The sequence below is a fragment of the Methanococcus voltae PS genome (assembly GCF_024807035.1).
In the GTDB taxonomy this organism is placed as follows: domain Archaea; phylum AGJL01; class Methanococci; order Methanococcales; family Methanococcaceae; genus Methanococcus; species Methanococcus voltae.
Genome location: NZ_JANUCQ010000004.1, coordinates 57,672 through 115,342 on the forward strand (window position 1 = coordinate 57,672; position 57,671 = coordinate 115,342).

44 protein-coding genes (1 of these 44 only partly in view) are annotated in these 57,671 nt (G+C 29.4%); 14 read left to right on the top strand and 30 right to left on the bottom strand.

All coding sequences use genetic code 11. From position 1 onward, the window contains the following. From M2325_RS07255 to M2325_RS07325, 15 genes are all read right to left on the bottom strand, one after another. Positions 1 to 121 carry the beginning of a nucleotide-binding protein gene (locus M2325_RS07255; protein ID WP_209590749.1) on the bottom strand. 773 nt of this gene lie to the left of the window's left edge, so only the first 121 of its 894 coding nucleotides appear in the window; its start codon is at positions 119 to 121; its stop codon lies off the left edge, out of view. 122 nt (positions 122 to 243) lie between these two features. Continuing rightward, on the bottom strand, positions 244 to 606 hold the full coding sequence (locus M2325_RS07260) for a NifB/NifX family molybdenum-iron cluster-binding protein (protein WP_209590748.1): 363 nt from the start codon (positions 604 to 606) through the stop codon (positions 244 to 246). A 288-nt stretch (positions 607 to 894) separates the two neighbouring features. Next, positions 895 to 3,708, bottom strand: coding sequence for a NosD domain-containing protein (locus M2325_RS07265; RefSeq protein WP_259052402.1), 2,814 nt, complete (start codon positions 3,706 to 3,708; stop codon positions 895 to 897). Positions 3,709 to 4,150: 442 nt separating this feature from the next. Next, positions 4,151 to 5,686: a radical SAM/SPASM domain-containing protein gene (locus M2325_RS07270; RefSeq protein WP_209631501.1), complete on the bottom strand. Its 1,536-nt coding sequence runs from the start codon at positions 5,684 to 5,686 to the stop codon at positions 4,151 to 4,153. 205 nt (positions 5,687 to 5,891) lie between these two features. Then, positions 5,892 to 6,935 carry a protease inhibitor I42 family protein gene (locus M2325_RS07275; protein ID WP_209590745.1) on the bottom strand — a complete coding sequence of 348 codons (1,044 nt, stop codon included), beginning with the start codon at positions 6,933 to 6,935 and terminating at the stop codon, positions 5,892 to 5,894. A gap of 253 nt (positions 6,936 to 7,188) precedes the next feature. Beyond that, on the bottom strand, positions 7,189 to 8,025 hold the full coding sequence (gene nifH, locus M2325_RS07280; RefSeq protein WP_209590744.1) for a nitrogenase iron protein: 837 nt from the start codon (positions 8,023 to 8,025) through the stop codon (positions 7,189 to 7,191). A 329-nt stretch (positions 8,026 to 8,354) separates the two neighbouring features. Beyond that, positions 8,355 to 9,224 carry an rRNA adenine N-6-methyltransferase family protein gene (locus M2325_RS07285; protein WP_259052406.1) on the bottom strand — a complete coding sequence of 290 codons (870 nt, stop codon included), beginning with the start codon at positions 9,222 to 9,224 and terminating at the stop codon, positions 8,355 to 8,357. Positions 9,225 to 9,525: 301 nt separating this feature from the next. Further along, entirely contained in the window at positions 9,526 to 10,386 is an 861-nt protein-coding gene (locus tag M2325_RS07290) for an rRNA adenine N-6-methyltransferase family protein (protein WP_259052416.1), read from the bottom strand. A gap of 544 nt (positions 10,387 to 10,930) precedes the next feature. Next, on the bottom strand, positions 10,931 to 12,064 hold the full coding sequence (locus tag M2325_RS07295; protein WP_209590741.1) for a Coenzyme F420 hydrogenase/dehydrogenase, beta subunit C-terminal domain: 1,134 nt from the start codon (positions 12,062 to 12,064) through the stop codon (positions 10,931 to 10,933). A 155-nt stretch (positions 12,065 to 12,219) separates the two neighbouring features. Then, on the bottom strand, positions 12,220 to 14,253 hold the full coding sequence (gene fdhF, locus M2325_RS07300) for a formate dehydrogenase subunit alpha (protein WP_209590740.1): 2,034 nt from the start codon (positions 14,251 to 14,253) through the stop codon (positions 12,220 to 12,222). Positions 14,254 to 14,887: 634 nt separating this feature from the next. Beyond that, complete coding sequence (locus M2325_RS07305) at positions 14,888 to 15,829, bottom strand: RsmD family RNA methyltransferase (protein WP_209590739.1); 942 nt, start codon at positions 15,827 to 15,829, stop codon at positions 14,888 to 14,890. A gap of 164 nt (positions 15,830 to 15,993) precedes the next feature. Next, positions 15,994 to 18,021 (bottom strand): ATP-dependent DNA helicase, encoded by a 2,028-nt coding sequence (locus tag M2325_RS07310; RefSeq protein WP_209590838.1) that lies wholly within the window; start codon positions 18,019 to 18,021, stop codon positions 15,994 to 15,996. Positions 18,022 to 18,326: 305 nt separating this feature from the next. After that, complete coding sequence (locus M2325_RS07315; RefSeq protein ID WP_209590738.1) at positions 18,327 to 19,019, bottom strand: class III signal peptide-containing protein; 693 nt, start codon at positions 19,017 to 19,019, stop codon at positions 18,327 to 18,329. 265 nt (positions 19,020 to 19,284) lie between these two features. Then, positions 19,285 to 19,782 carry a MarR family transcriptional regulator gene (locus M2325_RS07320; RefSeq protein WP_259052429.1) on the bottom strand — a complete coding sequence of 166 codons (498 nt, stop codon included), beginning with the start codon at positions 19,780 to 19,782 and terminating at the stop codon, positions 19,285 to 19,287. 289 nt (positions 19,783 to 20,071) lie between these two features. After that, positions 20,072 to 21,010, bottom strand: a complete 939-nt coding sequence (locus M2325_RS07325) for an A24 family peptidase C-terminal domain-containing protein (RefSeq protein ID WP_209590736.1) — start codon at positions 21,008 to 21,010, stop codon at positions 20,072 to 20,074. A 453-nt stretch (positions 21,011 to 21,463) separates the two neighbouring features. On the opposite strand from M2325_RS07325, the gene M2325_RS07330 reads away from it, so the two are divergent. Together M2325_RS07330 and M2325_RS07335 are read left to right on the top strand one after the other, a co-directional pair. Continuing rightward, the gene (locus M2325_RS07330) at positions 21,464 to 22,153 is read left to right on the top strand and encodes a class III signal peptide-containing protein (RefSeq protein ID WP_259052431.1); all 690 of its coding nucleotides are present in this window, start codon (positions 21,464 to 21,466) and stop codon (positions 22,151 to 22,153) included. A gap of 223 nt (positions 22,154 to 22,376) precedes the next feature. Beyond that, complete coding sequence (locus tag M2325_RS07335) at positions 22,377 to 23,744, top strand: MATE family efflux transporter (protein WP_209590734.1); 1,368 nt, start codon at positions 22,377 to 22,379, stop codon at positions 23,742 to 23,744. Between the two features lie 83 nt (positions 23,745 to 23,827). On the opposite strand, the gene msrA is transcribed toward M2325_RS07335, so the two are convergent. After that, positions 23,828 to 24,349 (bottom strand): peptide-methionine (S)-S-oxide reductase MsrA, encoded by a 522-nt coding sequence (gene msrA, locus M2325_RS07340; RefSeq protein ID WP_209590733.1) that lies wholly within the window; start codon positions 24,347 to 24,349, stop codon positions 23,828 to 23,830. A gap of 340 nt (positions 24,350 to 24,689) precedes the next feature. On the opposite strand from msrA, the gene M2325_RS07345 reads away from it, so the two are divergent. Together M2325_RS07345 and M2325_RS07350 are read left to right on the top strand one after the other, a co-directional pair. After that, positions 24,690 to 25,682 carry an EFR1 family ferrodoxin gene (locus M2325_RS07345; protein ID WP_259052434.1) on the top strand — a complete coding sequence of 331 codons (993 nt, stop codon included), beginning with the start codon at positions 24,690 to 24,692 and terminating at the stop codon, positions 25,680 to 25,682. Positions 25,683 to 25,840: 158 nt separating this feature from the next. Beyond that, positions 25,841 to 27,109 carry a transglutaminase-like domain-containing protein gene (locus tag M2325_RS07350; RefSeq protein WP_259052510.1) on the top strand — a complete coding sequence of 423 codons (1,269 nt, stop codon included), beginning with the start codon at positions 25,841 to 25,843 and terminating at the stop codon, positions 27,107 to 27,109. Between the two features lie 71 nt (positions 27,110 to 27,180). On the opposite strand, the gene M2325_RS07355 is transcribed toward M2325_RS07350, so the two are convergent. Beyond that, positions 27,181 to 28,644: a methanogenesis marker 14 protein gene (locus tag M2325_RS07355; protein WP_209590730.1), complete on the bottom strand. Its 1,464-nt coding sequence runs from the start codon at positions 28,642 to 28,644 to the stop codon at positions 27,181 to 27,183. 931 nt (positions 28,645 to 29,575) lie between these two features. On the opposite strand from M2325_RS07355, the gene bioB reads away from it, so the two are divergent. After that, positions 29,576 to 30,640, top strand: coding sequence for a biotin synthase BioB (gene bioB, locus M2325_RS07360; RefSeq protein ID WP_245314006.1), 1,065 nt, complete (start codon positions 29,576 to 29,578; stop codon positions 30,638 to 30,640). Positions 30,641 to 30,798: 158 nt separating this feature from the next. Here bioB and M2325_RS07365 read toward each other — a convergent pair whose 3' ends face one another. Next, positions 30,799 to 31,470, bottom strand: a complete 672-nt coding sequence (locus M2325_RS07365) for a class III signal peptide-containing protein (RefSeq protein ID WP_259052436.1) — start codon at positions 31,468 to 31,470, stop codon at positions 30,799 to 30,801. Positions 31,471 to 31,862: 392 nt separating this feature from the next. On the opposite strand from M2325_RS07365, the gene M2325_RS07370 reads away from it, so the two are divergent. Beyond that, positions 31,863 to 33,173 (top strand): APC family permease, encoded by a 1,311-nt coding sequence (locus M2325_RS07370; RefSeq protein ID WP_259052444.1) that lies wholly within the window; start codon positions 31,863 to 31,865, stop codon positions 33,171 to 33,173. Between the two features lie 144 nt (positions 33,174 to 33,317). Here the strand turns inward: M2325_RS07370 and M2325_RS07375 are convergent, their stop codons facing one another. The 7 genes from M2325_RS07375 to M2325_RS07405 form a co-directional block, all read right to left on the bottom strand. Beyond that, positions 33,318 to 34,790 carry a 2-oxoacid:acceptor oxidoreductase family protein gene (locus M2325_RS07375; protein WP_259052458.1) on the bottom strand — a complete coding sequence of 491 codons (1,473 nt, stop codon included), beginning with the start codon at positions 34,788 to 34,790 and terminating at the stop codon, positions 33,318 to 33,320. 81 nt (positions 34,791 to 34,871) lie between these two features. Next, positions 34,872 to 35,921, bottom strand: coding sequence for a 3-methyl-2-oxobutanoate dehydrogenase subunit VorB (locus M2325_RS07380; RefSeq protein WP_209590726.1), 1,050 nt, complete (start codon positions 35,919 to 35,921; stop codon positions 34,872 to 34,874). 143 nt (positions 35,922 to 36,064) lie between these two features. After that, positions 36,065 to 36,292, bottom strand: a complete 228-nt coding sequence (locus M2325_RS07385; protein ID WP_209590725.1) for a 4Fe-4S dicluster domain-containing protein — start codon at positions 36,290 to 36,292, stop codon at positions 36,065 to 36,067. 236 nt (positions 36,293 to 36,528) lie between these two features. Continuing rightward, the gene (locus M2325_RS07390; protein ID WP_259052461.1) at positions 36,529 to 38,211 is read right to left on the bottom strand and encodes an AMP-binding protein; all 1,683 of its coding nucleotides are present in this window, start codon (positions 38,209 to 38,211) and stop codon (positions 36,529 to 36,531) included. A 287-nt stretch (positions 38,212 to 38,498) separates the two neighbouring features. Further along, positions 38,499 to 39,053 carry a helix-turn-helix domain-containing protein gene (locus M2325_RS07395; protein ID WP_259052464.1) on the bottom strand — a complete coding sequence of 185 codons (555 nt, stop codon included), beginning with the start codon at positions 39,051 to 39,053 and terminating at the stop codon, positions 38,499 to 38,501. A gap of 419 nt (positions 39,054 to 39,472) precedes the next feature. Continuing rightward, positions 39,473 to 40,228, bottom strand: coding sequence for an ABC transporter ATP-binding protein (locus M2325_RS07400; RefSeq protein WP_209590722.1), 756 nt, complete (start codon positions 40,226 to 40,228; stop codon positions 39,473 to 39,475). A gap of 331 nt (positions 40,229 to 40,559) precedes the next feature. Next, positions 40,560 to 41,081 carry a DJ-1/PfpI/YhbO family deglycase/protease gene (locus M2325_RS07405; RefSeq protein WP_209590721.1) on the bottom strand — a complete coding sequence of 174 codons (522 nt, stop codon included), beginning with the start codon at positions 41,079 to 41,081 and terminating at the stop codon, positions 40,560 to 40,562. 316 nt (positions 41,082 to 41,397) lie between these two features. Between M2325_RS07405 and M2325_RS07410 the strand changes: the two genes are divergently transcribed. The 5 genes from M2325_RS07410 (at position 41,398) to psmB (ending at position 47,401) form a co-directional block, all read left to right on the top strand. Next, positions 41,398 to 41,988 (top strand): FmdE family protein, encoded by a 591-nt coding sequence (locus M2325_RS07410; protein WP_259052471.1) that lies wholly within the window; start codon positions 41,398 to 41,400, stop codon positions 41,986 to 41,988. A 258-nt stretch (positions 41,989 to 42,246) separates the two neighbouring features. Beyond that, positions 42,247 to 43,443, top strand: a complete 1,197-nt coding sequence (locus M2325_RS07415) for an ABC transporter substrate-binding protein (protein ID WP_245314008.1) — start codon at positions 42,247 to 42,249, stop codon at positions 43,441 to 43,443. A gap of 248 nt (positions 43,444 to 43,691) precedes the next feature. Then, positions 43,692 to 44,756 carry a FecCD family ABC transporter permease gene (locus tag M2325_RS07420; protein WP_209590719.1) on the top strand — a complete coding sequence of 355 codons (1,065 nt, stop codon included), beginning with the start codon at positions 43,692 to 43,694 and terminating at the stop codon, positions 44,754 to 44,756. A gap of 351 nt (positions 44,757 to 45,107) precedes the next feature. Next, positions 45,108 to 46,493, top strand: a complete 1,386-nt coding sequence (gene proS / locus M2325_RS07425; RefSeq protein ID WP_209590835.1) for a proline--tRNA ligase — start codon at positions 45,108 to 45,110, stop codon at positions 46,491 to 46,493. Positions 46,494 to 46,753: 260 nt separating this feature from the next. Further along, complete coding sequence (gene psmB / locus M2325_RS07430; RefSeq protein WP_209590718.1) at positions 46,754 to 47,401, top strand: archaeal proteasome endopeptidase complex subunit beta; 648 nt, start codon at positions 46,754 to 46,756, stop codon at positions 47,399 to 47,401. A 128-nt stretch (positions 47,402 to 47,529) separates the two neighbouring features. On the opposite strand, the gene M2325_RS07435 is transcribed toward psmB, so the two are convergent. Beyond that, positions 47,530 to 48,588 carry a DUF354 domain-containing protein gene (locus tag M2325_RS07435; protein ID WP_209590717.1) on the bottom strand — a complete coding sequence of 353 codons (1,059 nt, stop codon included), beginning with the start codon at positions 48,586 to 48,588 and terminating at the stop codon, positions 47,530 to 47,532. Between the two features lie 348 nt (positions 48,589 to 48,936). On the opposite strand from M2325_RS07435, the gene M2325_RS07440 reads away from it, so the two are divergent. Continuing rightward, positions 48,937 to 49,950, top strand: coding sequence for a methanogenesis marker 12 protein (locus M2325_RS07440; RefSeq protein ID WP_259052474.1), 1,014 nt, complete (start codon positions 48,937 to 48,939; stop codon positions 49,948 to 49,950). Positions 49,951 to 50,091: 141 nt separating this feature from the next. On the opposite strand, the gene M2325_RS07445 is transcribed toward M2325_RS07440, so the two are convergent. Further along, the gene (locus M2325_RS07445) at positions 50,092 to 53,382 is read right to left on the bottom strand and encodes a hypothetical protein (RefSeq protein WP_259052479.1); all 3,291 of its coding nucleotides are present in this window, start codon (positions 53,380 to 53,382) and stop codon (positions 50,092 to 50,094) included. Positions 53,383 to 53,752: 370 nt separating this feature from the next. Here M2325_RS07445 and M2325_RS07450 point away from each other — a divergent pair, with 370 nt between their 5' ends. Together M2325_RS07450 and M2325_RS07455 are read left to right on the top strand one after the other, a co-directional pair. Next, positions 53,753 to 54,187, top strand: coding sequence for a hypothetical protein (locus M2325_RS07450; protein ID WP_209590714.1), 435 nt, complete (start codon positions 53,753 to 53,755; stop codon positions 54,185 to 54,187). Positions 54,188 to 54,487: 300 nt separating this feature from the next. Continuing rightward, positions 54,488 to 55,033, top strand: a complete 546-nt coding sequence (locus M2325_RS07455; RefSeq protein ID WP_209590713.1) for an acetate uptake transporter — start codon at positions 54,488 to 54,490, stop codon at positions 55,031 to 55,033. Positions 55,034 to 55,181: 148 nt separating this feature from the next. On the opposite strand, the gene M2325_RS07460 is transcribed toward M2325_RS07455, so the two are convergent. The 3 genes from M2325_RS07460 to M2325_RS07470 form a co-directional block, all read right to left on the bottom strand. Continuing rightward, positions 55,182 to 55,604, bottom strand: a complete 423-nt coding sequence (locus M2325_RS07460; RefSeq protein ID WP_209590712.1) for a ferritin-like domain-containing protein — start codon at positions 55,602 to 55,604, stop codon at positions 55,182 to 55,184. Positions 55,605 to 55,840: 236 nt separating this feature from the next. Further along, on the bottom strand, positions 55,841 to 56,644 hold the full coding sequence (locus tag M2325_RS07465) for a sulfide-dependent adenosine diphosphate thiazole synthase (RefSeq protein WP_209631507.1): 804 nt from the start codon (positions 56,642 to 56,644) through the stop codon (positions 55,841 to 55,843). Positions 56,645 to 56,903: 259 nt separating this feature from the next. Next, positions 56,904 to 57,230 carry a hypothetical protein gene (locus tag M2325_RS07470; RefSeq protein ID WP_209631508.1) on the bottom strand — a complete coding sequence of 109 codons (327 nt, stop codon included), beginning with the start codon at positions 57,228 to 57,230 and terminating at the stop codon, positions 56,904 to 56,906. Between the last annotated feature and the right edge of the window lie 441 nt (positions 57,231 to 57,671).

The window sequence follows — 57,671 nt, forward strand, 5'->3', positions numbered from 1 at the left end:
CTTCGATATCAAAATCCCAATATTGCACATTATAGTTTTTTAAAGCCATGTAATAGCTTAAATTAGTGGAAATAGTTGTTTTGCCAGTTCCTCCTTTTCCACTTAGTATTGAAATTTTCATGATTTCACAAGTTTCAGGTTTAATTGATTATTTGATTACTTTATTAGATTATTAAGTTATTAAGTTATTAAGTTATTAAATTATTAAATTATTAAGCATTTTAGTTTTTATTAATTATTTGATTAATTCATTCCCTGATGAGGCATTCCTGCTTTTTTTATTTCATTTAAATCATTTTCTTCAAATTTAACGATGTTATCTTGAACTGTACTTTCAGTACCTTTTAATACTTTAATACCTTCTGATTCAAGAACTGATTTAGCATTTGGACCGATATTGCCACTTATTAAAACTTCTGCCTTTTTTTCGATTATTAATTGTGCTGAACCAATACCTGCGCCATGTGCTGATGATGTGTTGTTATTATCAATTGCTTCAAATTCTTTAGTGGTTGTATCGTAAATTATAAAATACGAACTTCTTCCAAATCTTTGTTCAAAATTGCTGTTTAACTCTTTTCCAGTACTTGTAATACATATTTTCATAATATCACTCCGTTTCCCATTTTTATTTTTAGTATTATTTTCAGTTTTTAATCTGTAAATTGTCATATATATAATTATGCACATATGTGCAAAATAGATTTTATTTTAATGTTATTATTATATCTTGATTTAATGCCAAAAAATTATAAATTATAAATTATAGATTATAGAATATAGATTATAGAATATAGATTATAAAAAATAAGGATATTAAACTTATAAAAAAATAATAAAAATAATAAAAATAAAAAAAGAAAGAAACTTTTTTTAAAAGTTTCATCAACTTACTTACTCCACTAAAACCGGTTTGTCATTTGTCCAACGAACAGTTATTGGTTCTTTTGGCATTTCATTTAATGTTTTAAAGTATTCTAAAGCTGCTTGTGTTCCATATCTGTCAGAACCTGCGATATAAATCACATAGTGACTTGCCACAATCTTTGAACTAACGTCTTGGACTTTTAAAACTTGAATAACTCCAGTATTTTTCCCAGGATTTTCATTGTTTATAGGCTTTAAGAATTTATCATTGTGTGCTTCTGCAAATCTATTAACTATAGGACCACCAACAACTATTAAATCTTCTGTGATGGCTTCTAAACTTTCGTCTAATTCCTGTTTTAAGTCTTCAGAATCTTGTATATTTTCCTTTAAATTATCTTCTGCGATTGACTTATCAAATTTATCATCTGCAATAATTCTGGAATTTGTTACAGTATCCCTTATATTTTTTGAAGCAAAGTTATTTTTAGTTCCTTCTTGCTCTGCTTTTTTAATCATTTTTTTGGCAGAATTTTTATTTTTATTATTAATATTGTTATTTGTATTAGTATTGGGGTTTGTTTTATTATTTCCAGTATAATTTAGTACGTAATTATCTAATGTAGTATATCTTGAATAGTTATCAACAAATGCGCTAATATCATAAGGTTTTGTCGTGAATCCTTTACCATTATCTACAGGATTTTCTCTCCCCATTGATTCATTGAAGTTAAACCAGTAGTTACCAAATTTACTGTTGTATACATTACCATCTACTTTGTATTGATATCTTATACTGTTTGGTGATTCGAAAGTACAGTTTACCAAAATATTCCAAGTAGCCATGTGTCCCGCTAAGAAGTCATTTAGATATATGTTGCTATTCGAAATTGGACCTCTCATGGTAAATCCGAATGCAAGAATCTTATTCAAGTCTTTACTATCTACTCCAAAAAATGTATTCCCTACAAGTGTTATATTATCTGAACCGTTGAGATTGTATACACATACACCATATCGGTCTGTTGTAATATTAAAGGTTGAATTACTAATTACAGTATTTTTTAAGGTAGCTGTAAAAAACAATATACCACTACTATTATTTAAGCCCCTCATTTGGAAATTACAGTCTTTAATATAGGTATTTTCTAAGTTATTTATATATACCATTTCACCAGAATAATTTAAAACATCCATATAGATATCTAAATTTTCCATTGGTACATTTGAATAATTAAATTGTATAGCATTCCCATAAATTCCACTTATATTTATGTAGTTATTTGAAATTCTAGAATCTAAACTGTTTGAAGTATTTATTATCCCATATTTTCCTATTTCAACACCAACTCCTACAATATCCATACCATTTTTAATTACAATATTGTTATTATTGATTATAGGTGAATTTAAGGATTTTTTTTCGTCATTTGGATTAAATCCAATTCCATATGTACCATTATTTATAAATATGTCACAATTTTCAATTGTAAGGTTATTTACAGAGGAATTTATCATAATTCCATTACATTCGTAATTTATAGGCGTTTCTATTTTTAAATTTTTGATTGTAATGTTATCAAAGATTTTACCGCTTTTGTAAACTCGTATAACGTCCAAAGCAGTTGAATCCGTACCTAGTTTATGGTTATTCCCGTCGATTACTACATCGCTTGATTGAATTACGATTCCCTTTGTAATGTCTGTGATATCTTCATCCAATACGTAAGTTCCAGGACCGATTATTGTCCTATTATTATCGTAAGTTGACTTAGTAATGTGAATTATCGAAGATTTGTTTGTTTTATTCTCTTCAGGGGTTACGACACCATTACTAGGGAAATAATTCTCCCATTTTTCAACTAACGGATGGGTATCGTTTGCTTGCTGTATCATACTATATAAGGAGTAGTTTCCATCTCTTATCCCGTCACCGTCTGCATCTGCAGGACTTATACAGGCATCCCAGTAGTTACCAACTATCTTATTAGTATATTGTTGACTGTTGTATGTGTAATTTATAGCATTCGGGCTGTAGAATTGATTAATCCCAATGCCATCAATTTTAGTATCCCGTACATTATCTACAAAATTATTCAAGTAAATATAGTTCTTAATACTAAAGTGTCCATTAAAAATGCATATTGCCCCACCGAAAGAATTATTTTGTATGGTGTTATATGCAATTGTTGAATCATATGCGGAAAGAGAGATTCCAAAGCCATCTGCTCCAATACCAAAACTTTTGTAGCTGTTATTTATTATCGTATTATGTGTTATTTTAATACCATAAGAATTACTCGTTTTAATTCCGTTTCCATTATAGTTAGTAATAGTATTGTTATAAATTGTTGCATATTTAAATGTTTGAAGATATATAGGCGTATTACTTACGTTATTTATTATGTTATTTGAAAAATTCATACCTTCTAAACCTGGCAAATTCGGTGAGGTAACTATTACGAAAGCCGTAGTATCTAAAAATGTACTATTAACTACTGTGATATCATTTTTATTACAAAATATATTAGTTACCCAATTTGCAACTTTGATATTTTTAATTGTTGTACCTACCCCGCCTACACTAAGTAGTGTAGATGATACACCCTTAGTATTATTTAACCAGTTATTATTTCCATCGATTATTACATTATCCGCCGATACTGTAATTAAATTACTATTCGGAACGTTTATATCCGAAAGATTACAGTTTATTACATACGTTCCCGGTAAGGTTATTTCGTATGTACTTGTTAAATTTTCTGCATTTAATAGATATGTTTGTGGCGCAGACGTACCGCCCTGTACATTACCTATTGTAAAAACGCATAAAAAGAACATTGTTACTAAAAACAGTTTTTTATTGATTGCTATAATTTCACCTATCTAATGGTTGTATATAAAAATACTATATTATTTTATTTGGATTAATAATTTAATGTAATAGTTTCATATCTATATTTTATAATATTTATTTATTGCCATTATATCCTCATATATGTAAATACATACTGTTAAATTAAATATTTTCAGAAATAACACGATAAAAACATTTTATTATGATGTTAAATACTATTTAATTAATTTAAGAATAATTAGACTATGATTAGGACATAATTAAAATAATTAAAATAAAAAAATATCTAAAAGTAATACTCGAAAATTAAAATATAGAATAACTATAGAATAAATATAGACTAAATATAGGCTAAATATAGAATAATATAAAACTAATAATTAAAATAAATATAAAACTAATAATTAAAATAAAAAAATAAGAAAATTAAGTCATTGATTTGTAATCTCTAATCATATTTTTTAAAGACCTACCGGTAGGTTCAAATTGAGGATATTTAGCCGTAGCTTTTTTTATAACATTCAGAGCATCCTCGTATTTACCATATTCTATTAGAGTAACCGCAGTATCATAATATGGGTCTAAATAAGTTTCATCTGCTAAATCCATAGCTTTAGTTAAATAACTCATACCCTCATCAAGTTTACCCAATTTTGAAAGGGATAAACCCATACCTTTATTAAGATAAGCATCGTCAGGAGCGATTGAAAGAGCTTTTTCATTTACCATTTTTGACTTTTCGTAGTTGCCCAACATAAAACTTACAAAGCCTTGATAACTTAATAATTCGGTGTCTTCTGGACTAATAGAAAGTGCCTTGTCTAACGCCATACTTGCAATTTGATAATCGCCTGCTCGGGTAAAGTTACCTGCTATACTTTTTAAAGTATCAAAATCATTTATATTATCCAACCATTTTAATGCCTTATTCATTGCTACAACGTATGAACAATAATTATTTTCTGAATAAATCGTACCATTCATTGTTAATCTTGTATTTGGACAACCTCCCAAACACATTTGCCCGTAAATACATTCATTACATAGTCCTCCTAATTTGGATTTTTCCATAGTCCTACTCCATGAAAAATTATCCTCATTTTCCCAAATCTCACGCAGTGGAGTTTCTCGGGCGTTTCCTTCAATGTATTCTCGGTCTCTAATAGAAGTACAACCTAAAATCTCACCATTGTGTAATATACCAAAACTACGTTTACCAGCAGTACATCCTTTCCATGTAACATCGTATTCCGCAGGATAAGCCTTTCTACGAACTTCTAGCTCTTTAAGATTATAGTAACCTATACAATCAGCCGGGAATATGACAATATCGTCTTTTAAAGAATCGTGTGCAAAATCAATTATCTTATTAACGTCTTCAGGCTTCATAATCATTTCAGGATGGTTTACAAAGTTACCCATCGGCAAACCTATTTGCATTTGCCAAAGTTTTACACCTTTGTCAATCAATACGTGTTTAAGTTCTTCGAGTTCATTTATATTTTTGTTGTGAATTGTTGTTATTGCGCCTGCTGTAACATTAGAATCCCTCATAAGTTCAAAAGCATTCATAATTCTATCGTACGAACCATTCATACGCATATAATCGTGAGTTTCTTTTAAACCGTCGAGACTTATTGCCATAGTACCTATTTCTGTCTTTTCAGCTTTTTTTAATATATCTTCGTCAAAAAGCCATCCGTTAGTAATCATATTTGGGATAACACCATTATCCGTTAATTCTTGGGCTATTACATGCCAATCTTTTCGTACTAAAGGTTCTCCCCCGGATAACGTTATCCATTTCAACCCCAAATCCCCAATTTCCTGAGATAACTTCACTGCTTCCTCAGTTGTTAATTCATCAGGTAATGGCTCTTTACAACTTGAACCGCAATGTTTACATCGCATATTGCAAGCCATAGTAATTTCCCAAACTGCCGTTATTGGTTTATATTCCAAAATATCCCCCTAATAATCTTGATTATCATTTATTGATAATATTTTAACTTATGTTACCTTATTTAGCATATTTTATTAAATAAATAAGAAAGATTAAACTTAAAAATTTAAACCTATAATTTAAACCTAATAATTTAAACCTAATAATTTAAAATTTAAAAGTTAAAAAATATGATAGTTAATGAGTAATTAAAGATTTATTATTTTATTTGTACGTCCCATCTGGGAATCCGTACTTAACTATACAGTTTGGATGCTCAATGAAACCCACAGGGAATCCGTATTTTAAGTTACATTCATTGGCATTCTTAGCAATACCGCTTGGAGTTCCGTATTTTACAACGCAACGTTCTGAATCTTCAGTAGTTTTTTCAATACGCACAGGGAATCCGTATTTTAGTATACAATCATCACCTTGTGCATTTTCACAGTCAAATATTGGAGCTCCGTATTTTAGTATACATTCTTCAGAATTTCTAGATATACCCCATGGTGTACCATATTTAAGTAAGCAATTTTCCTTGCTTTCTATTACCATAGGCGCAGCGTACAACATTTGGGTTTGTAATCCCCCTACATTTGCAACTGCAGTGTTAGGTGCGCAATTTACGCCGTATGCCACAATTGGGTCGTAGAATTGTCTTGAAAATCCATACGGTGGAATACATATATTATTAGTTGCCACAGATAAACAAGGTATTCCATACAGTAGCGGAGGTATTGTACCGGCGTTCTCTGTTAAACAAGGTACGCCATAATCTGTCACAGGGTCTGGTGGCGTTGGTGCCCCGTAGACTACAATTATACCGCCTGTTTCAGGGTCCTTGTAAGCTTGAATGTTCTTTTCATTTACGAGAGTGCTCAGTGCTTCAGGAGCAATTTTTAAGAATTTGCTGTCTCCCATAGCAGCGTTTAAACTTCTCATTTCATTTTTAGCTCGGCTAGTGGTTGGCGATTCAACGATTAATGCGTAGGAAACTTCTTCTGCTACCTCAAAATCTCCAAAAGGTTGTACAAGTTTGAATCCCAAATAATCCTGACCTTTTTCCATTGCTAAAAATTCAAATGTTACCTTTACCCTTCCCCCAGGTTTTGGGTCAATAACGGTTGTCGTTTTATCCACAAAAGCCACAAAATCAGGAATATATGTTATTCCCCATACATACGGGATACCTCCGTTTGTATAAAGGTCAACTTTAAACCTTTCTTTTGCATTTACGTTTATGTCTCCAATTTTCTTATTCTCCATCTTTTCCCCCTATTTAATTTATATTATTTAAACCTCTCAATTAGGCAATTATGTCCCGTCAATCCTCTTTTTAGCCCATTAAAATATATAAAATAATACCATTATATAATTTGTCATATTTTTAGATTTGCATATTTAAATATGTAAAAATATTGAATTAATTGACTAAATAATATAAAAATTATAAAATAAAAATTATAAGATAAAAGTAAATAAAAATTAAAAAAGATAATAGTTTAAAGTAAATAATGGATTATTCGTATTTCCTTCTAACCAATTCTTCGATACTTTCTGTTAATTCATCTAAACCCTGTTCACTTAAAGGGGTTGGAATAGTAGTTTTTTTATTCTCATAAATAGAATTTGCAAGTTCTCTGAATTTATTTGCAATTTCAGAGTCTGGAGCGTACTCTATTGTAGTCTGTTTTCTAAGTTCTGCTTTTGTTATAATGTTACTCATAGGCACTTTACCCATAACTTGAGAGTTTATCCCTTCTACAAATTTATCGATAATTTCTGGCTCATCTACAACACTCCTACCGTTGTATATAATACCGCCGAGTGCTATTTTACCCCTGTTTCCGTATCTTTTGATACCCTTACAAATATTATTTGCTGCGTAAATAGCCATGGGGTCACAAGTTGTTACAATGTAAACGTCCTCTGCGAGCTTCTTTTGAAGTGGCATTGCGAAACCACCACATACAACGTCCCCCAAAATGTCATAAATAACTACATCAGGTTTTAGTTCATCATAAACACCTAATCTATCTAGCATATCAACAGCTGTGATAACACCACGTCCCGCACAGCCAACACCTGGCTCAGGACCACCACTTTCGACACAGTAAACGCCATTAAAACCTTCGTAAACAATATCTTCAATTTTCATGTATTCCGGACCTTTATCTCTAAAGGTATCTAAAACGGTATTTATCTTTCCGTGCATTAATGTCCTTGTAGAGTCTGCTTTAGGGTCACAACCGACTACCAAAACTTTTTTACCATCTTCTGCTAAAGCAGCCGCCATATTGCCTACATTTGTGGATTTTCCGATTCCACCTTTACCATATATACAAAATTTCCTCATAATCACACCTAATATCTATTATATTTTATTTATTCTATTTCAATATCACAATTAATAGTATGCCATATTATATAATATTATTAATATTATTATTAACATTAATAAAAGTTACTTTAATTATTATAAAAATATATTTATTTAAATTTAAGTATATTAGCTTTTAGATATAGTATAAAAAATAGGTAATAATTTTATTTTGGAAGGTAAATCTATTACTAAAAAAAGTCATCGATTAGAGGAATAGTATTAATTAAAAAAGTATTATTTATTATTAATTATTTATTATTTATTATTTATTATTAGTTAATTAATACTAAATAATTAGTATATTACCACCAAATTAATGCTTCCTTCGAATCCATATTATATTCCCATCTATCCTCATTTTTCGTTAAAATCTTACTCAAAAGTTCTTTTACACTGTCTTTTTGGTTTTCCGATAGTTTCAAATCTCTTGTCCTATCATAATCCGTTATGTATTTGCTAAATGCTTCGTCAATGCTTTCAAAATATTGGTAAAACTGACCCTCGTAAACGTTCACATTTGCAGGAATGCCATACTGGTCAAGTATATTAAGAAGTAAAATATGACTAAGTGACAATTTAGCTTTTTTACTATTTTCAATATTTAATAAGTCGCCAATTTTACAGTAAATGTCTTTATGAACTGGAAAATCTGCAGATGTTAAAATTCCACAATATTTATTTTTTGATTCATTCATTTTTAAAAGACTTTCACCCATGTCATCTACTATTAAAGAATAAGAAGAAAAAACCAAATCGTGCTTTTCAAAATCCTTATTTAACTCTACATCATCCCATCTTTTAGGTATTATGGTTATATTATCTAAATTTTCTTCCTTAGCTCGTTTTAATAGTATTTTTGCCATTCCTTCAGCAGGTTCGACAACGGTTATTTTCTTTACAATCTTTGCGAGAGGTATCGTATAGGTACCAGGTCCTGGACCTATTTCTAAAATAGTGGTATTTTTATCTAGATTAAAAATTTTATTAAATCTTTTAACGTTTTCATTTATTTGAAAAGTTGCTTTTTCGTTGTTAAGTACGTATTTTGCGTACTTTTCCGAAAATTTATCCCAAAAATTAGGGTCATAATCCCTAGGTTTATCTACTTTATTGGCTTGAGAATATGTATTAATCCAATATTCCGACCAATCTATATCTTCCATACTAATCATTATTACACCATTGTGTAGTAAATGGTATTGATATTATTAAAAACTTTAAAGTATATCAAAACCTTATTAATAGTATTTTTACCCAATAATATATAAACAATTAACAACCGAATTAAATAAAAACTAATGAGATAAGGTAATTTAAAAATAAAAAGGAATTTAAAAAAATAATATAATATAATTTATAATATAATATAATATAATATAATTTATAATATAATATAATATAATATAATTTATAATATATGATAAATATTTATATAACCATATAAATTATAAATATGGTCATAACTACTTAGATTTACCACCATAAGAAAGCTTCTTTTGATTCGGTATTATAAGTCCAGCCATCTTTGGTTTTTGTAAGTGTATCCTCTAAAAGTTTTTTTACATCATTTATTTGGTCTTCAGATAGTTCTAATTCTCTTGTTTTGGTATATCCGGACTTATATTTTTTAAAGGCTTCCTCTATGTTATTGAAATATTGGCAAAATGATTTTTCGTGAATATTTATGTTTGCATAGATTTCATATTGGTTTAAGATATTATTTATTAAAATATAATTAAGACTAAAATCGCCCTTTTTAGTATTTTCTAGATTCAATATGTCACCAATTTTAACATATATATCTTTATGAACAGGTAAATTTCCAAAAGTTAGAATCCCACAATATTTATTTTTTGATTCGTTCATTTTTAAAAGACTTTCACCCATATCTTCCACAACTAGTGAATACGATGAAAAAACCAAATCGTGCTTTTCAAAATCTCTATGCAACTCTACGTCATCCCATCTTTTATTAATAATAGTTATATTATCTATGTTTTCTTCCTTAGCTCGTTTTAAAAGTATTTCCGACATTCCGGTCGATGGTTCGACAACGGTGATGTTTTTTACAATCTTTGCGAGAGGTATCGTATAGGTACCAGGCCCTGGACCTATTTCTAAAATAGTGGTATTGTTATCTAGATTAAAAATTTCTTTAAATTTCTCCACATTTCTTTTTATATCGCCGTTTAAATTTTCATTCGTGAGAATGTGCTTTGCATAATTTTCGGAAAATTTATCCCAAAAATCTACCAAATCTTCCTTAGATTTGTGATTAATACCCGAATAATTATTTGCCCAGTACTCTGACCAGTTAAAATTTATTAAATCCATTTTTACACCTTTATGTCAAACTTCAACAACATTTTAAATTGAATTATACGCCATGTATTATTGTATAATGTATTATAATACACCATACTCTAGTATAATAATACTATTATCTAAATTAATATTACGATTATATATTCTTTAATTTACCCCTATTAATAACTACGTATATGATATTTGAGTAAATATTGATAAAAATAGCCAGAATAAACAATGAATTATAAATGACAAAGCAAAATTAATTTACTAAAAAAAAGATATATTTGTATATTATATATTAGTGTGCTAAATGTGTATTTTATAAAGTTATTCAATTTCCGTTTGTAGATTACTAATTTGTGACTTATTAGGCAATATTCATTTTAGGCTTATGTCTATTACCTTTAAAATATAATTTTCAACATATTACTAATATTACTAATATTATGAATTATATGATTGAGATTGGGGGAATTGGTTTGAGTCATAGTAATTATGACCCAAACATTATATTTATGATTTATGTTGTACTATTTTATTTCTATTAATTTCTATTATTTAGATATTTTTACTTGCTATTGCCAAAAAATGGCATTTTGCTATCTACACCTGGAACGTAACCAAGAGCATCTCTTAACTTTAATTGTGACTTATGGAATAATTTAGAAATAGGTATTTCCATAGGACAGACATCTTCACATTGACCACAGTTTATACAGCTCATTGCAACGTGAGACAACCTTACACCTTGGAAAAACGAAGGTTCAGGTGCCATCATACCTTTTTCTAGGATATCTTGGTTTAAAACGCACTCTTTGCAGGAACATACTGGACATACGTCTCTACAACCGTAACATTTTACACATCTATCCCAATATTCATCCCACTTTTCGTCAGTTGGATATTCAGCTTCTAAGTATTTAGCTTGTAATTTTTTACCGAGCTTAATCATTGATTGTTCGATTTTTCCACGAATAATCATTGCTTTTTCAGCTGGTTCTTTTGTTTCAATGTAACCTGCTTTTTCAGCATCTTCAATTAATGTTCTGCCTTTTTCAGATGTAATTTCCACAAAAGTCCAACCTTTTTCAGCTCCCCAATTACCGCATGCAAGGTCTGCGTTTCTTGGGACTTTAAGCTCACATCTTTGACAGTTTTCCCTTCTACCGTAGCCGTTTTCTTCTAACTCATCGATTTTAATAGCTTTTTCGGTTCCGTCTTTCAATTCAATGATAAACTTACCTTTGTCTATTTCTTCTTTGATTACGTCAAATGGGTCTACTTCGTAGAATAATTCTATCATTTGTTGAGCAACCATTGGTGGAACAGTTCCACCACAGTTTAAACCAATTGTATAAACTTTGTCTTTGTTTATTTGGTGTCTTTTCTCTAATTCGATTATTGCCATGGCGTCACATGGTTTTACAGCTACTGCAAGGTTCATATCATTCAAGTGCTTATGAATAAGGCTTCCAAACATTGTAGGAGCACAATGTAAGGAACCACAGCTATTAACAAGTTCTTCTGAATTGTTGATAAGCGTAGGAACTCCGTCATAAACGTCTGCTCCTTTTTCGAGTGCTAACACTCCGTCAACCACTTTACTGTCTAGAAGATACTTGAATAATGCAGTAACAGCTCCACCACATTCACCATATTTTAAAATATCTTCGTCAGTTGATTTAATTAGAAGATAATCCATATTATCACCTTTGATTTTGATATTATGTTAAAATATGAGTAAATTATTTAGATTAAAATATGTGTGGAATAATTTATTGAAATTAATGGAATAATCAGTGTTTTAATTAATATATTAATCAAGATATTATCAAGATATTAATCAATGACAATTAATTATTCAATTTTTTCAACTTTTACAGCACATATTTTAAGTTCTGCGGTTTTTGAAACTGGATCGTATGCAGAATTCGTTAATTTGTTAGTAGGTTCTTCATTAAAGTGGAATGACATGTATACTACGCCTTTTACAATATCGTCAGATACTCTCGCAATAGCTTTTACGTCGCCTCTTTTTGATGAAACTTTAACAGTTTCGCCAGCTTTGATACCTAAATTGTTAGCGTCTTCGATGTTCATTTCTATGAAGTTCTCATCGATTTCGTTTGTGATGCTTTCACATCTTCTGGTCATAGTTCCTGAGTTATAGTGGAATATGATTCTACCAGTTGTTAATATCAATGGATATTCTTCACTTGCCATTTCTGCTGGGTCTTTGTGCTCAACAGGGCAAATTTTACCTAATCCGTTAGGTCTTAAGAATTTACCTTCGTGTAAGAATACGGTTCCAGGGTGGTCTGGTGTTTTACAAGGCCATTGTAAACCGTCGATACCTAATCTTTCGAATGACATTCCCGCATATTGTGGGATTACTTTTGCCATTTCGTCGAATATATCGCTTGCACTTTCGAAAGCGAATTTATCGCCGTATCCCATTCTTTGAGCAAGTTCTTTAACAACTACCCAATCAGGAACAGCTTCTCCAGGAGCTTCTACAGCTTTTCTGATTCTTTGAACTCTTCTTTCAGTGTTTGTGAAAGTTCCGTCTTTTTCAGCCCAACAAGCAGCAGGTAAAACTACGTCAGCTAATTTTCCTGTATCAGTTAAGAAAATATCTTGAACTACGAGGAAATCTAACTCGCCTAAGGCGTGTTTAACGTGGTTTATATCAGCATCTGCCACCATTGGGTCTTCACCCACGATGTGTAAGTATTTGAATCCTTTACCCATTCTTTCGAACATTTCAGGACCCATTAAACCTACTTCTGGGCTTAAACCTTCAACGCCCCATAATTCTTCTAATTTTGAGGTCATTTCGCCTACTTTTTGGTAACCTGGGTATACATTAGGTAATGCACCCATGTCACATGCACCTTGAACGTTATTTTGACCTCTTAATGGGTTAACACCAGCTCCTCTTTTACCGAGGTTACCAGTAATCATTGCAAGGTTACAGCATGATTTAACGTTATCTACACCGAATGTATATTCAGTAACACCTAAACAGTACATGATAGCTGCTTTATCCGCATTTGCGTATAATCTTGCAGCTTCTCTGATTGTTTCTGCAGGTATTCCTGAAATTTTAGCAACTTCTTCAGGTGTGTATTTTGAAACTACTTCTTTTAATTCATCGAAGTTTTCAGTTCTATTTTTGATGAACTCGTCATCTGTTAAACCTTCTGTAATAATAACGTTCATTATAGCGTTCATTAAATCAATGTTTGAACCAGGAATTAACTTCATATGGATATCTGCCATTTTTGAAGTGTGTGTTTTCCTTGGGTCAATTGCTATAATTTTTGTTCCGTTATCTTTAGCTTTCACGATACTTCTTGCAACTAATGGGTGTGCTTCAAAAGTATTGGAGCCGTAGATAAATAATACGTCTGCTTCTGCCAAATCTCCGATGGAGTTGGTCATTGCACCAGAACCAAAGCATTCGCCAAGTCCTGTAACAGTAGGCGCGTGTCATATACGTGCACAGTGGTCTACGTTGTTAGTTTTCATAACCACTCTTGCAAATTTCTGGAGTGCGTAACTTTCTTCGTTAGCACCTCTAGCACAGGAGAAGAAACCTACTTCGTCAGGGTTGTATCCTTTTAATTTACTTGCGATTAAGTCTAATGCTTCTTCCCAAGTTGATTCAACCAATTCGCCGTTCTTTCTGATTAAAGGAACAGTAAGTCTATCTTCACTGTGTACAAACTCGTAGCAATAGTTACCTTTTATACAAACTTTCCCTTGGTTTACAGGGTGTCTTTTAAAAGGGTGGGTGTCTACAAGTTTGCCGTCTTTAACTACTAAGTCAATACCGCAACCAGTACCACAGTAAGGGCACACAGTATGGACTACTTTAAATTCAGTCACTATATCACCGTTTAAATGAATAGTTCTTAAAAAAAGCTAAATTAGAAATTCAAGGTATAAACTACGATAATACGTAAAAATAAAGCATATGACCTTATATATTATATTAAATTCGTGTAGGGATTGAACTTTAATATAAAATATAGTATGCTTATTTATTTTTTTATTTTTTATTTTTAGGGTCCGTATTATCCGTTATATTATTTTGAATTAACCAATTTAAAATATTTTAAGAAAATAATTCATATATGGGTTGTTAAATTAATTTTAGCAATTTATTAGTATTTATTTATCAAAGATTAATTAATTTAGATGTTATTTTTATATGGTTATTCTATTTTCATTATTTTTTATATTCTTCATCAAATGTTATTCAAAACACATACGATATATATGTGAATATAGTGGTCTTGTGGGACACTACCCTCACATATGTTATTTATAATATATCCAAATGTCGAATTAATTTAAAAAAAAAGGTTTAAATATAATGTGTAACCATATATGATTATAATACTATACGATGTAAGTATATATAGTTAACTATTTTTTATAATAATACATTATTAAACGTATTTAAACTTAAAAATGAATAAATTTGTTTTTTTTAAATATTAAAAAGTTTTAAAAAGTTTTATATTAAAATTACATCTTTTGATAATTTTTTAGCCTTTTCTAAAAACTTTTCAGGCGCCATATTTGGAAAAAGGTCCACAAAACATATATCTATCGAATTGGAACCATTAATATCGTTAATACCTAATAATATATCTGAAGGCATATTGTTAAAATTTAAATCCATAAAGTCCGAGTGAATTATTTCAACCTTGTTATTTTCAAATATTTCTTCACCAAAATTTATCTTCAAATTGTACTCTAAATCATAAAGTGCTATTTTATTTATGTCTGAAAAAATAACTTTTTTAGCACCTTTTTTTAAAGCTACCATCCCTAGGGTACCACAGCCACAGAAACCATCTAATACCACCTTATCTTTTAAATTTAGTCGTTCTATTTTATTTATTTTTGGATTAAATGGTCTAGGAAATTCAATATGTAATTTTGATTGATTTTTGCACGCTATAACGCACGTAGATAGTGATTTTAATGTAAATATATCACATCGAAAGTCGTCCCCAACAAGCAACTCGTTTAAATTTTCAGAATTATTCGCCTTTTTTTCTTTGGAATTGGATATAACAGATTTTACTTCGGGTATTTTTATAATTTCATTTGCACAGTCCTTTGATACGTAATTATTTAACAAAACTAAATCATTTTTCGATAAAACAGGGGCATATTTTAAAGGATAACCTGCTTCAATCATCGGCATACCCAAATCTTTTAAGGCTATATTATCCCCATTTACCCCGTCGGGTAGTTCATTGTAGTCCATTATTACATTGGCAACGTCTAACATTACATCATCTATTTGAGCACGTCCACAGTTACAATTTCGCTTTCTTTCATTTAAATTAAGTTTTTTTATTGGAATAGTCTTTGAAATTGGCGTATTGCAATCGTCACACGGTTTATATGACTTTATTTTTTGTATGATTTCGCCCCTTGATATCATAATTTCCCACCAAATAAAATTACTGAATTAATATCACAAATTAAGTTACATCATATACTGAATTAATATAATTTTGTAAAAACAGTTATATCTATATTATTAAATAAATCAATTGAGAAACTATATAAATCAAAACAAAAAATTATAAAAAAAGTAAAAAATAATTATCGATATTTATTCATAAATTCAGGAATAAATTCGATTGCATCTTTTTTCGTAAGTGTCATAAATCCATTTTTAAGATATTTACGACTCACCATTTCTTTACCGACCCATTCAGAGAATCTACGGTCTTGAATTATCACAACTCCGTAGTCATCTTCAGTTCTTATTAATCTACCTATCATTTGGACAACTGTTCTAGACATTATGTGGAAAGAAGTCATTAAAAATGCTCTCCAATGTGCATTTGGTACTCTTCTTCGTAATTTATTCTCTATTAAGCTTTGCTCTTTATTTAAAAGTGGTGTAGGTACTGGGAATGGTAAACTATCAATTATTACTGCAGTTAGGGCTTCTCCTGGTATATCAACACCTTCGGCAAATCTACCAGTTGCAAGTAACAAACCGCCGTATTTTTCGAAGTCGCTTTTTAATTTTTTGGCTTCTTTGCCGTCCATCCCTTGTTGATAGCAATGTATATTGTTTTTATACCCTTTCATTAAAAAGTAATTATAAGCTGAATTTAAGTCCCCAAAACTTTTAAAAAGTATTAGTGTGTTACCATCACAAGCTTTTACTAATTTGTACAGATTTTCATTAGAATTTTTACGATTTGTTATATTATCATCGCGTGATTTAAATTTCATATCTACGCCATCAGATAATGCAATTATCTTTCGTCGTTCTTTGGAAAACGGACTATCTAGTACTAAATTAGTAGTTTTATCCATTCCCGTTTTCATTGCGTGAATATTTAAATCCCCTAATGTAGCAGAACAGTGTATTACGGACGCTCCGTCGTATAAATTCTTTAATATGGAAGATACCAGTACAGGTTCACATAAAACCTTATTCTCATTTCTATAAATTACGTAATTACTATTTACGTTTCTTAAGCCCATTACATCATCAATAAAGTCTGAAAGTGGCATATCGTTTATTCTCTTTTCAGTTACGAACTGCAATTCTAATGGGACTAAAGCATTATTCTCTATTTTAAATTTAAAGTCTTTTCTATCTAACTCAACATTTTCTTCAAATTTCTTAATTTTCTTTTGAATATCGCTAATTTCATAATATCCTTCGAGTAATGTGCCTAAAATTGCTACATCTTCTTTCATTCCGAAAGATGTTATTTTTTCACCGTTATGTACCAAAAATTGTTTGAAATCTTTGTCCTTTCCAAAAGTGTGTACATAATTTTCGATTATTTCCCAGAATTGTTTATCTGATGCGCCTTCATCTCCGTAACCGTATCTATCAATTGCTTTTCTAATTCTAAGCGGTGCATAATTATAGGCCATATATCTAAGTCTACCGAGTGCCATTTTCGGATTAATAGTTATTGTAGCCGAATTTCTGATACTACCCTCTAATTTATGGGCTTCATCTACAATTACTATATTTGTCCTCTTCTTTTTGTCGATTTCCTCTTTTAAATAGTAATATATACTGTTATTCATAATTACGATATCTGCATCTAAACAATCTATTTTTACTTTTTGGTACTCACAAGCACATATTGGACAATAATACCTAACATAATCGTCACTTAACCGTAATTCTTCTTTTTTTGTCCCACACTCGCAAATTGGCTTTCGATTTGGTCTGTATCTACAGTGTCTATTTAATTGGCAGTATAAACGATTTGCTTTGTCTCCTTTTGATTTACAGAAGAAATTTCCCTTCCCCATCATAAATGATACTTTTAAATTGTGCTTTAATGAATTTAAATCTTCCAATATACGCTCTTGCTGGTCTATTGTTTCGGTGAGTATTATAATCCTATTACCTCGTTCTGCGAAATATAGAGAAGGTATAAGGTAAGATAAGGTTTTTCCCACTCCAGTAGGTGCTTCAACTACTAAATTTTTATGAATTTTTAAATTAGATGTTTTATTATTGCCATTACTCCCATCTTCATTGTTTTTGGAATTTTTTGACTTTAAAGCGTTATCTAATTCATTTTTCCTATTATTTACGATGCAATTATATATATTTTCCATAAAAGTTATTTGCTGTGGTCTCATACTATTGTATGGGAATTTGTTATTAATATATTCCTTAAATTCATAAAAATCATAATTTTTAGATGATTTGTAAGATTTAGAGTCGTAATCATTGGAATCTTTTGTATATGTATCTAAATTATTATTTTTATTGTTATAATTCATTAAATCACCGATAATTAAAATATTAAAAGTTGAAATAAAATATGGATTAAATAAATATTGAATATATCGTATAAAAATTTGTCTAATTATTTTAAACTATACTCTAAAAAGGTTTATATATAAACTAAAAATAAAAAATAAGATAAAAAAATAAAGATATTTTATTCATAGAATTTGATAGTACTATGATATTCGTACGGGTTTGCTTGTACATATAACCTTCCAGTACCAAAGTTCGAAATATGAAGATATCCAGAGCCCGTGGTCGATGTTGCTACAAACCTATCATCCATATATCTACTAGATACTGGCCAAAGGTCCACGGATACCACATAAAACAATGTAGGGATAGGTTCTGCGGTAAATTCTACGATATTTGGCAATATTGTATCGATATCATTGGAAACCACCCTACCGTCACTAGATATGACGTTTCCTTCGATAACGGTATATTCTATACCATTGCTATCCACTGCTCTAAATTTGCTATCAACGGGGTTTGAAGAATCATAGATTTTACAGAAACCCATCCATAACTCTCCCGTATAGGTACCCGAAGGTATTTCTGGCGTGTTATTGGTATTATTCGTGTTATTTGTTGGTGGTGTTGGAGTATCGCCACCCGTATTTGTATCATTTGTATTATTTACAGGATTATCGATAGTGTCGTTGGTATTATTCGTAGAGATTAAATCTTCTGTCTGGTTAAAAAAACCATCGACAAATTTCGTGCTATTTATGGGAGCCATAGATTCCTTAACTCCTGAAACGTAAGTATAGCCCGCTATAGAAGCCACAGCAATTGCTACAACCACTAATACTATTATTTCAAGAGATATTTGTCCTCGTTTCAAATTAACCCTCTTAAAATGTAATAATTTGTAAAATATAATATATAAATATATACTCATATAAAAATCATATTAAAAAATATACAACGTTTATCAAAATACGTAATTAGTAAGTTAGTAGTGTGTTAACAATTAAATATTTATGATTCCAACTTATTTTACTTTATTAAGAATATTATATATAATTTATTATATAATCCTTTAAAAATATAAAATACCTTAAAAACTAAAAAATTAAAAAATAAATAGAAAAATAAATAATAGTAAATTAATCTAAATAATTGTTTTCAATATCCTTATATTCACTATATTTTACAAAATATTGCTCAATTTCTTCAGATTTGATGGTATAAAGATATTCTTTTAATAGCTCATATGCGCCTAATAACTTATCCCGAGGAGCTTTCTCAAAAATTTCCTTGGATAAACATATTGAAGCCATTAAATCCTTATAAATTAACTTATTGCCTTTAAACGTTAAATGAATTTGATATTCTCGTTTATCTTTTTCTGACTGCGATTTACATACATAGCCTTTTTTATATAATCTATGGTACATTTCTGTTACAGAAGAATTTGCAACATTCATATGTTTTGCAATATCTGAAAAAGAAGGACTATTTAGTGTATGTATCGCATATAAATAGTCTAACTGTATTATTGTAAGCTTTGAATACTCTTCTTCGATATTTGGAAAATTTTTTTTAGAAATTTCAATTTGTCGACCCATCAACATATGTAAAAATATTCCAAAATCCTCAATCATCGATTCGTGGATTGTAACATCGCAATTAACGTCGTTAATAACCTTATTTTTTTTGGTTATAAGTTTATTATTTTTAGCCGTATTATCCCACTTTTAAGTTTTTAAATAAGATTAAATAAGATTATATAAGATTAAATAATTTTAAAAAATATAACTATTTAATTTGTCATATATTTAAAACATATTTAATTAATATATAATTCTTATACCTATTTGCTATTTAACGTTTTAGTTATATGTTTTAGTCTTAGAAGTGGTTATGACATTATTTATTTTTTATTTCCGCCGTTTAATGAACTAAATTATCTATAAGTAGGAATAATATAGGTTTTTTTACAAACCAAAATATTATGTAAGACATTGTAATAAACAACATGAATGGAATATGGGGGGTAACCCATACTTTTTTGTCTTGGATTTTTGAATTTTCCAATAGTGCGTTATCATAGCTAAGCTTGTGCTTCATACTAGTTGATAACTCACCAATTTCCGAAATATCGATATAATTTTCATTATTTAAATTAAAATTATCTAACTTATTTGTATTGCCCTGATTACTTAAATTACTTAAACTATCTAAATTAATTAAACTATCTAAATTACTTAAATTATTCATATAAGGATTTCTAACCTTATTTTTAAATCCTGCGCTTATCAAAGACTTTTTATCATAACATACTACATTATCTGTAGGTTTTACATCTTTCTCGCTTTTTTTAATCGATGTAGCCAACCTTGAAAAACTTTGTAAGCTAAGGTCTTCATAATCCGACGGGTCATTTTTGTAATTTACAATTAGGAAATAAAGTGGAATAGGAATTACAAAAAGCACTGAATCCAAAAATATCGACGAAGAAATAAGGAAACCGCTTAAATAAGATAATCCTATTAAATACTTTGTTTCTTGTCCATCCATCAAATTGCCATGGTAAAGTGCCAACGCAATGAAGTAGTACATTATTAATGATAATGCGTAATAAGAACCAGACATTACGAAAGATGCAATAAATAAAACTATACCTAAATTTGCAAGTATTTTGGCGTAACTTTTAATGTAATTTGCAAGTGTTAATATCAGTATTCCTAAAAATTCAATGCTGTTGAAGTGAATTAATGCACCTAAATAAAGCATTGATATCCAAAAGATGTCATAAAATTTCTTTCCTCTTAATTCAAAATATAGTCCTGCAATTATGCAAAAAAAACCATAAATATATTCTATGCTCATAATATCATCATTTTTGGGGATAATTCAATAATATATGTTTTTATACTAAATTTATACTAAATTAATACATAATCTTTTTATACTTAATCTTAAATTGCTTAAATTTTTAAAATAGTTAATATATTCAAAATAATTAAAATAATTAAGAAATATTCCTTTATTAAATTATATAATACATTTTGATTATTATTCGGAGATATTACTTTATAAATGTATTATAATATTATGTATCTAGGACTATATATAGTTTTAATTGTATCGTAACTATTAATTAAGTTAAAAAAATTAAAACCTTTAAATTCTAAAATACCTAAAAATATTGGTTAAAAATTAATTAGGATTTTAAATACCCGGTTTTTTATATTGTTGTTATGTTTGCATTCGATAGTCTAATATATGGCGTATGTAATATATATTATCATAAATATATATTATACTAATTATAGTGATTTTATGTTACAAGGTGATACTTTGAGACGAGGACAAATATCTCTTGAAATGATAATTATTACCTTGGTTGTATTAGGTTCTGTATCGATACTAGGATATACATACATTAACGGAGTTGAAGAAACATCTGCCATCTTAGCCAATACCTCTGTAATAAGTGGTTATTCCGTGGGTGGTCCCAGTAACTCAAGTAATATAGATACTGAAGACCCTAATGAAACCGATGATGATAATGATGAAGAAGATTCTGATGAAACCGATGATGAAGACGAATATGAAGGGGAAATACGGATTAAAAATTGTTTACTAGATAGTTCAAATTTCCAAGCTACGAGCAAATACGATGTTGTATATACAATAAAAGATGGTGAAGTGGTGTCAAACGACGGTTCAGCAGTTACGACACAACCTGAGAAAAAGGGTAATCATTACGTATTATATAATATTGAAGAAATATCTGTGAAGCCATTATATAATAAAAATTATCAAATTCAAGTTGATAACAAAAAAATACCCAATATTCAGCAGAGAAGTTTTGAAGCCGAAATAGACGATAATGAAGACGAAAGTACACTTGGAATTATTCACGTTAAAATATTCAATAACGGAGACATTATATTATATATCTTGCCACACAATTTCATAGGCGAGTTGGACTTTGATGATGAAGACGATGATGAAGACGATGATTAATTATAAAATTAAAAATAAATTAAAATAAATGGATAATTAAAAATAATTGCATTTAAAACTTTAAAACTTTAAAACTTTAAATTCTATTTTTTTCATTATTTTTTCGAAATTTTTTTATTTAGATAGGTATTTATACCGAAAAGTCTTATCTTAATACTATTATTTAGGGATTACCTAAATATTAATTTACATCAATAAAAATACTTTACACACAGGTGAACTTATGACTAATTACGACTTGAATACTACGCCGATTCCTAAATTAATAGCTCGGTATAGTATCCCCGCGATAATTGGATTCGTAATTAATGGAGTATATACCATTATAGACGGTATATTTATAGGTCATTGGGTGGGTTCTGAAGCTATTGCGAGCATTACACTCTCGTTCCCGATAAAATTAATGATGATATCTTTCGCAATTATGATTGGAGTAGGAGCTTCTGCGCATATATCCATTAGTTTGGGCAAACAGGACCCCAAAAAAGCTGAGGAAATATTTAAAAATGCTTTTTGTATTTTATTACTATTAGGCGTAGTCCTAACAGTTGTTGGATTATTAGCAATAAAACCATTACTAACAAGCTTCGGAGTCGAAGGAACCCTACTAACTTTATCGTTAACCTATTTAGGAATAGCATTTATTGGTGCAATGGGTTCATTATTTAACGTTGGACTTGAACCCATTATTAGAAACGATGGATTCCCGCAAAAAGCTATGAAAGTAATGATTATATGTGCATTAGTGAATATCGTATTTGATGCATTGTTTATAATTGTATTTCAATGGGGGGTTGCAGGTGCAGCAATCGCTACATTGATGGGAGAAACACTTGGAGCAATGATATTTTTACATCACTTTATAGCAAAAAAATCTAACTTAAAAATAGAAAATTTAGGTTATCGAGTAAAAAATATACTTAATTTTAAAACATACGACAAAGATATTTTAAAATTGGTACTTTTAACCGGTATATCTCCATTTTTAATGGAATTTTCTTCCGCAATCGGTTCGTTAGTTTACAGCACCCAATTCTTAAAATATGGCGGTTCTTTGCACGTTTCCGCATTTGGTATTGTTATATACCTATTTATAATCCTATTTATGACAGTTTTAGGGTTATGTAGTGGTGTGCAGCCACTTATAAGTTATAACTACGGGGCTAAACGATTTGACAAGGTAAAAGAGATTTTAAAAATCACTGGGGGGTTATGTGCAACTGTAGGCGTAATTTCGTTTATATTATACAACCTATTCCCTACATACCTAATTAATATATTTAATTCCACGGACATGGCGTTAATTGAAACCGCTACAACAGGACTAAGTATATTTTCATTTGGTACTTTAGTGTTAGGGCCAGTATTCCTAATAATCATCTATTTCCAATCTATAGGAGATAGTAAAGTAGCGAATACGTTAGCACTACTTAAATCTTTTGGATTTATATTGCCTTTATTGTACTTATTACCAATGTATTTCGGAGTTATCGGCATATGGTATGCTGAACCGCTTTCTGGACTATTAACACTGATTATAGGTTCTTTCTTTATCTATAGAGCCTTTAGATATCAGTTAAAAGAAAAATAAAATAATAAAAAATAAAATAGTATATTATAATTAATAATAAAAAAAGTAAAATAGGATATAAATTTAGAGTTTTACTATACTAATTAAAATAACTCTAAAAATTTTTTATTTTTTTTCATTAAATATTTTTGGTGGTATTCTTCAGCCTTATAGAATTCTCCTGCCTTTCTAATTCGTGTAACAATCTTTTTATCGATTTTCATATCCTTAAGGGTATCCTGCATTTTTTTTAAAGACTTTTTAGCTAATTTATATTGTTTTTCTGTCGTGTAAAATATTGTAGAAGCGTATTGCTCGCCTCTATCCCATCCTTGCCGATTTAATGTAGTAGGGTCGTGATTAATCCAAAATGTATCTAATAAATCCCCATAATCAACTGTATTTATGTCATAAATTATAGTAACTACTTCAACATGTCCGGTATCACCCTTACAAACTTCTTCATAAGTTGGGTATTTGGTTTTACCGCCCATGTAACCCACTTCAGTATCCAAAACTCCGTCTATAGTCCTAAATAATTCTTCGGAGCCCCAAAAACAGCCCATTCCAAATATTGCAATATCATAATTTGGATTACTTATTTTTAAGTTAGTTTCGACACCCATTATCATCACCCGCACCATGTGTATGTTAACAACTTATGATAGGTATTAGCTAAATAAATTAATTATCCAAATTGGTTAAATTAAGTGTAGATAAAATATATTTAAAATAATTGATGTAATTAAAATTAATTAATATCTTCATATATATTTATGATTTGATACTTATAAATAGATATTTTTGGCTAAATTGGACAACCTTAATACGTACAAAATTATTTGGAATAATGTATATATAAATAACTTAGATAATAAATAATTATTATCTACAAAACTAATTTAACGTTCTTAACGTTATTGACTTTATTTAATTCAATTTATGATTTAATATAGGGGTGAAAATTTGAATAAAAGTATTGATAATGATAAAAATACGGAAATTATTGAAAATAATGAAAATAATGAAAAGATGCAGACGGTAAAAATAAAACCAAATACTGTTGAAGAGTTATCCAAAATAAAAGAAGAAATAAAAAGTAGCCTAAAAGAAGAAATAAACGTTATATATTACTTTTCAGGTACGGGTAATTCATATTATGTTGCAAGAGAACTCGCCAAGGTACTTTCAAACAATAACGGTAAGGGAACTAAAACCAATACCAAAATTATTCCCATTGCAAATGAGATAAAAAAAGAGCAAATAACCTGCGGTTCCGATAGAATAATATTTATATACCCAGTTTATGGTTTTGGAGTACCTGAAATAGTTGAAAGTTTTATAAAACGTTTAAATATGGAAAGAAACCCTAAAATATACAGTATAGCCACTTGTGGAAAAATGGCAGGGGGAGTGCATTGCCAAGTGGATAAATTGTTAAAAGAGAAAAAACAGCAATTAAATGCAGGTTATACGGTTCAAATGCCTAGTAATTATATTTTAGCGTTTAGTGCCCCATCTCAATCTAAAATAATAGAGATTTTAGATGATACAGACATAAGGGTTAAAGAATTAGGGAATTTAATACAATCTAATGAAAAAAATAACGCAATGGATTCAATAATTGCTAAAATATCAACGGGGGCATTCTACCCATTCTGGAAAAAGAGTTTGTATAAATTTGATGAAAAATTCAAAATATCAAAAGCTTGCAACCTTTGTGAGAATTGCGTTGAAATCTGCCCTGTTAGCAATATAGAAATAGTAGATAACGAAAAATTGGAAAATAACGATAGAATAATCTATAAACATAAATGTCAGGAATGTATGGGTTGCATACAAACTTGCCCGACCCGTGCCATAATATATGGAAGTAGTGCCAAAAGAAAAAGCTACTTTAACCCGCGAGTTGAGATTAATGAGTTAATTGAAGCTAATAAAGGGATAATAAATCAATAAACTAGATTATATCTTATAATTTTAGATTATACTTTAGACTATATTTTATATTTATATTTATATTTATATTTTATATTTATCTAAATAAATAATTTATTTTTTAAATTTGAAGTCATTACTATTTGTATTGTGTCATTATATATGGGGGGTTGGCTATAATGGGATTTACTAAAAATTTAAAAAAAATTTATTTAAATGGTCAAATGGGTGTTAATGACGAAAATATGGAAGAATTAAACAAAATATATAATATAATTAATTTAAACAATAATAATAAGCATGATGATAATACTCATAAAAATGACATATACAACAAAGCAATTTTGTCAAATATATTGGAATTTCAAAATTTAAATATCGAATATACCTTTGAAAGAGGAATAGTATTTGCAATTGTCACTATATTATTTTTAGGACTTGCTAGTATCTCGATTACTAATATACTGACCATTATTTCTGCATTATTTCTCGGAATTTATGGTGGTCTATTGTATCCCGTATATTCTTTTAGTTTCCTATTATTGATACTATATCTGGCTTATACGAATAATTTGTACAGCAAATTTATAGTTATTATGTTTATTACTTCAATACTGATTAATTATTATTTATATTATATATTTGGATTTTTAGACTCTGTAATCCTTTATTCCGCATGTATTGGTGGAATATTAGCAGTAATGACCTACGTTTATCTTAAATACCGGTTAATCTCGAGAGATAAAAAATTAGCATATCATACTATAGAATCAATTTTTAAGCTAAATTTACCTATTGAAAGTAGCTTACGATATAGGGTAGCTATTTGTAGGGAATATGCAAAAATAACTGCTATGTTGTTGAACAAAGCAGGTTTTAAAGATATATATTACTTTACGGTAATTGGACACGTTGCAACAGGCTTAAAATTGAATAATAAATACTATGTGTTAGACCAAAGGTTACCGATATTATCGCTGAATGATTGGTTGTATAAAGTTGGTCGTAAAAATGTAGATGCTTATAAGCTGAAATTCATGGATGTTACAGATTTAAACCGTAATTTGGATTCTAAAAATCATAACGAACATTTAAAAATAGAATTAGAAGATATAAACACTATTTATCGGGATTATGACCATGATGAAAATTTATATCGAGAATTAAATTACAAAGATATGTCAAATAAGCTTTTAAAATTATTAAACTGTAATCCAAAACCAATTTTAAATAAAAAGCCGGATTTTAACATTACTTTGAAATACTATATTCGTGAAATTGATGAAGTTATAGAATACAGTATTTTAAGAATGCTTTATTTAGAAATTGGAAAAAAATTTGGGAGTAATATCTCTAAAATATCAAATATCGAGATATACAAGAGTGAAATCAATAAAAATGAGTTAGTAATTAACATATGGATTAATAATAAAGATTATACGGAATAATATAATAAAAAATTATAAGATAGTAAGTAAATAAGATAGTAAGTAAATTAGAATATTTACTTTTCTACATATTATCTTTTTTGGCGCTCAATTCTTTGTTTTAGTATACATGGACCGCCCCTATTTCCGCCTATTGGGTGTTTTGGAGTCCCTAAACAATTCATACATCTTGCCATTACGCCTGCACCGAGTGCTAAACCATCTTCAACAAATACGACGTGGTCGTTTGGTTCATCCCATATGTTCAAAGATTTCAGCATTTCGATTAAAACGTCAGGTTTTTCTCCAGTTATACCCGCTCTTCCAGTTATGCCTACTGCGGATTTTTCCGTAACTAAACCATTGTCTTTAGCTATTTTTATGACCCTACAAGCCACCCTAGCCGATACTAAATCTAAACAATAAAGCAAAGTGTTAATATTTGATTTTTCATATAGTTCTTTTCCAATGGATTCCAACTTTATTAAATCGCTACCGTTTTCACCTACATCGCACCCAATTAAGTAAGTACCTGCTTTTTCAGCAGCTTCAGTATCCAATGGTACAGTACCGTATCTTGTACGCCCCATAGGTACACGCTCAACGCTAACGAATTCGTGAACTTTGTCGGAATATTCTTTTGCGAGTTTCTTATCTATCTTACCGGCCTTATTTTTGATATCTAAAACGGCTCCACCTTTTTTACTAACAAGTCCAGTGCCTCGAACAAGTGCGTCAGGAATAGCACCGGCTAAACCGCATAAATTACCTACAACTTTTGCGTAAGGTAATTCATCATTTATAACCCTACCTGCGAGTGTAGTACCGAAATCAATGGAAATACAAGGGTTTCTAAAGTCTACATCCGTCCATTTTGAACCAGATTTTAAACCTGCTGTTACTAATTCTCCTTCCATCTCGTTTGCTACGGCTTCTTTACCTTTTGGAGGTACTACACCAGTTACTGCACCGTCAAACATTACTTTATCAACTAAACAGTAATTCTGCAATTTTTCCGGAAGTTGTTTTTTAGTCATGATTGGAGTCATCTTTGAATTTGGAATTCCTGCGTTTCTACAACCTTCTGCAAGTGCAACTATCATATTTCCAACTTCTTCAGGAGATGCAAAACCTGCAGTAACCCCTGTACTTCTAACTACGAAATGAATATCATCGGGTGTTAAATGTGCCTTTTCTAAAGCTCCGAGCAATACGTCCCTAACCATATCAGATACAGCTTCTTTGGTTAATTCAATACCCCAAATTGTAGTACCAAATACGTTTTCGCCTTTTTTAGGGCCTCTTACATCCCTAGTCATTCTTACATCTTTACTTACTAAGTAAGTAATACCTTCTTCCATATCCGTTGCTGTTATAATCGCTTTGGTAGTTGTATTACCTAATTCAACAGAAGCTACAACATAATAAGGTTTTACGTGTTGATTTGGACCCACTTGTCGGGGATTTAAGTCCATTAAATCAACTGTTTTAGACATTGAGTAATTTACTTTTTTAGATTTGTTAAATATGGATTTTATAGAGTCCATAATACCCATAGTATCACTTCCACATACCGCTATATAGAGAATAAAATAATTAAAAAATACTTAAAATACTTAATTAAGTATATATTTAAACGACAATAATATATAATAACATAATAAAATAGGTTTAAAAAGTATAAATATGTATTTAATTTAATTTTAAAATAGTTACATTAAAAATCTTAAATTAAAAAATCCTAAAATATTACCTATTTACGAAATTAGAGGGCAATAAATAAATTTAATTCAATAGATTTATATAATATAAAATACACGAGTATATTTGCACATATGTGTAAAACATTTTGAAATACTCCAAAATGTGATATATGTTTGTGCATGCTATAAATCTATAATTATGGTAACTAAATACTTATATAATATGCGACACCCAAAACAATTTAATAATTTTAGAGACGTAAAGTAATAAATAACTAATTATTAAAGAGAGAACTTAAAACTGCTTTTGCAAAATTATTAACTATCTAATAGCATAATAATACCTCAATATCTATATGCTATATCTTAAATTATGTACTTAAATTATGTATTATGTAACATATACTTAATGTATTTTGAGTTATATATTGTACTATGTATGTCTGTATAGTCTATTCTATTTTATTTTAATTTTTTTTGTTAGATAATTAAATTAATCAATAATTAGCTATTTAAATTAGTTAATTAAGTAGTTAACTTAATGTTAGTTAATTTACTATTTGTTGTATTATCTGTTTTTAATTTATTGCCTATTTTATATTTGTTTTATATTTGTTTATCATTATTTGACTATTTTAATTTTATATAGTATAATTACATAATATATACCAAATTATAAATTATAAATTATAAATTACAACTTAAAATGATATTATAAATTATATTATAAAGTATATTATAAATTATATTACATAGAATAATTAAAATTTAAAGACGAGATAACATGAATAAAGAACTAAAAAACGAAAATGATGACGTAGAAAATTCAGAAGATATAAAAGAGGAAGTAAATAGCGATATTGATATTTCCGAATTAAATGTACTTGATGAAGAACTTTTAAATTCCTCTTTGGAAGGTATTTCTCATAAAAAATCTTTAGAATTATGGGATTTAGATTTAGATGTGCTATTAAATACAACAAATAATTTAAAAATTATCTGTGGAAACAATAAAAAGCCAAAAATGGATTTATGTTCGATAATAAATGCAAAATCTGGCAAATGTACTCAAAATTGTTCATTTTGTGCTCAATCTATCCATAATACCTGCGAAATAGATGAATATGGATTAAAAACCCCTCAAGAAATATTGAAAAACGCAAAAGGAATGAAACAATACTGTAACAGGTACTCGATAGTTACCAGTGGTAAAAAGGTATCTGATGAAGAATTTGAAACAATTCTCGAAACTTTAGTTGGTATACAAAAAGAAACAGGATTAAAAACTTGTGCATCGTTAGGAATACTATCAAAAGACCAAATAAAAGCTTTTTCAGAAAATAAAATAAGATTGCATAATAATTTGGAGACTTCAAAAGAATACTTCGATAAAATTTGTACAACTCATAGTTATAAAGATAAATATGACGTTACAAAAAAAGCCAAAAAATACGGGGTTAGTGTATGTAGTGGCGGTATTTTTGGTCTCGGGGAAACTAAAAAGGATAGACACAGTATGATATACGATTTAAAGGAACTTGGTGTAGATAGTATAGCATTAAACTTGTTAAATCCTATTAAAGGTACTAAAAACTATGAATTAATAGATAATAAAGTTTACACGCCAATTGGAGTCATAGAAGCGTTGAAATCTATTGCAATCGCAAAAATAATTTATCCACAAAGTAGCGTGAGACTATGTGGTGGCAGAGAACACGTCTTAAAAGATTTGCAAAATTTAGCGTTTTATTCGCTTGATGGTCTTATGGTGGGCAATTATTTAACCACAGATGGTCAGAGTCCAGATAAAGATTTAAAAATGTTAAAAGAGATGGGTTTTGAGATTTAATACCCTTCTAAATAATAACTATAAAATAATTATAAAATAATTATAAAATATAAAAATTTAAATTCTATTTTATTTATTTTACTTTATTTCCTTATTTTTATTTTTTATTTCATTAGTTCATTAATTATTTAATTTTCATTATTCTAAGATTATTAGCCCTAATTTTCATAGAATATTAGCGAACCATAAAAGTCATGCGGTAGTGTGTAAATATAAACACCATATTGCGGGTATATTTTAACATCTATCGTGCCATCTTCGTTTATTGCAGTGGCTAAATACCTATTTGTACCATATTCGTCGACTAAATCCGTGTTATTTAATTTTAACACATAATTTGCTTGAGGTAATGGTTGATTAACGTTATCTATTGGTTTTACCATGAAATATTTAATATTATGCAATCTGTAGACTACACCAGTATTACCTGGGATACTTGTATCGTTCCCTATTAGTTCCGGCTGAATGGTTCCATTACTTTGGACTAGACCATCACTATTTAACGTATATGCGATACCATTCGTATCTACGGCTATAAAACCCGATTCATAAGCAGTTTGTGGGTTCGAAGGGTCGTAAATCCAACAAGCACCTATACGCACATTACCAACTAAGGGACCCAGAACGGTTTTATTTGTAGCATTTTGAACGTCTCCGGTTGAATAACCACCTAATATATCAATATTACTTAAAATTCCGGAGCTTTCGGCAACGTCGTTTAAAAATATATATGCCAAAATTGATGCAGAGAGTATTACGACCAATAATAGCAGTATTAACTCTAAAGATATTTGCCCCTTTTTGGATTTTTTTAGTTTATTTAGTTTCAAAATGTCACCCCTAAAGATTATAACATTTTTAAGGTTTTTAAAGTCTTATAACTTAATTTTTTCAACTTAATGAGGCATTATATAGATTGAAATTTAAAAATAGGTACTATTAATTTATAAATTTGATTTTTTTATTCTATAATATTATTTATAAAATTATTACTATATTAAGTAAGTAGATTAATTTTTACAAAAAAACAAAGCAAAATATCGATAATTTGTAACTTAAAAAATAATTTAAAAATAATTTAAAAATAGTTTAAAATAACTAAAAATATAGTTATATAGTAATAAAACATAATGGTAACCTTAAATAATAATTTAGAAATAATATAATAATACTAATATAAAAATTAAAAAATAAAAAATAAAAAATAAAACACGTGACCAATATGGACAAAACTACTATCGATAATAAAAATACCAGTATCAGTAATACAAACGGGAAAAAATTAGGAATATTTACACTTACGGGGCTTATAATAGGCCCTTTATTAGGCTCAGGAATCGTAATAATGCCCCCTTTAGTTCACGAAACACTCGGAGACTATTCAGTTTTTGGCTGGATATTTATGATGATATTAAGTGGAATTTTTGCATATATTGCAAGTAAATTATGTATATTATTCCCTGGAGACTCTGGTTTAGCAGATGTTGTAGAGTATTCCTTTGGAAAATCATTTAGGAATTTAACGGCCACATATTTAATAGTTTCAGCATTTTTAGGGCCTGTTATAATACTTATGGTTTCAGGCGAATACTTATCAGCGTTAATTTCAAACTGGGGCTTATCCATACCTCCGGAGTTTTATGCACTTTTATTGCTTTCTTTGGCTTTTATAACTCTTTTAAAAGATATTGCACAAGTTGGTAAGATTTCTACGATATTATCAGGCATTATAACGATAGTTTTGTTAGCAGGAGGGTTATTCACAATTGCATTTTACCGAAAAGACCCGATATTTGTACCTACGGCAATATCTGGCTACGATATCGGTCATTCATTCTTACTAATGTTTTGGTCAATTTTAGGATGGGAAATCCTGGGGAATTATAGCTTAGAAGTAAAAAATCCTAAAAAAATAATACCAAAATCGGCTTTACTGACCGTTTTAATTGTTTCACTGGTTTATATCGTTGTTTCATTTGCAATACAAACGATAGATATGAATTTGGTAAATCCTCCAAACATGGTTTCTATGCTATCGGTGATTCTATACCCATTATTTGGCGACAATTCAAATGCTTTATTGACAATAACAGTTACAGGACTTTGTTTCTGTTCATACATGATGATAATAGGTGGCGTTAGTAGATTAATAACTTCTCAAGCGTTAAATGGGGCTTTCCCTAGCTTTTTGTCAAAGCCATTGTCATTGCGGAATGAAACAAATGTTCCAATAGGGGGTATTGCATTTTTGTTTATTGCTAATATAATAACCATAGGAGTACTCGCTTTCAAGTTATTAAGTTTAACAGATATAATTACGATGACAAACGCCTTTTTAATTGGTAATGCGTTATTATCATTGTTAGCGTCGATAAAAATATTTAAAAACAGTCTTCCACGATTTGGAGCGATATTGATTTCCATTTGTTTCGCTATAATGTTGATGTACTCTTCCCCCTGGGTTTTGGGTATTTTAAGCCTATTTTTAATAATTGCGCTAATTAATTGGTACTTAGATAGGAAAAATAACTAAAAACTAATAAATAAGAATAAAATAATAAAAGTAAAAAATATAAAGAAATATAAAAAACTAATAAAATAATATAATAAAATAATATACTAAAATAAAATAATATAATAAAATAATATAAATTAAAGTTAGATTAATTTAATTTATTTAATTTAAATTCTCTTTTGCCCATTTTTCGCCTGCTTCCAATACCTTAACGTTCATAGGTATTAATTTAGGCTTTTTAGCAAATGTTTTTTCAATTGCACTAACAAAAGTCTCTTTTGCTAACCCTGTTGTATTTAATGCCATAATTACGCCCAACATAACAGTGTTCATAGCTCTTTCGTTACCCATTTCTCTTGCAAGTTCTAAAGCAGGTACGCTTATAATTTTAACATCTTTTGAAACTTCCAAATTTAATTCGTCGATATTTCCAATGTTTTCGTCACATAATATAATACCGCCTTCTTTTACATCTTTTGCAAAGCTTTCTAATGACGGTCTATTGAATGCAACCAATAAATCAGGCGCATAAACTACTGGCGAACCGATATCCTTTCCAGAAATTACAACAGAACAGTTTGAAGTCCCTCCTCTCTGTTCTGGACCGTATGATGGATACCATGAAACATTATTTCTTGAACTACAAGCTGCTTCTGCGAGAGTTAAACCCATACTTAAAACACCTTGACCGCCAAATCCTGCAATTTTAACGTGTTTTTCACTAAACTCTGGGTCATATATAGCGTTTTCTGCACCGTTCTCAACTTCAAATATGTTATTCAAAGATTCGGTTGAAAAATCACTTTCTGGTCTATTGTAAGCTACTGCTTCATCGTAGTTATCCCTATATACACCTAATGGGAATTCTTTTTCCATTTGCTCGTTTATAAATTCTTCTGCCATTTTACTATTTTGTTTTAAGTTAGTTGGGCAAGGGCTCAATATTTCAATGAATGAATAACCTTTTCCTTCTTTTTGAATAGTTAAAGCTTTTTTAATGGATTGTTTTGCTTTCCTAATATGTTTAATGTCCGATACGGACACTCTAGCAATATAAACCGGTGCTTTTAAATTACTCAATAATTCACACATGTGAATTGGATATCCTGTGTAATCTGGGTCTCTACCATTTAAACAAGTGGTTGTTTTTTCTCCGATTAACGTTGTTGGTGCCATTTGACCGCCAGTCATTCCATAAACAGTGTTGTTTACAAAGAATACGGCCATTTTTTCGCCCCTATTTGCAGCTTGCATTGTTTCGTTTAAACCGATTGAAGCGAGGTCACCGTCTCCTTGGTAGGACAATACAATAGAATTGTCTTGAGCTCTTGATACACCTGTACCTACTGCTGGAGCCCTACCGTGTGCTACCTGAATGTTTCCACAGTTAAAATAATAATAGGCAAATACAGCACAGCCTACAGGACTAATCATTACACATCTATCCATAATATCTAGTTCTTCCATTGCTTCGCCGATTAATTTATGTATAATTCCGTGACCACATCCTGCACAGTAGTGGGTTGCTGTTGGTGCTGAACCGCCTTTTCTTGGGAATTCTTCTAAAAGCCCTTTTGGGTTTCTTATTACTTTTTCGTTAGCTGTTTCGCACATATTTTCTGTGTTTGTCTTCATAATTTCCCCTAATTATTCATTCGTTATATTATTTAATTAAAATTCTTGATTCTATTATTTTTTAATAATTATTTTTAATAATTATTTCCTAATTTCTACCATTATTTTTTCAATATCCATTAATTTACCGCCCATGCTGTTAACTAAAGATACTGGTTTATTGCATTCAATGGCAAGTTTTATATCTTCCATCATTTGTCCGTTACTCATTTCAACTGAAATAAATCTTGTTTCAAATTCTTTTCTATCTGCCAATTCTTTTAACCTATCTTTTGGGAATGGGTATAATGAAATAGGTCTAAATAATCCTACTTTTAAACCTTCTTGTCTTGCAGTATCTACAGCACTTTTCGCGATTCTACTACTGATTCCGTAAGATACTAAAATAATTTCAGCATCTTCAACCATATACTCCTCGTAAAGTACTTCGTTAGCCTCTACTTCAACGTATTTTTCTTGTAATTTGTAGTTAAATTCTTCCAACTGGTCAAAATCTAAGAAAATTGAAGTTACCAAATTATCCATTGTGTCTTCTGTTCCACATACTGCCCATGATTTATCTATTTTTGGCTCAACTGACGTTTCAGGGAATTGTAATGGTTCAACCATTTGACCTAAAACACCATCTGCTAAAACTACAACTGGATTTTTGTATTTAGTAGACAATTCGAATGCTTTCATTGTAAAATCGCACATTTCCTGAACTGAGTTTGGAGCTAATACAATGTTTCTATAGTTTCCGTGACCGCCACCTTTAACAACCTGGTTGTAATCGCCTTGTTCTGGACCAATATTTCCTAAACCCGGTCCTGCTCTCATAATATCCACGATAACGCAAGGAAGTTCTGCACCCGCTAAGAATGAAACTCCTTCTTGTTTTAAACTGATACCTGGACCTGATGAAGCTGTAAGGACTCTGTGCCCTGTTGATGCTGCACCATAAACCATATTGATAGCTGCTTCTTCTGATTCAGCCTGTACAAACTTTCTTCCTACCATTGGGAAGTATTTTGAAGCTTCGTGTAATATTTCACTTGCTGGAGTGATTGGGTATCCAAAATAACAGTCACATCCTGCGTACATAGCCCCGATAATTACTGCTGTGTTTCCTTTTATTAATTGAGTAGCCATATTTTACCTCTATGCAATTAATTAAATTATAATTGTTTAAATCGTATTTTTATATATTTTAATTTAATATTTTTGACCTGATATTCTTCATTTTTAATTTAGTACTGTTTTTTACTATTTTATTGGTTTATTTTTATGGTTTATTATTTTTTACATTTAAGTGGTATGTGCACTTCAATTGCTAAAGGCTCTGGACAGGTATAGTAACAGTTAGCACAACCTGTGCAACCTTCGCCATTGTATTTTACAAAATGGTAGCCTCTTTCGTTGAACTCTTCACTCATGTATAATACGTCTTTTGGGCAAGCAATGATACATCTTTCGCATGCTTTACATTCTAATATATTTATAACAGGGTATGGATTACTCATATTTTCACTCTTTAGGTTAGTATAGTAATATTTTTTAATATTTTCATGATTTTTTAAATTCTTTAATTTAATTTATCATATTTAATCATTATAATTAATTTCAAGATATATTATAAAACCATTATATATAAATTTTAAGAAAATAAAGTTCATATTTAATGATTTTTTAAAGTTGACTCATTTTAATGAGTTAAAAATTAAAATACTAAAAATAAAATTTTTTAGTTTTATTTTAGTTATTCGTTGCATAAGTCCTTATCGTTATGTCTTATACAGTTTCTTCTTATTTTTCCACTTATTGTTTTTGGCAATTCTTCCACAAATTCAACGATTCTTGGATATTTGTATGGTGCTGTTGTATTTTTAACGTGATTCTGCAATTCTTTCATCAAATCGTCTGAAGCCAAGTAATCTTTTGCTAGAACTATTGTAGCTTTTACAACCTGCCCCCTAACTGGGTGGGGTACACCAGTTATTGCACATTCTAAAACTGCAGGGTGGGTCATTAAAGCACTTTCTACCTCAAAAGGACCTATTTTATATCCTGAACTTTTGATTATATCGTCTGTTCTACCCACGAACCATAAATAACCATCTTCATCTTTCCAAGCTGTGTCACCGGTATGGTATATCCCATCGTACCAAGCTGATTTTGTTTTTTCTTCATCGTGGTATCCTGAAAACATCCCTACTGGTTTATTTTCTCTATCGGTTAATACTACTATTTCTCCTTCTTCACCGATGTCACATTCTTCTCCTGCGTAGTTTAACAATTTTATGTTGTACATAGGCGATGTTTTACCCATAGAACCAGGTTTTGGCTCCATACCTGGGAAATTAGCTATTACTGCAACTAATTCAGTTTGTCCAAATCCTTCCATCAATTTTAAACCCGTGTATTCATAAAATTTATTATAAACTTCAGGGTTTAAAGGCTCTCCCGCAGTTACGGCGTACTTTAAAGTTGAGAAGTTATATTTTGTAAGGTCTTCTTTTATTAAAAACCTGTATACTGTAGGTGGCGCACAAAATGTCGTAACTCCATGCTTTGAAGCTTTATCAAGCATATGTTTAGCGTCAAATCTCTCATAATCATATACAAATACTGCCGAACCGCATATCCATTGACCATAGAGTTTACCCCATAAACATTTTGCCCAGCCAGTATCTGCTACGGTATAGTGCAAACCATCTTCTTGAACGTTTTGCCAGAATTTAGAAGTCAATATATGACCTAATGGGTACAAATAATCGTGTTTTATCAACTTTGGGAATCCTGAAGTACCTGAAGAGAAATAAGCCACCATCGTGTCTCCTGTTTCTGTTTCACAGTCTTTTGGCCTAACAAAATCTTCAGAAGTTTTTTCAAACTCTTCTCTGAAATTAAGCCAGTTTTCAACGTCTTTATCCCCAACAGAAACTCTTTGGAACTTTAAATCGTCACTAACTTCGTTGTAAGCTTCATCTACATATTGTAAAACGCTTTCATCATCTATACATACAACCATCTTCATTTGAGCTTCCTCAGCCCTGTATATAATGTCTCTTGTTGTTAACATATGTGTAGCAGGCAATGCTATTGCCCCTATTTTATGGAGTGCTAGTATGCAAAACCAGAATTCATAACGGCTTTTTAAGGTTAACATTACCACGTCACCTTTTTTTATGCCTTTACTCAAGAAAAAGTTTGCTGTTTTGTCACTGTACTTTTTTATATCTGCAAATGAGTATATTTTTTCGACACCTTCGTCATTACACCAAACTAAAGCTTTTTTATCAGGATATTCTTTTGCGTATCTATCCACTATATCGTATGCAAAATTAAAGTTTTCTGGCACGTTTATTTTAAAATTTTCCTTAAAATCTTCGTATGATTCAAAATCTAATTTGTTTACATATTCATTTAATAATGAAACCATAAATTCACCTTTTATATATTAAGTTAATTAAAATTGATTAAAAATTGATTTAGTATACATTAATTTAAAAAATGAAGATAGTATTGACTATTAATATTTTCAAATATATCAATACTTGGATATTACCTATTTTATTTTTAAATACTCCAAATTATCCATTTTTTCATTTAAAATTAATTTTTAATCATTTAATCGTTTTTTCCTTTGTTTATTTTTTAATTTTTATAATATATTTATCTTAATTTCATAGTATTTTTATTATCTTTATTATCTTTATTTTCCGTGTTTTATACAAGTAAATCTAAAAATTTAGCTTTTTTACCTTCTAAAGCTTCCATTGCGTGTTCATATGTTGAATCAAAGAACATTGAATCGCCTTCATTTAATATAATTTCATTATTATTGATGTAAACTTTGAGCAAACCTTCAAGTACGTATATAAATTCCTGACCCAAGTGTGAGTTGTCTGATGGTCTTGTACCGTCTTCTCGTGGGTCTACAGTTACTATGAACGGTTCTGCTTTTTTATGTGTTAAATTAAATGCTAAATTCTCGTATTTGTATTCTTTACGCCTGTTTACTATTACGCCTTGATTTTTACGTGTTACAGAAAATATGTGCATTTTCGTATCTTTACCGGTCAGCAGTAGACTTAAATCTACATTAAATTTATGTGCTATTTCACATAACATGCTCGCTGGTATATCAGCGTCGCCATTCTCGTAGGCGCGATACTGTTCTGAAGTTATATGCAAATATTCTGCCATTTCATCAATGCTAATTCCTGTAATTTCTCTAAACTCAATAATCCTTAAAATAATATCTCTAATATTGCTTTTCATTGTAATCACCATTTTTGGTTTTGATTGATTTGTTTTGATTTTTATTGCTTACGTTTATTTTACGTTTATTTTACGTTTATTTTATGGGTATTTATGTTGATTAATCGATAGCAAATTGATTATACTCATATTGTAGTATATTGCTATCTATGAATATAATAAAAAATATAGTATAAATAATTAATTATTCGTTAATTGCTAAGTATTTGATATCTAATTTGGCATATACGTTATATCAATTTATATCAATTTATGCCTGATTATTAGCTAGTTGGTACATGAATAATACAAAATTAAAAAATTAAAATTAAAAAATTAACTCGAACAATAGCTAAATAATAAACTAAATACTAAAATAAACTAAATAATAAAATAAATAAAAATCAAAACAAAAAAAGATATATTAAATTAAAATTAAATTAATAAATCGGTATAACCATTTTTACACCGTTTACATCATGTATGCCTGCTTCAACACCGTAAACTTTTTCGATACTTTCACTGTTGATGGTTTCATTTCCACCTTCTGCGTAAATATTACCATCTTTTAACAGTAAAAATTTATCTGAATACTGTAAAGCAAGGTTTAAATCGTGCATAACTATTATAGAAGTTATATTTTGAGTTCTTGAGATATCTTTAATAATCTTCATGACTTCAAGCTGATTTTTAAGGTCTAAATTATTTGTAGGTTCATCTAATAAGATTACCTTAGGTTCTTGAACCAATGCTCGACCTATAATTACTTTTTGCAATTCCCCGCCACTCAATTCATTTGTGTTTCTCAAAGCGTGCTTTTCAAGGTCTAAAAGTTTTAAAACTCTCTCTGTTATTTCTATGTCTTTATTTGAAACTTCCCACTTTATGTGTGGCTTTCTACCTAATAGCAAGGTATCAAATACGGTCATATAATTACCTTCTGACCTTTGAGGGACGTATCCAACTTTTTTGGCAAGGTCTAACCTTCCTAAAGTGTCTAAACTGTTGTTCTCAATCATAATGGTTCCTTTTTTAGGACTTATGATTCTATTTATACATTTTAACAAAGTACTTTTTCCAGCACCGTTTACTCCCAATATAGAAACTACTTGTCCTTCGTCTACGTTAAACTGTATATTTTCAAGTATTTTAGAACATTTGTATTTGAATTCTACCCCATCTACTGAAACTATCATATTAATCTCCCAATAAAAAAATTTTGGCATTTTTTATTTTTTATTATTTCCCATGCTTTAAATTTGATTTAATTCTATTAGATTAATTAGTAATATAATTAAATCAATTAAAGTTAAATTATAATATTATAATTATAAGTGTAATAACTATTATACTATATTATATATTAATACTTTTTATAATTTTGTATTACGAACAATACATAAAAATAATAATTGTAATAATCAGAAGGTAATTTAGAACTAAAAAATAAAATTAAATAGAATACATGGTAAAAATAAAGATAAAATAAAGATAAAATAAAGATAAAATAAAGATAAAAATATTAAATTATAGATTTTCAATTAATTCGAGAACTTTTTCCCCAAATTCTTTTGCAACTTGCGGTCCTTTTGCAGTTACAATATTTCCATCAACTACAACACCATCATTTAATAAGTTTGCCCCTGACTTTTTCATCTCTTCGATACTTTCGTTGTCCTCAAAAACGGTCGCATTCTTACCATTTAAAATACCTGCATGTGCCAAAACTACCGGGGAAATACAAATAGCGGAAACTACTTTTTTATCGTCGTTAAATTCATTTATAAGTTTTAAAAGGGTTTCATTGTTCCATAAGTATTCCCTCGAACCTGAACCGCCTACTACCACGATTGCGTTATAATCTGATGATTTTACGTCATCAATTGTTTTATTTGTAGTTATTTTACGTCCCAACATTCCCACGTGTTCACCTACTTCATTAGACACGACATTTGTTGCAATGTTATTTTTACTTTGGAAAACTTGCAATGGTTCGAACAATTCTTCATCCCTAAAATCTTTCTGTGCAATTACTAATAATACAGTCATTTAATCCCTCTTGTAATATATATTATTTAATTTATTAAGTTCTGTATATTAATTTATTTTTAAACAATTATTTATTATTTATGTATTGTAATTTTATTCTATTTATTCTATTTATTTTATTTTTATATATTCTATTTTTATTAATTAATTAATTAATTTTTATTATTGTTTAGTTATTAAACTTAAGTTGAAAATGTATCGGAAATTATATATAGTAATACAATTAATTAATTTTTATTATTATTACCATACAACATATAAAATAAATATTACGATTGAATATGCAATATTGAACTATAATAGAAAATGGTGAATTATGGACGAAACGTATCAAAAAGTTTTAGAATTTCATGGTCATGAATGTCCAGGGATTGCTACAGGATATAGAGTAGCAAAATACATATTGGAAAACTTCAGTAAAGAATCAGAAGACGAAGAATTAGTTGCTATTGTTGAAAATAACGCTTGCGGTGTAGATGCTATCCAAGTAATGCTTAGTTGTACCTTTGGGAAAGGTAACATTAAGTTTGTAGACCATGGTAAAATGGCATTTACTTTTTACTGCAGGGAAACCGGCAAAGGTTTAAGAATCTATGTTAAAGGCGTTGAAAGCGATGCAGAAAGAAAAAAATATAGTTACTATCTTGGTAGAGACTTAAATGAACAAGAAGCTAAAGAATTAGCAGAATTTAGAAAAGATGTTATTTCAAGAATTCTTAATGCTGAAGCTGATGATTTATTTAAAATTGAAGAAGTAACAATTAAAGAACCTAAAAAAGCAAGAATATACAACTCTTTAGTATGCGAAAACTGTGGCGAATACTTTATGGAAATTAAAGGAAGAACCATTGACGATAAAGTAGTATGTAAAGATTGCTTTAATAAAATAGTACATATGGAACAATAAGACTACTAATACTAATAAAAATAATAACACTAATTTTATAATACATCATTTTTTCATTTTATTACATTACTTATTTTCACAAATTGTATTGAAAAATGTATGCATAAAATGATAATATTTCATAAATGGTTAGTATTACGAATAATTTATTTGTGTTATTATTTCTCATATATTGAAAATAATGATTATTTAATGATTGTTATTACCATTATTATATATTGTAATATAATGTTAAAATTTTGATTACGGAGGGTTATTTTGAAATTAACACACTCGAATAATTGGAAAAAAATATCCAAGTTATCCGTTTTTGCAGTCATTATGGCACTTTTAATGGTGACAGTTAGCATGGCAGGCTGTATCGGTGGCGGTGCAGATGAAAATGTTAAAACTACAGGAACAGATGCTGGAAACAAACAAGTTGGCGCAGATGCTTCAAGTGACTTAATAGAAATTGTAGATACGCAGGGAAGAACAGTAAAAATACCTAAAACGGTGAATAGAGTTGTTTGCTCTGGAGCCGGTGCTTTGAGACAAATATCATATTTAAAAGCTACTGATTTAGTTGTTGGTGTTGAAACAATTGACCACGACAGCGCTTTTGGTAGGCCATACACTATTGCAAATTACGAAACATTTAAAGAATTACCAATCACCGGTTTAGGTGGTGGTAAAGACGTAGGAAATGGTCCTTACCCAGAAGCTACATTAGTTGTAAAACCTGATGTAGTATTCGTAGTAAACATTGATGCTACAAAAGCAGACAGCATTCAAGAAAAATTGGGCATTCCAGTTGTAGTTTTAGCATACGATGAAATTACAAACTTCAATGATGAAAAATTATTTAATTCCCTTACAATAGCAGGTAAGATATTAGATAGAAACGAAAGAGCTGAAGAACTCATTAATATATTTAAAGATTATCAAGCAGATTTAACCAAAAGAACTGCAGGAGTTACAGAAAAACCAACTGTTTATGTTGGAGGTATTTGTAACAGAGGTTCACACGGTGTAGACAGTACAAAAGGTATTTTCCCACCATTTGAAGCTATAGGACTTCACAACATTGTAACCAAACCAGGACACAGCTTTATTAATCCTGAAACATTGGTTGCTGAAAACCCTGATTATATATTCATAGATGAAGGTAGCTTTGAAAACATTGAAAAAGACTACAACGAAAACCCTGAATACTATGCTTCATTGGGTGCATTCCAAAACGGAAAAGTTTACTGTACATTGCCATACACCTACTACAGTACTAATTATGGTACTGCAATCGTAGACGCTTACTATATTGGTAAAGTTGTTTACCCTGAACAGTTTGCGGATATTAATCCAGAAGAAAAAGCAGACGAAATCTACACTGCAATTGTAGGTAAACCTGTTTACAATGAAATGGCAAAAACCTACGGTGGATTTGCTAAATTCGATGAATTAGTAAATAAAAATTAAAATAATTAATTATTTCCTTTTTCATTAATTATTTTTATATTGATTGATTAGATGGACTAATGAAATAAATTTAAATAGTATTAGTAGTATTAAATAAGATTAATAATATTAAATAAGCTTAATAATATTAAATAAGATTAATAATATTAAATAAGATTAATAAATTTAAATAAGATTAATAAATTTAAATAAGATTAATAATATTTATATTTTACATTATACATTATATGTTATAAAAAAGGGGTATTATGGACTCTAATAATTCAAACGATATATTAAAATTATATAAGAAGAAAAATTTACAAAAAATAATCCTTGGATTAATTTTGATAGTATTGTTAATAATCGTGAGCATTTACTCGATATGTACTGGAGAATATCAACTTTCAATTATGGATATAATAAATTCCATATTGGGAAACGGTAGTGTGGCTTCAGACCTAGTTATTTGGAATATCAGGATTCCTCGAGTTCTTGCAGCAATTGTCGCAGGGATAAGCCTTGCAGTTTCTGGTGCTGTTATGCAGTGCGTACTTAGAAACCCACTTGCTTCACCATTTACAATGGGTGTTTCACAGGGGGCAATGTTTGGTGCCTGTGTTGCAATTATGCTTTTAGGTGTAGGAAGTGCAGATAGTCACGGTTCAATTGTAGTGGATAACTTTCAAGCAGTTTCATTGTTTGCATTCCTTGGTTCATTAATTGGGGTTTTCGTAGTATTGGGGTTAACCAAGTTAAGAAGATTATCACCAGAATCTATGATTTTAGCAGGGGTTGCAATGAGCTCCTTATTCACTGCAGGTACAACATTATTACAATACTTTGCAGATGAAATGCAACTTGCAGCTATGGTATATTGGACCTTTGGGGATTTAGGTCGTGCAGGTTGGACTGAAATAATGGTTATGTTTGGTATTGCGATTATTTCGATGATTTACTTTATATATAAGCGATGGGACTACAATGCCCTCGAAAGTGGTGAAGAAACAGCTAAATCAGTAGGCGTTAACACAGAAAGAACAAGATTAGTAGGTATGATAATGGCGTCACTTGTAACGTCTGTTTGTGTTTCATTCCTGGGAATTATTGGGTTTATTGGTTTAATTTGTCCTCACTTGGTTAGAATTGTAGTAGGTGGAGATTATAGATATTTAATACCACTTTCTGCCCTTGTAGGTGCAGTAATTGTTACCTTCTCAGATGTGATTTCTACAACAATTCTTTCACCGATAGTATTACCAGTAGGTATCCTAACTTCATTCTTAGGTGCTCCGATGTTCCTTTACTTATTAATGAGGATGTATAAGAAATAAAATAACAAAATTTATATTTTTATATTTTTAACTTTTTTATTTCCTATTTTATTTTTTCTTTTATTTTTTCTTTTATTTTATTTTTAAATTTGATATTATCATTAATATTGGATTTAGTTTTATTCTAATATTCCATTCTTTAATGCAAAATACACAAATTATATAAACTTATTTTGTATAGATATACTTATATTTTAATAGTAGTATTTCAAAAAAATAGTTTTAATTTATAATATCATATACTATCATTAATATCATATATTGATAAAATTTTATGGTGAATAAATGAGTAAAGAAACACAAAAAGTCAAAAAACAGGACAAGGACATATCACTAAATGACATGGATAGCTTGGAATTCTCCGAATGGTATGGCGAAATCTTAGAAACTGCTAAAATATACGATTTAAGGTACCCTATTAAAGGTTGCGGAGTATATTTGCCATACGGATTTAAAATAAGAAGATATTCATTTGAAATACTTAGAGATTTGTTGGATTCTACAAATCACGACGAAACACTATTTCCTATGTTAATACCTGAAACTTTACTTGCAAAAGAAGGCGAACACATTAAAGGATTTGAAGACGAAGTATTTTGGGTAACACACGGCGGTAAAAACGAATTAGATGTTAGATTAGCTTTAAGACCTACCTCAGAAACAGCTATTTACCATATGATGAAACAATGGCTTAAAGTTCACACTGATTTACCATTTAAATTATACCAAACCGTTAACACGTTTAGATACGAAACAAAGCACACGAGACCTTTGATAAGACTTAGAGAAATTATGACCTTTAACGAGGCGCACACAGCTCATAGTACCAAAGAAGAATGTGAAGCTCAGGTTAAAGAAGGAATGTACGTATACAGTAGTTTCTTTGAATCTCTCGCAATCCCTGTTTTAATTTCAAAAAGACCAGAATGGGACAAATTCCCAGGTGCTGAATACACGACCGCTTACGATACAATATATCCAGACGGAAAAACCATGCAAATCGGTACAGTGCACAATTTAGGTCAACATTTTGCTAAAACCTTTGACTTAGAGTTTGAAACTGCAGAAGGCGAAAAAGACTACGTTTACCAAAGTTGCTACGGTATTTCCGATAGAGTTATTGCTTCAATTATTGCAATTCACGGCGATAAAAACGGACTCGTAATTCCTCCAAAAGTTGCCCCAATTCAAATTGCAATGGTTCCTTTATTATTCAAAGGCAAAGAAGAAATAGTTCTTGAGAAATCTAATGAATTATATGATAAATTGAAAAAGTTCGCAAGAATTGAGTTGGATACAAGAGATATTAGACCAGGACGTAAATTTAATGATTGGGAGTTAAAAGGTGTTCCATTAAGAATCGAATTAGGTCCAAGAGATTTAGAAAATGACAAAGTAATGATATTCAGAAGGGATACAAACGAAAAATTCGACGTAGCCATTGCGGACTTAACCGCCGAATATCTTGTTGATTTAATGGAAACAGTTACTTCAGATATGGCCAAAAAAGCTTACGACGCATTCTTAGGACATATTGAAATATTGAATATCGAAGGTATTGATAACGAATCATTAGTTGAAACCATAAAAGAAGCTTTAAACAATAGAAAAGTTGTATTAATTCCATTCGATGAAAAATTGTACAATGAAGAATTTGAAGAGCAAATTGGTGCTTCGATACTCGGAGAATGCGAATTTGAAGGAACAAAATATATTTCAATTGCGAAAACATACTAAAAACATATTAATATGTTAAAGATAATTTATTAATTATTCTGTAACATATAATTCTCTTTAATTTTAAATCAAAAGTAATATATTAGTTTAAAAATATAGATTATTACATAATACAAAATTATAATACAAAATTATAATACAAAATTAATAGTAAAATAAAATAAAATAAAACTTATAAAAAATTATTTGAATTTTATAATAGCTCAAAATATTCGAAATATTTAAAAAAATTATTTAAAAAGACAGCGGGTGATTTTACAATGTCTGAAGAATACAAATATATGAAAGGTACTACAACAGTAGGTATTGCTTGTACTGACGGCGTAGTGTTGGCAACAGATAAAAGAGCGACAATGGGAAACCTTATTGCAGATAAAGAAGCTAAAAAATTGTACCCTATCGATGAGTATATTGCAATGACAATTGCAGGTAGCGTTGGAGATGCTCAGTCACTTGTAAGAATTATATCCGCAGAAACAAAAATCTACAAAATGAGAACTGGTAACAATATGTCACCTTTGGCTTGTACAACCTTAATGAGTAATGTTTTACACGGTAACAGACATTTCCCATTAATGAACCAGCTTATAGTTGGCGGTTACGATGTTTGTAACGACGAACCTCAATTATACTCACTTGATGCAGTGGGTGGAATTAATGAAGAAACAACCTTTACGTCAACTGGTTCAGGTTCGCCTACCGCTTACGGTGTTTTAGAATCAGAATACACTTCTAAAATAAAAACAGCGGGTGCTTTAAAATTAGCTGTAAGGGCTATATCATCAGCTATGAAAAGAGACGCTTATTCAGGAAATGGAATTTCACTTGCTAAAATCGATAAAAATGGCGTAAAACTCTATTCTGAAAAAGAAATTGAAACTATTTTGAAAAAAACAGAAAAGAAATAAGTGAAATAAGTGAAATAATTAACTAATTAAATAATTAACTAATTAACTAATTAAATAAAATAATTAAATTTACTTTTTTAATTTTATTTTTCTCTTTATTTTATTCTAATTTATTTTTAATTTTAAGATTATCTACTCATTTTTTCACAAATTTTTTGGAACATTAACTCAGTTGGGTCTTCTAAATCAGCCACCTTATTTTTAACACCGATATTGGTTATTGCATAATCTATAATCTCACTTAAATCGGTTGTATGAACCATATAACCCTTTTCAGTTAAATATTCGTCTACCCCAAGCAAAGTTTCCGGATAACATGAAATTGTAGGAATGCCCATTACTGCAGCCTCTCTATTCATTGTACCGCCTGCACCTATCATCATATTTGAAAAATGCAATAACGAAAGTGCGTCTATGGTCTTGGGGATAATAATATTGTCATATTTTGAGTAAATTTCCCTTTGTTTCCTAGTTCTTGGAAATACAACAAGATTACAACCTATTTTGTCAAGTAATTCTTCAATGATTTTTGGTAATAAGTCTGTTTTTCCAGTACAGTATGAAGAATTAGGGCAAGAACGTAACACAATGGTTGGTAATTCTGTATCAATACCTAATTCATATAATATGGCATTATCAATTGGATATTTGTCACTTTTTGACCTAGAATTTATGTTTGCAACTTCACAGGTGCCCTCAAATGATAAAATACTGTTTATATCAAAATAAGATATATTTTTATTTTTTTGGATAACATCTAATTTATTTTTCGTACCTATCGGACATATTAGTTCGTCTACGAGAGGTAACGTCAATTTATTTTGAGCTACAGCTGTTTCATTGTCTAAAACGAATATTGAAGGTATATTTAAACCAAAAGAAACCCTTGGAAGCTCCACAGAGTGTTTAGCTACAGCTACCTTGGGTACATTTTCTTTCCTAGAAATAAATTTTGTAAGCTCCATTATCCGGTTTGTAGAATTTACGAGCTTTCCACTTAAAGTACTTGAGTGTTCCCCAAAAGAAACGTACTCATAGCCGTAAATATTTATTAAATCCTCTAAACTTTGAAATTTACGAGCCGTTAATATATATTCGAGTCCTTCTTTCTCTAACTTTTCTATTAACCTTGAAAAGTAATGTATATGAGGGGAATTTGTTAAATCAATCCATACGTCAGTAGTCATTAAATCACCGATACTACATATAATAAACATTAAATCTAATATAATATGAAATTTACTAATTTAAAAATAATATATCCTAAACCCTAAAAATCAGAATAAAATTTACAAATCTGTAATTTACAATTTTTAATTTACAATTTTAAGTTATAAGTATTATTCTATGTTTAAGTCTATGATTATGCACAATCCTCGATTTTAAATATTAAAATACTTTAACACGTTTTTAAAATATATTTTTAATAAAATAAATAGTATTGTTTATATATAATTATTTTCATTTAATACATATATATTAAAAAAATAAAAATAGTATTAATAATAATATTAATTTTAGTTTTACGTGAAAAAATGGCATTTGTAGGAATAGACCACGGCACATCTGGCGTAACAACCTGTATCGAATATAATAACGGAGAAAAGAAATTTTTTAAGTTAAAGAGAACCGAACTTAAATCAAAATCAAAATCATACATAGAAGAATTAAAAAAGTATGTGGATTTAAATGAAATTAAATTAATGGGCGTTTGTTATTCAATGGGGGATGGAATAAATAAAATAACTGACATACAAAAAGTTTCAAACCGAGGGGTTTTAAATCTTGAAGGAATCGGCGAAAAAGTGGGCGGGGGAACTATCGTATACGATGAAATAAAAGATTCTGGAATACCTGCGGTTTTAATACCGGGATTACATAAAAACGTTGCTTCAATGGATAAAAGGTTCAATGCGCTCTACTCGCATATTGCTTCACCGGAAAAAATATCTATTGCCTACAATGCTTTTAAAACATTTGGTTACAATGACTTCGTACTTTCAGATATTTCATCAAATACTGTGACTTTGTTAATAAAAGATGGTATGATATTTGGGGGCTTTGATGCTTGTGTCGGTGCTTCAGGTATTTTGCATGGTCCTTTGGACTTAGAATTAATTAGGGAAATTGACTTAGGTAAAATTGACGCTAATAGTGCTTTTTCTAAGGCTGGAGTCGTTAAAATTGCTAATTTATATGAAGGTGTCGAAGATACCAAAAAAGCCATAATGGGAAAATACAATAGCGACGAAAATTGTAAATTGGCACTTGATAGCCTAGTTTTAAGTGTTTGTATGGAGATAAATTCTTTAATGTTTTTAAATTCCTCGAATAAAGTTGTTTTAGCTGGTTCAATTGGAACTTGGAAAGATGAAAAAGAAAATATCGACGTATCAAATATGATAGATGAAATGTTAAATAAAAATAAAATTGATATTTCAGTATTAGATGGCGAAAGTGCCGCAGAAGGCAGTGTTTTAATTGCAAAAGATATATACAATGGCGTAAAAGATATTTTAGGCATAGAAATTGATTATTCAATAAATTGATTTAATTGATTTAATTGATTTAAAACATATTATTTTTAATTTTATCAGATATTTTAATATCATTTTAAAAATAAAATTTAAAAAGAGAAAAAAGAAATATCTATTTTTTATTATATTATTCTATTTTTTATTTACTTTTTATTAGTATGTTACTTTATATGTGTCACCATATCTTTCGACCAATAAAGGAAGGCTTGGTTCTTCTTCCATTTGTCTAAAGTATTCTATGGCTACCCTAGTACCGGTTCTATCAGAACCTGCAATATAGTACACAGTATGGTTATTTATCTTTTGAATTTGAATATATCCTTTCCCAATTCCGGGGTATTCGTTAGTTATTCGCTCTGCGAATCTATTTTGGTATGTTTTGGCATATAAATTAACTACGGGACCGCCCACAATTACCATATCGGAATTAACCGTTATATTTGATATACTCATACCTTGAGTTCGGCAAACATTCGTAGTTAAATACTTACCATAGCCTACATCGATTTCAGAACCTGCAACCACTACAGAGTTGGTCATAAAAGACGTTATCATCTTTGAAAGTTGTAATTGAGGGTCTGAAATTTCGTCTACAATGCCCGAACCTCTACTACTGCCCGAACCATAAGAGTTTGGTTGCGTGGTGTCAATTATTATCGATTCCAATACCTTTTTGAATATTACATCGATTTCAGGGTCTTTTACAACCGTTATTTCTACGATAGTGTCGTCAACTATTGTATACCATCCTATGGTACTTCCTACATCGTTTAATTTTAACTCATATTTGGTACCATTTTGTGTTGCATAAATACCTTTGATTTCTAAATCACCCTTTGGTATTTGCAATATTAGAAATCCTTTTTCGGTAGTGTTATTTGCAATTATTTTGAGTTTTGATTGTAATTCATTATCTTCTTTTTTGGTTTCTGAAGATATATTTGATATATTAAATCCTGCATTCAATATAATTTTAATATTATTTTCTAAATTTTTTGTAACGTTCTCCATTTGAGATTCATTGGTAACATTCGAATAGTTCATATTCGATGCAACTTCTGCGACATTGCTCATATTTAACAATGTTTCATTTGTAATTGGTATCGAAACATTTGCCACATTTGGAATTATCAATGTTCTATTCTTTTTACTATTATCATTAGCATTTTTAATCTTAAATTTTATCTTTGTAGTTTTATAATTAGTATGATTTTCTGTTTCAATATCTTCGCTTTCGTTTTCAATTTCGTCCCAAACTTCACTACTTAAATTAATATTTCCAAGTTTTTCCGTTGTTGTAGTATTTATCACATTAAAAGTTAGTTTATCATATCCTTTGTTGGTGCATATATCCAAAACTTCGAATGAAACTTTATAACTACCTACTGGTTTAGTTGATGTAAAAGTTATCCAGTGTATTAATCCATTTCTATTTGTAATATTCCAAGTCTCATAACCTTCTACAGTCACCTTTAAGGACTGGTTATTCACTTCTATATTATCACTTACCTTGCAAGTTAGATTTATGACTGTATTAGTGGTATTTATACCGTTTGGCGATATTTTTCCGTCAATTACCGGTGGTTCGGTATCAATCAATACTGTATTAAACTTATCAATTGTAAAAGATAGTGGTTTATCTTTTGCGTGGCTAGTTATTGTAATATTACTTATTCTCATCCTTTTTTGTTGTACTAATGTATTATTTTGTAATATTACTACCATATGGTCTTCAATTTCTTCTTCAGTCATGCCATACAATATTTCATCTACATTATAAAATTCAATATTTGCAGATTTATTTTCAAACTTATTTTCAAATCCTGAAGTTTTTAATAATGTCATATTCTGATTTTCAATTTTTATTAATTCATTGATGTTCTTTAATTGATTTTTGAACTCTGAGGTTATATTAATTGAATCCGTAATTGTTAATTTTCCATATTCATTTTTGAAGTATAAGTTACTGAAATTTTGGTAATTATCTTTATTTACTTCATCTAAATTATTTTCGTAACCTTTTTCTTCACAAATTTCGGAAATAGTTGTAAATTCGTAATTTACTTTATCAGTAATTCTTATAAGAGAATTCATATTTTTTGAAAGATAATAAGGTAGTATTTCAACATTTCCGTTTATTTTATCAATTATTTCAGGGTAATTAATTGTTCCCCAATAGCAATGCGTTGCATTTAGCATAAAATTGTTATTAGGTACACCGTTTACAGTTACTCTTGTGAAATCCTCCATATTATTTTCTGTAAATGTTATGTTGCTTGTAATATTATATACTGGTGAAACTCCCCCGTGGTAATTTTCTTTCAAATCTATTTGGATATCATCCCAATTATTATTTTTAAAGATATTATTTTGAATTAATACATCTTTTATAAAAGGGCCGGCATATATTCCAAATTGTTTGTTATTGTAAATATTGTTGTTATATATCGATACATTTTTCATTGGTAATACATTATTCTTTGTTTTTTCGCTACCTATTCTTATGAGTGCAATACCATTTCCGTATTTGTAATTTGAACCTTGCGTATCGTCTCCTTCGTTACCATTATCGTGTATATCATTATTTCTTATTATTATATTTTTAATGGCTCCTGCGATTTCAATTCCTGAACGTCTGCTTCCATATATATCATTATATTCGATTACAGTACCATACAAATCACCTGCAGGGTCTCCTAAATAATCCCCCCATATGAAAATGTTGTTACCATTTCCACCAGAGCCAAATATTTTATTTCTTGAGAAGGTACTATTTGTTATCGAATTATTACCATAGTGTGGAACTATGTATAACCCCATTCTACCTTTATTTTCAGGGTCATCTAGGTTAGTATTAGGTCCTATGATGTTATTTTGAATAGTTATGTTGTTAATATTGGTACTATCTGCTATAACACGCAATAATTGCCTATTACTAGTTTCAGTGTATAAGTTATCTAGTATAAAACCTTTAAATACTACATCATCAGTATTGGCTATATCAACCGTTATACCATCAGCACCGGGATTTGTTGACCGGATAACACTTTCAATTGTCGTATTCCAGTTGTAATTTTCAGGCACAGTATAATCATTATCTTTTTGTATGTCGTGTGTAGCACCTAAAATTGTTAAAGGCTTGTTAATTGTTATATCTCCATTGTATAAACCAGGTGCTACATAAATTGTATTATAATTATGTGCGACGTTTATTGCATCCCTTAATGGATTTGCCGAAATTGTTGTATTTATAATACTATCGTGTTCGTCTATCCATGAGTAAGTTGAGTCTGTTACATTTAAAACGTCTGAATAAACAGGCGCAGGCGCAGGATTTGGATTATAATTTGGGTCTACAGCCATACATACGTTGAGTACACATAGTAAACATAAAACATATGTCATAATCCTTAAATTTCCCCCTAAAAAATTATTCTTTTTCATAATTTCCCCCATGTATTATATATTAAATAGTTAAATACAGATAAAAATTAGCAGTTGAAATAATTAATATAAATATTAAATATAGATGTGTAACTTCAAAATTGATAGTCAATGATTGTCATTTTTAATTGATTGATATGATTGATATGATTGATAAATACTATATGTCATTAAATATTATTTTTTTAATTAAATATAAACATGATGTATTCAACTATATCAATATATTAAAAACTAAGATTATTAAAAAATAAAATAAAAATAAAATAAAATAAAATAAAATAAAAAATATGGATAAGATAGATAACTAGATAGATAACTATGTATTAAATTAATCAATAATTAAGAAAATCTTTAATTTGGTGATATTATGTATTATACTTCAATAGTTATTGTTATACTTTCAAATATATTTTACCACATATTTCAAAAATCAATTTCTCAGGAAGTTAATCCATTTATTTCATTGTTTGTAACTTATTTAATGTCCCTATTTGCATGTATTGTCATAATGCTATTTCAATGCCATACTGGGGAATTAAACTTTTCAAATCTATTAACTAACTTTAAGGGGCTAAATTGGGCTTCTTATGGGCTAGGATTTGTAATAGTAGGTTTAGAATTGGGCTTTTTATTAGCTTATCGAGCAGGTTGGAATATTAGCATTGCTGCATTAACCACATATATTATAGTTGCTTTGTTGCTATTGCCTATCGGCGTATTCATCTACAACGAAGGTATATCATCCCTTAAAATAATGGGGATTTTATTATGTTTATCGGGTCTTTTTTTGATTAACAAGTAATCATAAGGGCGTATTATTAAAATTATTAAAGTATTACACGAATAAATGTATTTCAAAAATACCCCATAATCTATTTTTTTATGACAATATCTATTAAAAATTAAAATAAAGCGTATATTGGCTTTTTTTTATTAATTAATATTTTATATATTATCTATAAATTCGACGATAAACGTGACATACTATGTTAGTTATCGAAAAATATATAAATAAAAAAAATTATCTTTTTTTCTGTAAATATTTATCATTATTATTAATGATAAATATCGTTTATATCCCTTAAAATATGGAGGTAAGAATATGAATTTAAATGAAAAATTAGCAAACCCTGCACCATTAGGTCTTATGGGCTTTGGAATGACGACTATACTTTTAAATCTTCACAATGCCGGTCTTTTTGAACTTGGTTCTATGATATTAACCATGGGTATATTTTACGGCGGACTTGCACAGGTTATCGCGGGAATCTTAGAATTTAAAAAAGGAAATACTTTTGGAACTACTGCTTTTACGTCATATGGTATGTTTTGGCTTTCGTTAATAGGTTTAATACTATTACCAACATTAGGATTAGGACAAGCTCCTGAAAACATTGCGATGGTATCCTATTTAGGTATTTGGGGCTTATTCACATTAGGAATGTTTTTAATAACATTAAAAGGAAGTAACAAACAGTTACAGTTGATTTTTGGAACTTTGGCGCTTTTATTCTTCTTATTAGCACTTGGCGACTACACAGGGAGCGCTATGATAAAAACTTTAGCAGGATATGAAGGTATATTCTGTGGTATGACTGCAATAGGCTCTGCATTATATCAGGTAAAAGAAAGTGTTGTAAACCCTTAAACTTCTTAAAATCTTTAAAAATAACATTATAATCTTTTTAAATTTAAATAACTATTAAAAAACTATTAAAAAATAAGAATATTTTATTTTTATTTTTATTTTTATATTATATTTTATTATTTTTTCATAATAATATTAATTATAGATATTATTCGTTTAAATATCTGTCAAGTATTCCCTTTAACATTTTAGCGTGTCTTGCTTCGTCTCTTGAACTTTCTTCAAAGAAATCATGTACGTGCTCTAAATTATGGCTTTCTGCCATATCTGCTGCAGCTTTTTTCTCTTTGTTAGCCATCATTTCGCCTTTGTACATCATTTCAATGTTTTCTTTTAATGTTGGCTTAATTACTTCGTTCATTTCAGCAAATTTTGAAGCGTGTTCTGCTTCTTCCCATGCCATTGTTTTTAAAACTTCTGCGATTTCTGGGTAACCTTCTCTCTGAGCTTGTCTTGCCATAGCTAAATACATACCTACTTCTGCACATTCTCCTTTAAAGTTAGCCATTACCTCTTTTTCCATAGGGGTGTCTTTTGAAACTCCGATTTTGTGTTCGTTCACTAATTCCATGAAATCACCGTTTTATTTTTAAGCTACCTTTATATTTTAAACTATATATACTATTCGGATTGATTTAAGACGTAAAAATCAATATATCCGAATTTAAGGAGTTAATTTAAAATTTTAAGGGTATTTCGTACGATAGATACGTATTTCGTATTACTATAAAACTTTATAAAAAATTAAAAAAAGTATATTTAAATTATTTTTATTTTATTATTTTAGTATTATTATTATTTTATTATTTACTCATTGTTTAATTTATCAATGATTAATTCTGCAACTTTTTTTCCTGAAAGGTACATACCACCAAAGATTGCACCCATTCTATAACCGCCGTGATAAGCGTTTGAAGCCATTCCACAGGTGTAAAAGTTAGGGAATATCTCTTTTGTATTTTCTACGAGCGTATTTTCTCCAACGTCTGCCCACATTGACTTTTCGCCAGGAACTACCATGTTTAAGTCTTTATTTTTCCTTGCGAGTGTGTGTACAACTGAAGCGTCGTGTCCTGTAGCATCAATAACACATTTTGCACTGATTGTTATCGGGTCGACGTGTAAACCTGCCTTTTCGATTGCGTAAGATTGAATAACTACACCTGAAACCTTTCCTTCTTTTAAAATAAGGTCTTCTACGACAATACTTGTTAATATCTTAGCTCCTGCGTCAATCGCTGCTACACCCAATTTTGCAGGGACTTCCACGGAATCAGCGGTGAATAAATCCGCTTCTATTTCTGGATTATCGCCAATATTTACAGGTTTTAAGTTAATACCTGCTTCCCTTAATATTTCATCAGCTGGTTTCTCGACTACAATGTTAGGGAAGCCCATCCCTCCGCCCCATGTTCCGCCACCAAATGATAAGTGTCTTTCTAAAATAACAACTTTTAAGCCAGCATTTGCTAAATATTTACCTGCGGTTAAACCACTTGGTCCAGCCCCTACGATTACGACATCGACATCTACCATATCCATCCACATTTCAAATGTAGATTTTAAAATGGATTTTGTAACTAATTTCTCTTCAGCCTTCAATCTTTGCATATTTGCGCCTCTTCTTTATTATTTTTATTTAATTTTGAGTATTTTGAGTTTTGTTTTTTTAAAAAACTGTTTTTTATTATATTTTGTACTATATTTTGACACTAAAACAGTATAATAAAATACGTCATAATATATAAAGGTTATGCAATTTATCATTATTAATCATTATAATTAATTATTAATCATGACAAATATGAACAAATTAAAAAAAAAGAAAAAAGAAAAAGAAGAATAATTTTTAATGTTTAACATATTTTATTTACTGCACTTTATAATTATAGTTTAATTTTACCCTCAACAATCTACCAAAAAATAGACCCAGTGTAAAAAGCCCGATTCCTGCTATTGAAAATATTACGCTATACAACACGAAATTATGGAACAAATTCAGTGCTAAAACTATATTAAACGATGTTATAGCATTTAACACGTCAATAGATTGTATGGAAACCTGTAATATTATAATAACAACTGCTATATTTAACGTATATTTAAAAATATCGTCAAATAAATAGCCCGATAAGGTACCCAGTAGGAGTAAACTTGGAAATACGAGATATTGTAATATCGTATATTCAAATATCATAAAAATCCCCATTATTTTAATGAGTTTTTAACGATAATTCTATGACATAATAGGAAATTAAAAATTAATAAAATAGAATAATAATTAGTTATTGATTTAATATTGATTTAATAGCCTTAATTACTTATTTTATTTATTTTATTTATTTTTTTATTTAACCTAGTGTTTGACCCTAAATTTTAAATTGGTGTTATTTATTTGATATTATAAACATACTGGATAGTTAAAGATGCATACTTAACTAAAATTTAGCTAAAAATATCAATCTTCCTCTTCACACCTCTTCAATATATTGTATATCGTATAATATATATAATATTTTGTAAAAAACTATAAAAATACACTATTTTTTAATTTAAAACCTCGTCATTTACTTAAAACTTATTAAAAGACCATAATACCATTTAATTGAATTTTACTGTTTAATATAATTTAATTGTA

What these genes read in the sequence shown, in the direction of transcription:
- M2325_RS07260 (WP_209590748.1), bottom strand. Translation starts at nt 606, where the DNA reads ATGAAAATATGTATTACAAGTACTGGAAAAGAGTTAAACAGCAATTTT.
- M2325_RS07265 (WP_259052402.1), bottom strand. Translation starts at nt 3,708, where the DNA reads ATGTTCTTTTTATGCGTTTTTACAATAGGTAATGTACAGGGCGGTACG.
- M2325_RS07275 (WP_209590745.1), bottom strand. Translation starts at nt 6,935, where the DNA reads ATGGAGAATAAGAAAATTGGAGACATAAACGTAAATGCAAAAGAAAGG.
- nifH (WP_209590744.1), bottom strand. Translation starts at nt 8,025, where the DNA reads ATGAGGAAATTTTGTATATATGGTAAAGGTGGAATCGGAAAATCCACA.
- M2325_RS07285 (WP_259052406.1), bottom strand. Translation starts at nt 9,224, where the DNA reads ATGATTAGTATGGAAGATATAGATTGGTCGGAATATTGGATTAATACA.
- M2325_RS07290 (WP_259052416.1), bottom strand. Translation starts at nt 10,386, where the DNA reads ATGGATTTAATAAATTTTAACTGGTCAGAGTACTGGGCAAATAATTAT.
- M2325_RS07295 (WP_209590741.1), bottom strand. Translation starts at nt 12,064, where the DNA reads ATGGATTATCTTCTAATTAAATCAACTGACGAAGATATTTTAAAATAT.
- M2325_RS07305 (WP_209590739.1), bottom strand. Translation starts at nt 15,829, where the DNA reads ATGATATCAAGGGGCGAAATCATACAAAAAATAAAGTCATATAAACCG.
- M2325_RS07310 (WP_209590838.1), bottom strand. Translation starts at nt 18,021, where the DNA reads ATGAGACCACAGCAAATAACTTTTATGGAAAATATATATAATTGCATC.
- M2325_RS07320 (WP_259052429.1), bottom strand. Translation starts at nt 19,782, where the DNA reads ATGATTGAGGATTTTGGAATATTTTTACATATGTTGATGGGTCGACAA.
- M2325_RS07325 (WP_209590736.1), bottom strand. Translation starts at nt 21,010, where the DNA reads ATGAGCATAGAATATATTTATGGTTTTTTTTGCATAATTGCAGGACTA.
- M2325_RS07330 (WP_259052431.1), top strand. Translation starts at nt 21,464, where the DNA reads ATGTTACAAGGTGATACTTTGAGACGAGGACAAATATCTCTTGAAATG.
- M2325_RS07335 (WP_209590734.1), top strand. Translation starts at nt 22,377, where the DNA reads ATGACTAATTACGACTTGAATACTACGCCGATTCCTAAATTAATAGCT.
- msrA (WP_209590733.1), bottom strand. Translation starts at nt 24,349, where the DNA reads ATGGGTGTCGAAACTAACTTAAAAATAAGTAATCCAAATTATGATATT.
- M2325_RS07350 (WP_259052510.1), top strand. Translation starts at nt 25,841, where the DNA reads ATGGGATTTACTAAAAATTTAAAAAAAATTTATTTAAATGGTCAAATG.
- M2325_RS07355 (WP_209590730.1), bottom strand. Translation starts at nt 28,644, where the DNA reads ATGGGTATTATGGACTCTATAAAATCCATATTTAACAAATCTAAAAAA.
- bioB (WP_245314006.1), top strand. Translation starts at nt 29,576, where the DNA reads ATGAATAAAGAACTAAAAAACGAAAATGATGACGTAGAAAATTCAGAA.
- M2325_RS07370 (WP_259052444.1), top strand. Translation starts at nt 31,863, where the DNA reads ATGGACAAAACTACTATCGATAATAAAAATACCAGTATCAGTAATACA.
- M2325_RS07375 (WP_259052458.1), bottom strand. Translation starts at nt 34,790, where the DNA reads ATGAAGACAAACACAGAAAATATGTGCGAAACAGCTAACGAAAAAGTA.
- M2325_RS07380 (WP_209590726.1), bottom strand. Translation starts at nt 35,921, where the DNA reads ATGGCTACTCAATTAATAAAAGGAAACACAGCAGTAATTATCGGGGCT.
- M2325_RS07385 (WP_209590725.1), bottom strand. Translation starts at nt 36,292, where the DNA reads ATGAGTAATCCATACCCTGTTATAAATATATTAGAATGTAAAGCATGC.
- M2325_RS07390 (WP_259052461.1), bottom strand. Translation starts at nt 38,211, where the DNA reads ATGGTTTCATTATTAAATGAATATGTAAACAAATTAGATTTTGAATCA.
- M2325_RS07395 (WP_259052464.1), bottom strand. Translation starts at nt 39,053, where the DNA reads ATGAAAAGCAATATTAGAGATATTATTTTAAGGATTATTGAGTTTAGA.
- M2325_RS07400 (WP_209590722.1), bottom strand. Translation starts at nt 40,228, where the DNA reads ATGATAGTTTCAGTAGATGGGGTAGAATTCAAATACAAATGTTCTAAA.
- M2325_RS07405 (WP_209590721.1), bottom strand. Translation starts at nt 41,081, where the DNA reads ATGACTGTATTATTAGTAATTGCACAGAAAGATTTTAGGGATGAAGAA.
- M2325_RS07410 (WP_259052471.1), top strand. Translation starts at nt 41,398, where the DNA reads ATGGACGAAACGTATCAAAAAGTTTTAGAATTTCATGGTCATGAATGT.
- M2325_RS07420 (WP_209590719.1), top strand. Translation starts at nt 43,692, where the DNA reads ATGGACTCTAATAATTCAAACGATATATTAAAATTATATAAGAAGAAA.
- psmB (WP_209590718.1), top strand. Translation starts at nt 46,754, where the DNA reads ATGTCTGAAGAATACAAATATATGAAAGGTACTACAACAGTAGGTATT.
- M2325_RS07435 (WP_209590717.1), bottom strand. Translation starts at nt 48,588, where the DNA reads ATGACTACTGACGTATGGATTGATTTAACAAATTCCCCTCATATACAT.
- M2325_RS07440 (WP_259052474.1), top strand. Translation starts at nt 48,937, where the DNA reads ATGGCATTTGTAGGAATAGACCACGGCACATCTGGCGTAACAACCTGT.
- M2325_RS07445 (WP_259052479.1), bottom strand. Translation starts at nt 53,382, where the DNA reads ATGAAAAAGAATAATTTTTTAGGGGGAAATTTAAGGATTATGACATAT.
- M2325_RS07450 (WP_209590714.1), top strand. Translation starts at nt 53,753, where the DNA reads ATGTATTATACTTCAATAGTTATTGTTATACTTTCAAATATATTTTAC.
- M2325_RS07455 (WP_209590713.1), top strand. Translation starts at nt 54,488, where the DNA reads ATGAATTTAAATGAAAAATTAGCAAACCCTGCACCATTAGGTCTTATG.
- M2325_RS07460 (WP_209590712.1), bottom strand. Translation starts at nt 55,604, where the DNA reads ATGGAATTAGTGAACGAACACAAAATCGGAGTTTCAAAAGACACCCCT.
- M2325_RS07465 (WP_209631507.1), bottom strand. Translation starts at nt 56,644, where the DNA reads ATGCAAAGATTGAAGGCTGAAGAGAAATTAGTTACAAAATCCATTTTA.
- M2325_RS07470 (WP_209631508.1), bottom strand. Translation starts at nt 57,230, where the DNA reads ATGATATTTGAATATACGATATTACAATATCTCGTATTTCCAAGTTTA.